Genomic DNA, 56690 nt, shown 5'->3' on the forward strand with positions numbered 1-56690 from the left:
GGTCGAGGATGCGGCGCAGGGTGTAGGCGGCGTCGGCCGAGGTGAACCGGGTGCCGTCGTGGAAGTCGACCCCCTCGCGCAGCCGGAAGGTCCACTTGGTGCCCTCGTCGTCGGACTCCCAATCGGTGGCCAGATCGGGCACGGTCTCACCGTTCTCGTCCATACGCACGAGACGGTTGTAGAGCGCACCGAGGTACTCGTAGGCCGACAGCGAGTCGGCCGGGTCCAGGGTCTCGGCCTGGGAGGCGGGCGGGCGGGCGATGCGCAGGACTCCACCGTCGGCGGGTGTGCCGGTGGCCGCACCCTCGGGGACGGAGGAGGCCGCCTCGGCTCCCGTACGTGAGCATCCGGTCGCCAGGGTGGCCGCACTCACGGCCGCAGCGCCGCCCAGGAGCGCGGTCCTACGCCGGATCCGTGGCACGCCCCTCTCGGAGCCCGGTGAACGCGGCATGTCTTCCTCTCCAACGGGGTCGTCCAGCGGCACACACAACCAATCGTTCAATGAACGATTGATGTACCGAGTGAACGATAAGGGGTGGAAGCTCACCTTTTCAACCTGGGACGATCCGAAACACCACCGGCCGCCTCGCGCCGAGGCGGCCGGTCCAGGGGCGGGGCGGTCTCATCCGCCCTCGGGCGTCTCCTCCTCTCCGGGGGCGTCCTCCTCCGCTTCCGGGCGGCGTTTGCGGGGCCGTCCGCGGCGGGGCAGGTCCCCTGCGCCCTTGGGCATGCGCCCGGCCTCGTCGAGGGCACGGCGCAGGACGAATTCGATCTGGGCGTTGGTGCTGCGCAGTTCCTGACCGGCCCACCGCGCCAGGGCGTCGTGGACGGCCGGATCGAGCCGCAACAGCACCTTCTTGCGCTCGGGCACGGCGCCTCCCCCTCTACTGGTAGAGGGTCCCGGTGTTGACGACGGGGCTGGCCGGGGTGTCGGAGCACAGTACGACCAGCAGGTTGCTGACCATGGCGGCCTTGCGTTCCTCGTCCATGTCGACGATGTCGTCGTCGGCGAGGATCTCCAGCGCGCGGTCGACCATGCCGACGGCCCCCTCCACGATCTCCCGGCGGGCGGCGACCACCGCGCCGGCCTGCTGGCGCTGGAGCATGGCCTGGGCGATCTCGGGCGCGTAGGCGAGGTGGGTGAAACGGGTCTCGATCACACGCACCCCGGCCGCCTCGACGCGGGCGACGACCTCGTTGGAGAGCTCCTCGGTGATGGCCTCGGCGTTCTCGCGCAGCGAGTAGGCGTGTGCGTCGTCGTGGGAGTCGTAGGGGTACTTGCCGGCGATGTGGCGCACGGCGGCCTCGGTCTGGATGGAGACGAACTCGACGAAGTCGTCGACCTCGAAGGAGGCGCGGGCGGTGTCCTCGACCTGCCAGACGGCCACGGCAGAGATCTCGATGGGGCTGCCGGAGGCGTCGTTGACCTTCATCACGGAGGTCTCGTGGTTGCGGATGCGCGTGGAGACCTTGGTGCGTGCGGTGAGCGGGTTGACCCAGTGCAGGCCCTCGGTGCGCATGGTGCCCACGTAGCGGCCGAAGAGCTGGACGACACGGGCCTCGTTGGGCGCGACCATCGTCAGGCCGATGGAGAGGAAGACTCCCGCCAGGGCGACCGCGATACCGATCCCGATGAGGAATTCGGGCAGGCCGATGGCGGGGGCGCAGGCGATGACGACGCCGAGCAGGACGATGGCCAGTGACACCAGGAGCATGGGGACACCGCCGGCCCCGGAGGTGGCGCGTTCGCGGTACTGGGGCGCGGCGTCGATGACGGACGGTGCATCGGGCACGGATTCCTCCTCTGATCGAATGATGACTCGAGCATAGCATTGTGATATCACTTTAAAGAACGCTTACCCCCAAGCCCCAGCGAGAGGAGACGAGGCCACGATGAGCAGCGACGCTCTGCGTTTGCGCCCGCCCCGCCACCGTGTGGACCGGCGCGCGATCATGTGGTGGACCGCCCGGGCCCTGATGACGACGGTGGTGATCACAGCGGCTCCGGCCGTACCGGCGGTCTTCGTCGAACCGATCCGTTTCTGGCTCCTGTCGGCGACCGTGGTCGTGGCCGTGACCGGGCTGTCCGTCACCGTGGTCATGCCGCAGTGGCGCTACCGCGTGCACCGCTGGGAAGTCACCGACACCGCCGTCTACACCTCCAGTGGGTGGTTGTGGCAGGAGTGGCGTGTGGCGCCCATGTCACGCATCCAGACCGTGGACACCGCGCGGGGACCGCTCCAGCGTGTCTTCGGACTCTCCAGCGTCACCGTGACCACCGCGTCGGCGGCCGGGCCCATCGAGATCAGCGGCTTGGACCACATGAGGGCCACCGAGGTGGTGGACCAGCTCACCGAGACCACCGAGGCCACCCCGGGGGATGCCACATGAGCCCGCACGGGGAGAAGCCGGCCGACGGCTGGCAGGGGTTGAGCCGACTGACCGTGTGGGCCGACGCCGTCGTCGGGGCACTGATCATCGCGCCGGCGGCGATCGGTCTGACCATCGCTCTGGCCCTTGCGCCCTTGGCATGGGGATGGTCGGTGCTGCCGGTCCCCGCCGCACTCGCCCTCTTCGCGGGGATGACCTACCTGGACCTGCTGCGGCTGCGCGCGGTGGGTTACCGGGTCACCGACGAGCGGATGGAGATGCGTTCGGGCCTGATCGCCAAGGCCTACCGTTCGATCCCGCGCGAGCGGGTGCGCAGCGTCGACGTGGCCGCGCCCCTGTACGTGCGTGTGTTCGGGCTGTGCACGGTCACGGTCGGCACCGGGGAGTCGGCCGGGGCGGGCGGTTCCGACCAGCTGCAGTTGCAGTTCGTCACCGCCGGGCAGGGCGAACAGCTGCGGCGTGATCTGCTGCAGCGCGGCCCCGTTCCGAAGACCACCGGTGAGAACGAGGAGAACGGGACCGGAGAGGGGCCGGAGGAGGAAGAAGAGGAGCTGGCGCGGCTGAACCCGCGCTGGTTCGCCTACGCGCCCGCCACCGGGGCCACGCTCGGTATCGGCGTCGGTGCGCTCGCCACTCTGGCCAGCATCAGCGCGCAGATGGGCGGCCGGGGACGGCAATGGCTCTCGGAGTGGCTCGTCCTGCCCAGCGGGGCGGAGATCGGCGCGTTCATCATGGGGCGGCTGTTGTTGCTGGTGCCGCTGACCCTGTTCGCGCTGCTGCTCCTGGGCGCGGTCGTCACCCTGGCCGCGGCCGTGGAGACCTGGTGGGACTACCGCCTGATCCGCCAGAGCGACGGGACGGTGCGGCTGCGCCGCGGCCTGCTGACCAGTGTGTCGCTGTCGGTGGAGGGACGGCGCCTCAACGGTGTGGCACTGCGGGAGCCCTTCGTCCTGCGTTCGGTGGGCGGCGCCGAGATCCGGGCGGTGGCCACGGGGCTCTCCGCCGGCGACGACGAGAAGACCGCCGCCAAGAGCCGCCTGTCCCCCGCCATGCCCGGCAAGCGGGCGCGGGCGCTGGCCGCGACCCTGCTGCGGACCCCCGACTCCCCCTTCGGCCCGGTCCCCCGGGTGCACCCGCGTGCGGCTCTGCGCCGCCGGTTCGCCCGCGCGGGGATGGCCACACTGGCGGCCACGGCGGTGGCCGGGGCGCTGACGTGGGTGCACGTCCAGCTGCGCGGCCCCTGGGCCGATGCGTGGAGCTCGGTGGAGGCCGAGGCCATGGGCGTACCCCTGACCAGCGGGGCCGCGGAGGCCACCCCGGTGTGGGGCTGGTTCGCCGTGGCGGCGCTCTTCGGTGCGGTGGCGTTCTGGTACGCCGTGGGTTCCTACCGGGGCCTGGGCCATGGGGTGCACACGCGCCATCTGGTGGTGCGGCGCGGTATGGCGGTGCGGACCACGGTGGCGATGGAGCGCTCGGCCGTCATCGGCTGGCGCATCAGCCGATCGCCCTTCCAGCGGCGGTTGGCTCTGGCGGACGTGTCGGCCACGACCGCGGCCGGTGAAGGCCGGTACACCGCCGCCGACGTGGGTCTGGGTCAAGGGGTGGCGTGGGCCGAGGAGGCCGTGCCGGGTCTGCTGGCGCCGTTCGTGGAGCGTGTGGAACCCGAGAGCGGAGCTCCGGAGCGTTCGGTGCTGCCGTGAGCCGCGGCCGGGGCGGGCGCCCGGTCAGGGCGTGTCCGGCACCGTGCGGTCGGCTTCGGACGCGTGGTGGACGGGGCGCCCGTCTGCGTGGGCCCTGGCCATCTGGACCACGGGGTAGATCTCGAAGAGGTTCCCCAGCTCGAGGGCCTGAAGGACCCGGGCCGCCACGGGGGCGGGCTCGGCCAGAGCGAGGTGGCGCCCCTGGAGGGTGAGCTCGTGGTGGACCGCGATCAGGGAGCGCACGCCGCTGGCGTCGAAGAAGTCGAGTCCGGACATGTCCACGACCAGGCAGTCGTGGACACGGCGGGGGGCGGTACGCAGGAGCCGGTCACGCAGGTGATCGGCGGTGGCCAGGTCGATCTCGCCGTGGACGGGCACCACCGTCGCCCCCGCGCAGCGGAAGCGCTCCCGGTTCGAGAACCCGGCATCGTTCGCCACTGGGCCACCTCTCACTGGACGTAACCTTTCCACTACGTGACCGCGTACGAGATCGTAACCTCTCCAGAGAGGCTTCGGAGGTCCTTCACCCCCGGGGTCACTCCTTTCTCACCACCCGGACACACGGAAGTGCACACGGTCACGGCTCGCTCACTTGTCTTCTCTCGGACACTCCGGACTTCTCACGGCACTGTGCGTTCGCCGGACCTGTGCGGTAGAAGCGAGAGGGCACACTTCGCGTCCAACGAAGGGAGGGAGCGGCGTTCCCGCTCCGGGCCCGCCGCGCACCCGATGACCGAAACCGCCGACACCCAACCGGGTTGGTTCTCCGCCGAGGAACTCCAGAACGTCCGCGGGCGCATGCCCCTGCTCTACGTGCAAGCCGTCCCCGTCCGTGTCGACGAAGCAGGCATGGTCACCCACATCGGGCTGCTCATGCGCGCCGACGAGAGCGGGGACTTCAACCGGTCGGTGGTCTCGGGACGTGTGCTCTACCACGAGCGCATCCGCGACGCCCTCCTGCGCCACCTGGAGAAGGACCTGGGGCCGGTGGCCCTGCCGCGCATCCCGGCGTCGCTGCAGCCGTTCACCGTCGCCGAGTACTTCCCCACCCCGGGCATCACCCCCTTCCACGATCCCCGCCAGCACGCCGTGGCCATGGCCTACATCGTTCCGGTCACCGGTGATTGCCAGCCCCGGCAGGACGCGCTCGACCTGGTCTGGCTCACCCCCGAGGAGGCCGCGGACGCGACGGTGCGCGAGGAGATGACCGGTGGCCAGGGGGCCCTGGTGCGCCAGGCGCTCGCGCACGTGGGCCAGGTGCCCTGAGCGCGGCCACACGCCGCTGCACGGCCTCGGGTGCAGGAGGGCGCGCCCGGGGCCGTAGTCTTTCCTCCATGCCGGAGTCCCTCGTCGCGCACGCACTGTCCCTGGTCCCCTCGAGCGAAGGCCGGCGTACGGTCCTGGCGTTGACGGGGCCGCCCGCCGCCGGCAAGTCCACGCTCGCCCGCTACCTGGTCCACCAGGTCGAGGAGAAACTGGGCAGGGGCACGGCCGGGTACCTGCCCATGGACGGCTTCCACCTGTCCAACGGCCAGCTGGACCGCCTGGGCCGCCGCGACCGCAAAGGCGCCCCCGACACCTTCGACGCCCACGGATACGTGGCGCTGTTGCGCCGGCTGAGGGCGGAGACCGATCACCCGGTCTACGTGCCCGACTACGATCGCGTCCTGCACGAACCCGTGGCCGCCCGGCACGTGGTCCTGCCGCACACCCGGTTGGTGGTGACCGAGGGCAACTACCTGGCTTTCGACGAGGAGCCGTGGTCCTCGGCGTGGGAGATCTACGCCGAACTGTGGTACGTGGATGTGCCCGACGCCGACCGCGAGCACCGGCTCGTGCGCCGCCAGGTGCGCGGGGGCGCGGACGTGCACCAGGCGCGGGCATGGGTGGAGCGCAGCGACCGGCCCAACGGGGAGCTGGTCAAGGGGATGCGGGAGCGGTGCACCCGTGTGGTGCCCGGGGGCCAGGTGCCGCGGGGGTGGTGGAAAACGAGGCGCCGAAAACAGAAGTAGGGACGCTCGGGTCCCAAGCCGTGCCACACGGACCTTCCCGCCCCGAACGGAAGGTCCTCACCGCCGGACTCGTGAGCGCATCGACATGGCTCCCCCACGCGTGGGTGAGAGAGGCACCCAGGCTTTTCCGTCCGCCCTCTTCGAGGAGTTCGCCCGAGGCCTCCATCCGCGCGAGCGGGGCGAGCAACCCGGCCCTGAGCCCATCGATGCGGGCGTGCACCGCTTCGATGCGTTCCAACACCCCCGCGGCCGCACCGAAAGGAATGTCACCCCCGAAAAAGGCGATGACGTCCTGGACCGCAGCACCCAGCGCAGCAACGGCCGCGTCGGGGGCCGTTCCTGTTCCGGGTACTGCGGTGTGTTCCGTCATGCTCCCACTCCAAGAGAAACACCCCTGAAGACAACACTCCCCCGAATACAGAAAACCCTTACCTTTATCCACGAACCCGATTCGGAGCTCCCCGTGAATATTTCCCGAAAATGGCCTTGTGGGCAACTCCATGACCCCGCTTTCCCGGAGTAGGATGAGAGGCGCCCCGAGTGCGCACACCGGCCTGTCCCGGCCTCGATGCCGTCACCGGGAGCAGGCGGGGCCGGTCGTTGCTTCCGCAGGGGCGAGCCGCCATGCCCACACCGCAAGCGGTGGCCGCAATGTGGCCACCGCAGGGGGTTTGGCTTTTGGGATCCCACTTCTTCGGCCGGATGGGGGCCTGCGGCCGGCGGGTGTTCGGCGGCAAGAACGGGTCGGCCCGGCGTCAAGGGGTGGACCGCACACCCCGAGGCGTCCCACACCAACCGAGCAGGACGCCGCCACCATCCCTACCCGGGGAAAGGTGCGTGGGGGTGGCGCCGAAGCGGGCTGCGAAAAGCCCCGGCCGGGTTAGGCTCAACGCTCCGAGGAACACCACCCGACACCAACCACGAGCCCCTGCCCCTCCCGGCGGCGTCAATTCGTTGAAGCAACACCCTCACCTTCCCCCGGAAACCCCTCATGAACGCATGGTGCCGAAAGTCCCTACGAATCCATGACGCACGGCCCTTGCGCCCCACCCCGACTCAACATGATATCCCGCATTCCTCTCCTTGCGCCCTCGAACCACCCTCCCCATGCCCCGTACATGGCACTCCACAACGCCTTCTGAAAAGGTCCCCCTAGACTCGGAACCGCACTGTTTACCACTGCCGGGAAAGAGATTCCATGAGTGACACCGACGGCAGTCGCCTGAACACCGAACAGGAACGACTGTCCCTTCCCGAGGTGCGTCTGGACGACCTCCTGGACGAGGTCCGCTCCCGGATGAGCATGATCTCGGCGACGCAGGAACGCATCCGCACACTCCTGGAATCGGTGGTCTCCATCGGAGAGGGGCTGGAGCTCGATCCGCTCCTGGTCCGTATCGCCGAGACCGCGACGAGCTTGGTCAACGCCCGCTACGGCGCGCTCGGTGTGGTCGGTCCGGACGGCGAGATGAGCCGGTTCATCCCGGTGGGCCTGGCTGAGGACGAGATCTCCTGCATCGACCACTGGCCTCGGGGCGAGGGGATCCTCGGTCTACTCATCAAGGATCCCGAGCCGCTGCGGCTCAAGGAGGTCTCCGAGCATCCGGAATCGCGCGGGTTTCCCGAGGGCCACCCGCCGATGCACACGTTCCTGGGTGTGCCGATCCGGATCCGCGACCAGGTGTTCGGCAACTTGTACATGACCGACAAGCAGGACGGTTCGGAGTTCACCGGCGACGACGAGCTGCTGTTGCGGGCGCTGGCCACGGCGGCGGGTACGGCGATCGAGAACGCGCAGCTGTTCTCGGAGTCGCGCAGCCGGGAGACGTGGCTGAACGCCTCGGGGCGCATCACCACGACCCTGTTGTCGGGTGCGCCTCCGGAGGAGGTGCTGCGTCTGGTGGCGCAGCGGGCGCAGAACATGGCACAGGCCGACCTCGCGGTGATCGCGATGCCCGGGGAGGAGCCGGAGACCCTCACGGTGCGGGTCTGGGAGGGCCCCGAGCACCAGGCCCTGGCCGCGGGGACGCGGGGTGCGACACTCTCGTGCGCGGCCGAGACCCTGCTGGGCCGGGTCTACTTGGGTGGCCGACCGTTGCAGACCGACGTGTCGGAGAACTCGGACGGCGGCGCGGAGTTCCTGATCCGGCTCGGTATGGGCCCGGTGCTGGTGTTGCCGTTCGGCCCGCCCGACGGGGCGCGCGGGGTGCTGGTCCTGGCGCGTGAGTGCTCACGCCCGGACTTCCGGAGCAGTTGGTCGAACATGCTGTCCTCCTTCGCCAACCAGGCCGCGGTGGCGTTGGAGTTGGCGGAGGCGCGTCTGGACTCCGAGCGCCTGAGCGTGTTGGAGGACCGGGACCGTATCGCCCGGGACCTGCACGACACGGTGATCCAGCGCCTGTACGCGACGGCGATCACGTTGATGGGGACGGTGCGCCGGATCGAGGACTCGGCGTCGGCGACGCGGGTGCGCAACGCGGTCGACGACTTGGACGAGACGATCCGTCAGATCAGATCGACGATCTTCGCGTTGCAGAGTCCGGCGGAGGAGGACCAGTCGTGGTTGCGGTCGCGGATCCTGGACCTGGTCAACGGTGCGTCGGAGACACTCGGTTTCTCACCGCGTCTGCTCACACAGGGGGCGATCGACAACGCGGTGGACGAGCGGACGGGTGAGCACCTGTTGGCAGTACTGCGGGAGCTGCTGTCGAACGTGAGCCGGCACGCGGGGGCCACGTCGGTGGATGTGGAGGTGGCGGTGGGTGATGGTTCGGTGGCGCTTCGGGTGCGCGACAACGGGCGCGGGATTCCCGAGGGCGCGGCCCGTAGCGGGTTGCGCAACGCGGCCGTGCGGGCCGAGGAGCTGGCGGGCTCGCTGACGGTCGTGTCGGAGCCGGAACAGGGTGCGCTCGTGGAATGGGCGGTGCCGGTACGCCGGTGAGCCGCGCCGGCGGGGGCCGGGCCGGGCGGGCTCAGGCGGACTGTTCCATGGACAGGCGCACGGCGTAGGCAGCTGCCTGGGTGCGGCGTACCATGCCGAGTTTGGCCAGGACGCGGGAGACGTAGTTCTTCACGGTCTTCTCGGCGAGGTACATGCGTGCGCCGATCTCCCGGTTGGTCAGGCCTTCGCCGATGAGTTCGAGGACACGGCGTTCCTGTTCGGTGAGCTCGCTCAGGGGGTCCTTGCGTCCGGCCTGCTCGCGCAGGCGCTGGAGCATGCGCGCGGTCGACTCGGGGTCGAGCAGGGACCGCCCCTGGGCGACGGTGCGCACGGCGCCGACGAGGTCGGTGCCGTGGATCTGTTTGAGGATGTACCCGGAGGCTCCGGCCATCACGGCCCCGTAGAGGGCTTCGTCGTCGGAGTAGGAGGTGAGCATGAGCATGCGGGTCTCGGGCAGCATGGAGCGGATGTCGCGGCAGACCGTGACGCCGTCGCCGTCCGGCAGGCGGACGTCGAGGACGACCACGTCGGGCTCGAGGGCGGGCACACGGGCCAGGGCCTGCGCGGCGGTGCCGGCCTCGCCGACCACTTCGATCCCGTCCTCGTCGTCCAGGAGTGATCCGACCCCGCGTCGGACGATCTCGTGGTCGTCGACCAGGAACACCCGGATGTTGTCGTCGCCACCCATCGGGTGCGCACCTCCTCAGCGCTGGATGTGAACCCTGAGGCGGCAGTGCCGCCCCGGGCGGGGTCGAAACGCCCGTTCACCAGCTTAGACAGTGCGACTCGTCCGTAGGGCTGCCAAACGTCCCCTCCTGTTTGGGGCGTGTGTCCTGCCGGGTAATCGGGGGATGGGGACCTTCGCCGTGCGAGGGGTGACCGGCGGACCATGCCTTCGGGTTCTGGAACCGGGAGTATGGCGGGGGTAGGAAGCGGAAGGCACACCACCTGGGGGGCTTGTGATGGCTGAGACGAGCGGTGTCGGTGCTGGGCGGGGCCGTGGTGCGGCCCCGGGGGCCGGACCTCCTGGCCAGCGGGAGGCGGCCGAGGAGTTCGCCGGGTCCGACCGGCTCACCGAGAGCGAGACCCTTCTTGAGGGTGCCGACCTCGCTGAGACGGACGATTCCCAGTTCACGGTCCTGGAACGGCAGACCTGCTTCAACCTGATGGCCTCCCGTGACATCGGTCGGGTGGCCTTCACCATCGAGGGGGACGCCGCTCCGACGGTGTTGCCGGTCAACTATGCCCTCATGCACGACACGATCGTGTTCCGGTCGACGCTGGCCGGCACGATCATGCGGTTCGCCCGGGGCTATGCGGCCTTCCAGGTCGATCTCTTCGACGAGGAGCGCCGCGAGGGGTGGAGCGTGCTCGCCTCGGGACAGTGCCGATGGGTGCAGAACAGCGGGGAGTTGGCCCGCGTTCCGCAGGGCCGTCTTCCCCGGCCGTGGGCGAAGGGCGACCGGAACCAGATCCTGAAGATCACCCCGGGCCGGGTGTCGGGCAGGCGGATCGCCAGGGCCTGATATCGGGGTGTGTTTCCATCGGCGTCCGGTCCACTGCGGGGTGGGCCGGGCGTCCGCTTTTTCGGTCACATCCGTCATCCGGTGTTGTGTTGCGGTTCGCCGGGTTCGGGGTATCGATGCCGTCATGGGAGTGCAAAGCCCGCCTCTTCCCCGGTGTGTAGGCGTCACCGCCTGCGGGCCCGGGGGCACGATCGCCCCGTGCGCCTGCGATCTCCACGTTCTGCCGCCCGTCCCCTCTTCGCCCGACGTACCTGCGGGGGCGTCGGTCCCATGCGTGTGAGGCCTTGGGGCCGGTGCAGTCCGTTGGGCGCGGCCGTGTTGGCGGGGATCCTGGCGGCGTCGGGGACGACGTCGGCTTCGGAGCCGTCGGCGACGGCGGGGGCTCTTCCTGCTTCCTCGGCCCCCTTCGCCCCGGCGGCGGGCGGGACCGGTACGCAGATGTCGGTGTCGGTGCTGTCCTCTCGCCCGGACATGGTGACGGGCGGCACGGCGCTGGTGCGGGTGGAACCGCCGGCGTCCGTGGACCCGGAGCGGGTGCGGTTGCGTGCGGCGGAGGTGGACGTCACCGACCGGTTGCGGACGGTGGATGCGGGCGGGTCCCTGGTGTTGGAAGGTCTGCTCACCGGTCTGGCCGAGGGTGAGTCGGAACTGGTGGCTTCGGTGGACGGGCGGGACTCCGACGAGTTGACGGTGGTCAACCATCCCGCCGAAGGTCCGGTGTTCTCGGGCCCGCACCAGGATCCGTTCCTGTGCGACACCGGCCGGTTCGAACCGGCCGGGAGCGACGGCGCCACCCTGGGCCCGTCGTTGGACAAGGATTGTTCGGCCCGCACGGTGGTGCGCCACGTCTACCGCGACACGCACGGCCAGTGGCATCCCCTGCCCGACCCCGAGACGGTTCCCCCGGACGCGGACACGGCCACGACCGCGGACGGGGCGCGGGTCCCGTTCGTGGCGCGGGTGGAGACAGGCACGGTCAACCGCTCGGTGTACGAGACGGCCGTGCTGCACACCCCCGCGGAGGAGGACCCCGACCCGTGGACCGCTCCGCAGAACTGGAACGGGCGCCTGGTGTACAAGTTCGGGGGCGGTTGCACGGGCGGCTGGTACGTGCAGGGCCGCGGCACCGCGGGGGTGTTGGACGGCCCGATGCTCGCGCGCGGATACGCGGTGGCGTCGGCGTCGTTGAACGTGTTCGGCAACAACTGCAACGACCTGCTGGCGGCCGAGACGATGTCGGCGGTGCACCAGCGGTTCGTGGCGACGATGGGGGTGCCGCACTCGACGCTGGGGTGGGGGAACTCGGGCGGGGCGTACCAGGCGCACCAGATCGCCGACAACTACCCGGGGTTGTTGGACGGGATCGTGGTCTCGCAAGCCTTCCCGGACGTGGGTTTCTCCGTGGTTCCGGTGGTGACCGACGCCTTGCTGCTGCGTGAGTACGCCCGGGAGCACCCGGGGGAGCTGGACCGGGTCGAGCAGCATGCGGTGTCGGGGTTCCTGCAGTTCGAGAGCATCGACCGGTTGGCGCGTGAGGCCTCCCGGGTGGATCCGCGCGGAGTGTGCCGGGAGGATCTTCCCGAGGAGGAGCTCTATCACCCCGAGGACAACCCGGGCGGGGCTCGGTGCGAGGTGTTCGCCGCCACGCAGAACGTCTACGGCACGGACCCGGACACCGGTCTGCCGCGCCGCCCGTTGGACAACGTGGGGGTGCAGTACGGGCTGCACGCGCTCATGGAAGGGGTCATCGACACCGACCAGTTCCTGCACCTGAACGAGCACATCGGGGGGCTGGACGCCGACGGGGCGGTCTCCGGTGAGCGTACCGAGGCCGACGGGGCGGCGACGGAGGCGGCCTACCGGTCGGGGCGGCTGCTCAACGGCGGCGGGGGCCTGGCCGACGTCCCGGTCGTGGACCACCGTTTCTACCAGGACGATCTGCCCGGCGGTGACCTGCACATGCGCTACCACTCGTTCTCGGTGCGCGAGCGCATGGAGCGGGCCAACGGCACCGCGGACAACCACGTGATGCTGGTGGAGCACGGGGACCGCTCCCCCGACGGGTTCGTGTCCGGCTCACCCTTGGCCCTGCGGTCGTTGGAAGAGCTGGACGCCTGGGTGAGCGGGATGCGGGAGCAGCAGGCCCGGAAGCCGCATTGGGAACCGATCGACGCGATGCGTGCCTCCCGGCCGGACTTCCTGCAGGACTCGTGCTGGATCGGGACCGGCCCGGACGCCGAAAGGGTGGTGGGTGAGCAGTTGCCGCTGCCGGCCGGGCAGGGCGACCGGTGCGCCGACGCCTTCCCCGTGCACACCTCGCCGCGCATCGAGGCGGGCGGGCCGTTGGCCTCGGACGTGGTGGCGTGCACGCTGAAACCCTTCGACGCGGCGCGCCACCCCGGGGACTTCACCGGGGAGCAGGCCGAGCGTGCCGAGGAGGTCTTCTCCGAGGGTGTGTGCGACTGGGACGAGCCCGGGCGCGGTCAGCAGGGCCTGGGCGGAACCTGGCAACGGTTCTGAGCCCTGCGGCGCGCCCGCGGTGCGCGGTCGCAGGCCTCATACGGGCAGGTGCCAGGACAGGGCGAGGGAGACGGGGTGGCCGCGGAAGCGTTCCCACTTCGGTTTGGCCGCGATCCAGGTGTCGTCGACGGTGCCCTCGACCATGCCGGACAGCTGCCAGCCGGCGGCCAGGGCAGCGCGGACATGGTCGCTGATGAGGTGGACGTGGGTGGTGATGGCCACGTCCTCCCCCGAGGCGTCGGTGTAGTGGGTGGGCATGCCCGAGACCATCGCGAAGTGGGGGTGGTAGGCGGCCAGCAGGAACCGGCCCCCGGGGCGGGCCAGCCGGGCGGCTTCGGCGTACAGGGGCGCGGTGTCGGGCAGGTGCTCGTCGATGAGGGAGGCGACGACGGTGTCGTAGGCACCGGTCTGCAGCCCGCTCTCGCGCACGTCGGCGCGGGCGAGGGTGTCGTGGGCGCCGCGGGAGCGTGCCAGGTCGAGCATGCCGGTGCTGAGGTCGACGCCGTCGATGCGTGCGGCGCCGCGTGAACGCAGCCACGTGCCGGTGCGCCCGGTGCCGCAGCCCAGGTCGGCGGCGCGGGTTCGGTGCAGGTTCCCGGGGTTCAGGCGGTCCAGCAGGTCCAGGTCCATGGCGTCCGGGACGGAGCCGTCGTAGGTGGCGGACCAGCCGTCGTATCCGGTGGCCACATCGACGGTGCGGTAGTGGCGGGTGTCGAAGGCGGCGAAATCGGTCATGGGCACATGATGGCCGTCCGGGCGTGCGGGGGCCAACGGTTTCCCGCCCCGGGTGCAGGCCCCGGGGCGGGAGGGATCAGTGGTCGCCTCCGTGATCGGCCATGGCCTCCACCGGCACGGTGAGGTCGAGTTCGGTTCCCCCGTCGAAGGTGAGGGCGGTGGTGAACTCCTCCCCCTCGGTGAGCGGTTCGGGAATGTCCAGGACCATGACGTGGTATCCGCCGGAGGTGAGTTCGACGCTCTCCCCGGCCGGCACGGGGACCTCCTCGACCTCCTCCATACGCGAGACACCGCTTTCGTCGGTCCCGGTGGTGTGGAGTTCGGCCGTCTCGGAGACGCTGGTGACCACGCCGGTGAGGGCGTCGTCGTACTCGGCGCCGTTGGCGACCTCGAGGTAGAGCGCGCCGACCTCGGGGTTGGCCGGCTCGGGCATCCAGGCCCCGGACACGGTCAGATCGCCCTCCTGGGCGTGGCCGTGTCCGGATGCGTCGCCGGCGGTGCCTTCTTCCTCCGGGATGGTGGTGGAGCAGGCGGTGGCCAGTGCGAGCGCCGCGGCGGCGGACAGGGCGCGGCGGGTGCTCGTGTGTTCTCTCATGCGGTTTCCTCCCGGGTCACAGGTGGTCGAGGAGCGGGTGGGGCCGTCCGGGTGCGGTGGCCGGGACGGCGAACAGGGCGCTGCCCTCGTGGCGTACGTAGTCGTTGAGTGCGTCGCCGCCCTCGTCGAGGGATTGTTGGACGGCGGTGAATCCCCGGCGCGGATCGGCCTGCCAGGCGGTGAAGAGCAGCCCGGCCCGGCGCCGGCCGCCGGCTTCCCAGCCCAGGTCGTAGGAGAAGCTGCGGCGCGCCATGCGCGCACCGAGGGTGGCCTCGGGCGAGGCGAGCCGGATATGGGCGTGCTCGGGGATGACCGGGGTGCCGTCCTCGTGGCGTGCGGCCAGATCGGGCAGGTCCTCCTCGCGGTCGCCGCTCAGAGGGGCCCCGTCGGAGACTCGACGGCCGATGACCGCTTCGCGCTGGTCCACCTCACGGGAGAACCAGGTGTCGAGCAGCATACGGATGCGGCGCACGACGACGTAGGTGCCGCCGTCCATCCACGCCGGGTCCGGTTCGGTGTGGACCGCCCGGACCTGGGTGTCGAACAGGGCCTCACCGGGGTCGGGGTTGACGGTGCCGTCGATGTGGCCCATGAGGTTGCGGGGTGTGGCGGAGGGGTCGCGGGCGGCGGCGGTGGAGCGTTGGAAACCGGGCAGGGCCCAGCGCACACGGGCGTGGTCGCCCGCCAGGCCGACCAGATGGTCCACGGCCGAGCTGACCACGACGGGGTCCTCGGCGCCCACGTGCAGCAGGAGGTCGCCGTCGCAGTGGTCGGGATCCAGATCGTCGGCCTCGAACGAGGGCAGGTCCTCCATCTCCTCGGTACGGTGCGCGGTGAGCCCGGCCCGCTCCAGCAGGGAGGCGCCCACACCGGTGGTCACCCCCAGGGAGGCGGGGTGCAGGCCCTGGGTCGGCGAGCCCTCGGTGAGCTCGGAGAGGCCTGCTTCGTGCAGGGCGGGCACGTGGTCCTCCCAGGCCTGCAGGACCTCGCGGGCGGCCCGGCGCACCTCGGAAGCGTTCGCGCCGTTCAGGTCGAGGGCGAGCACGTGGACGTGGGCGGGTGTGGGCGCGGCCAGGGCCGGTGGGCGGCCTTCTGCGGTCTCGACGCGCCGGCGTGCGGGTGCCAGGGCCGGGTCCCCGCGCCGGGTGCCTTCGGCGACCGCGTGTCCCGCCAGTCCCCCGGTTGCCAGTCCGGCGGCCCCGGTGGCACCCAGGCCGGCGAACAGGCCCCGCCTGGAGGGGCCGGCGCTCACAGCAGGTCCTCGGCCAGGTCGGGCACCAGCGCGGCGATCTCCTCGGCCTCGGTACGGCCGTCGATGAACCCGGCGGCCGCGCCGTCAGGGGTCACCACAGCGACGCGTTCGCTGTGGGCGGCGTGGTAGTCCTCGTCCTCGGTCTCCTCGGGTATCTCGATGGGGATGCCGTAATCGGTGGCGGCCTCGACCGTGGTGTCGGCCTCGCCCCGGACCCCCTGGAAGTCGGGGTCGAAGCGTTCCAACCAGGTGCCGAGCTGCTCGTCGGTGTCGCGTTCCGGGTCGGTGGTGACCATGACCACGTCGAAGGGCCGGCCGGTCTCGGTCTCGACCTCCTCCAGGGCGAGGTTGAGCTCGGCCATGGTCATGGGGCAGACGTCGGGGCAACTGGTGTAGCCGAAGTAGAGCAGGGTGAGGCGGTCGTCGGCGACGTCGGTGAAGGTCCATTCCTGCCCGTCGACGGTGGTCAGTTCCACGTCGGAGGCGGGCATGGGGTCATCGGACAGATCGAGGTAGTACTCGGCGTCGGCGCCGGTGGAACAGGCGGTCAGGCCGATCAGGGCGAGTGCGGCCAGGGGCGCGGCGGTGCGCGTGGGCATGGTTCTCCTCGGACGGACCCGGTCCTGCCGGGCCGTGGACGTGGTGGGCCGGTGCCGGTGAGCGGGCAGCGCGGGCCGCACCCGCGGTGTGCGGGTGTGGGTCCGGAGCCGCTCAGGCGGCGGTCACCACGGCCGGCGGGCCGCGTACGAGGCGGGACCAGCCCAGAGGGGGCCTGTGGGGACGGTCGGGTCGCGCGGCGGTGCGGACACCGCCGGGGCGCAGGCGCACGGGTGCCGCGGCTGCCACGAGCAGGAACGGCAGCACCGAGGGCACCCGCCACGCCATGAAGCGCAGGAACGCGAAGAGGGCGCGTTCGCCGCGGTGCAGCCACCAGGCTCCTGCCAGGGCGGCGGCCCCGTGCAAGGCGAACATGCTCTCGGCGGGCAGGTCGGTGTGGGTGAGCGCCTCGGCGGTGTGGGCATGGGCGCCGCCCAGGGTCTGGGCCCGGCTGAAGGCCACGTGCAGGGCGAGTTGTCCCCATGCCGTCCACGCGGTCAGGGAGCCCAGCCCGTGGCGTTGCCCGGCGGCCGCCCAGGCTGTGACCAGGACCACGAGGGCGCCCAGGGCGAGCCCGAGGAGCGGCACGTCGTGTCCTGAACTCAGCGCGTGACCGTGCGCGGACAGATTGGTGCACACCAGGGTGAAGACCCCGGCGCGCAGCAGTCGGCACGGTCGGTTCTCGGGCATCTCCTGCATGCTCTCACCGGCAGGGACGGGGTGCGCACCGGGGTGGTCGCCCGGGCCGGGAGGGGCTGCAGCACCCGCGATTCGGGGCTCGTGGACACCCGTTCGGCGCCGCCTTAGCGTATGGGTATGCGCACGCCCCTGCCGCTCCTTCCCGCTCTCGTCCTGGCGTTGTGTCTGAGCGCCTGTGGCAGCGACGGGCCGACCCCGCTCGTGGAGGACCCCGCCGCCTCCGCGGCGGCCGAGGAGCCCTCACCGTCCGGGCCCCTCCCACAGGAACCCGGCCCTCCGGATCCCCCGGACGAGGAGCCCTCACCGCAGAGCACCGCCGACTTCGGTGAGGCCGTCGGGTTCGCGCACCCGGTGGGCCCGCACGGGGCCGATCCGGGCGAGGAGGCCGATGTGGTCTACACCGTGGACGGGGTGGAGCGCCCGTGGGCGGGCCGGGTCGACTTCACGGTGTCCGTCGAGGTACCGGAGCTGGCACGCACCTTCCCGCTGACGGACATGGAGGTGGTGTGTGAGGCGGGTCCGGAGATCCCCCTCGCGCAGACCGAGGAGCCGTTGGCCGCGGTGGAGCAGGGCACGCACGATTCCCGCATGTGGTGCGAGATCCCGGACGATGCCGACCGGGTACGCATCGTGGTGACGAACGGCGACGACGAGGCGGCTTTCGGCGGCAGTGTCTGACCCCGCCCTGCACCCTTGGCGCTCAGACCCGCACGAGGGCGAAGGACTGTCCGGGCACATGGACGGTGTTCCCGGCGATCTCGGGGCGGCCGTGGGCCGCCAGGAGCTCGGTGGGGGCCGTTTCCAGCTCGATCCCGGCGCTCTCGGTGCCCAGGTTGCACAGCACCCGCAGCCGGCCGCGCAGGAGCACGACCGTGCGCCCGCCGTGGCCGGTGAGAGCCCCGCAGCGGTCCAGGCGCGGGTCCGACAGTTCCGGTTCCGAGCGGCGCAGGGCGATGAGTGAGCGGTAGGTCGACAGGACCAGCGCGTGGTCGCCGCGCTCGCGCTCGCTGCGGTCCAGGACCGCGCTGTCGCGGGTGGCCGGATCCATGGGGTCGGGTACGTCCTCGGCGCGCCATCCCAGGGCGGCGAACTCGCGTCGGCGCCCCCGGCGTACCCCCTCGGCCAGGTCGGGGTCGGTGAAGGAGGCGAAGAAGGGCCAGGGTGTGCGCGCGGCCCATTCCTCCCCCATGAAGATCATCGGTGTGCAGGGCGAGCACAGCACGAGCGCGGCCCCGCACAGCAGCAGACCGGGCGGGACGTGTTCGGCCATGCGGTCGCCGCGGGCCCGGTTGCCGATCTGGTCGTGGGTGCTCAGGTAAGCCAGGAAGCGGTGGCCCGGGGTGCGGGTGGTGTCCACGGGGGCGCCGTGGGTGCGGCCGCGGAAGCTGGAGTGGGTGCCGGCGTGCCAGAAGACCCGGGTCAGGGTGGTGGGCAGCGCCTCGGGGGCGGCGAAGTCGGCGTAGTACCCGTGGGTCTCGCCGGTCAGTGCCACGTGCAGGGCGTGGTGCAGGTCATCGGACCACTGGGCGCTCATACCGAGCCCGCCGGCCTCGCGGGGCAGCACGGTGGCCGGGTCGTTGCGGTCGGACTCGGCGATCAGGCTCAGGGGCCGGCCCAGATGGGTGGCCAACGCCTCGACCTCGGCGGACAGCTCCGGCAGCAGCGGGTCCGCGCGTGTGTCGCGCAGGGCGTGCACGGCGTCCAGGCGCAGTCCGTCCAGGTGATGGTGGTCCAGCCAGTCGAGCACGCAGTCCAGGACGTGGCGGCGCACGTGGTCCGAGCCGGGGCCGTCGAGGTTGAGCGAGGGTCCCCAGTCGTTCTCCCCGCGGAAGTAGGGGCCGAAGCGGGGCAGGTAGGCGCCGGAGGGTCCCAGGTGGTTGAGGACCACGTCGAGCAGGACCGCCAGTCCCTGTGCGTGGGCGGCGTCGACGAAGGCCTTGAGTGCGTCGGGGCCGCCGTAGGGTTCGTGCACCGCCGACCACAGGACCCCGTCGTAGCCCCACCCGTAGGTGCCGTCGAAGGCGTTGAGCGGCAGGAGTTGGACGTGGGTGACACCGAGATCGGCCAGGTCGGGCAGGTGCTCGATCGCGGCGGTCAGGGTGCCCTCGGCGGTGAAGGTGCCCACGTGGAGTTCGTAGACGATGCCGCCGGCCAGGGGACGTCCGGTCCAGGCCCCGTCGGACCATTCGTACCGGTCGTGGTCGTGGACCCGGGAGGGTCCGTGCACACCCCGGGGTTGGTGGCGCGAGCGCGGGTCGGGCAGCGGGGCGGGACCGTCGTCGAGCAGGTAGGCGTAGTCGCTGCCCGGCCCTGCCCCGGGCACCTGGGCGTGCCACCAGCCGTGGGGACCGGGGCGCATGGTGTGGTCGCTGCCCTCGACACGGACACGGACGCTGTGTGCCTCGGGGGCCCAGACGCAGAAGTCGCCGTGCAGGCCCAGCCCGGCGGAGCGGGGCCCGTTCGGTCTCATGTGGTGGTTCACGGGCGGTGACCTACCCCGGACCACGGGTTTCGACCCCCGCTCAGAGCTGGGGTCGGGGCCGGTAGGTGTTCACCCGTACCGACGCGGTGACGGTGACGGGCTCGGGCAGGGCGGCGACCCGTGCGGTGAGTTCCTCGGGGGTGATGTGGCGGGCGCTGGGTCCCATACCGACGACGGTGGCCGCGTCGGCGTGGTCGAGCTCCATGGTGAACCGCAGCGGGGTGCTCTGCTGCGGGGCGAAGTGGCCGTCCAAGCTGTGGGAGAGGCGTTCGTCCTTGTCCGGATCGACCGCCAGCAGGCCGAGGGGTCCGCGGAGCTGGGCCAGGTGGTCGGCGCCGGGGGTGACCACGACGAGCAGTCCTTCGGGGCTCAGGACACGGTGGAACTCGGTGCTCTGGCGGGGTGCGAACACGTTGAGCAGGGCGTCGGCGGTACCGGTTCCCAGGGGCAGACCGCGCCAGGTGTCGGCGGTGACCGCGCCGGCGCGCGGGTGGACCTTGGCGGCCTTGCGGGCAGCGAACTTGGACACGTCGGTGGTGAGCCCGTGGGCACCGGGCAGGGACTCCAGCGCCAGGGCGAGGTAGTGGCCGGTTCCGCCGCCCACGTCGACGACCAGGGGTTCGTGGAGGCCGTCCAGAGCCCGGGCCAGGGCGTGGCCGATGGGGTCGTAGTGGCCGCTCTGTTGGAAGCGCAGGCGGTCGGCGACCATCTCCTTGGTGTCGCCGCTGCCGGGCGGGGTGGCTCCGGTGAGCAGGCCGGCGTAGCCCTCGCGGGCGAGGTCGAAGGTGTGGCCGGCCGCGCAGGCCAGTCCCCGGGGGCCGAGGGTGAGGCCGTCGCGGCAGACGGGGCAGGCCAGAGCCTGGAGCACGGGGGCGGGCGGGGTTCTTCTGGGCATGATCGGGACCAGCCTATCCCCTGGCCAGGACGGCAACGGGATAGCGGTGGAGCAGTTCGGCCAGGCGGGGTGCGGTGGCTCCGTCGGCTCGGGTGGAGGGTACGGCCTCGCCGGTGAGGCGGTCCGTCCAGGGACCCGGGGGCAGGGGCAGGACGGTCTCGCCCCAGCCGCCGGTGCTCTCCAGGGTGTGGGGCAGGCGGGTGCCGACGACGGCGAGGTCGGGGCTGTGGGCCCCGGGTGAGGTGCGTGCGAAGGCCAGGGCGTGGCGGGCTGCGGGGCCCTCGGCGTGCAGGGGTGTGTAGCCCCGGGGCATCAGCTCGCGGCGGGTGTGCAGACAGGTGCGGACCAGATGGAGTTTGGCGGCGCCGGTGCTGTCCACCGGGGGACGCCACCCGGCCTCGATACGGTCGAGGAGTTCGGCGCGGGTGCGGTGGTCGACGGGGCGGCGGTTGTCGGGGTCGACCAGGGACAGGTCCCAGAGTTCGGTGCCCTGGTAGAGGTCGGGTACACCGGGGCCGAGGAGTTGGAGGGCCTTCTGGGTGAGGGCGTTGCTCCAGCCGGGCAGGCGCACGCGGTCGACGAAGGCCGCGACGTCCTCGCGCAGGTCGGTGAGCACGGCCGGCGCCCAGTCGCGCACGGCCTGCTCGAAGCCGCGGTCCGGTTCGGTCCAGGAGGTACCGAGGCGGGCTTCGCGGGCGGCCTTGAGAAGGTATGCGGTGAGTCGGTCCTCGCCGATGGGCCAGGCACCCACGAGTGTCTGCCAGCCCAGCAGGTTCAGGGAGGGGTCGGGCAAGGGGCGGGTGGCCGACCAGCGGCGCACGGCATCGGCGAAGTCGGCGGAGAGTTCGGACAGGACCGCCAGGCGGGCGCGTACGTCCTCGGAGCGTTTGCTGTCGTGGCTGGACAGGGTGGTCATGGTGTGGGGACGGCGGGCCTCGCGCCGTGCGGCGGCGGTGTGGAAGGCCTCGGGTGTGAGGCAGAACCGCGCGGGGTCGCCGCCGACCTCGTTGAGGGCGATGAAGCGGGTGGCCCGGTAGAAGGCGGTGTTCTCGGTGCCCATGGCCACGACCATGCCGGAGGTCTGCTGAATACGCCGGGCGGCCTCCCCGTCGGGGTCCTGGCGCACGTGGTGGTCGAGGGCGGCCAGGGCGGTGGCCAGGTCGGGACGGCGCGTGCCGGCCAGGTCGACGGCGCGGGTCCACTCGGCCAGGCCCTCGGGCAGGTAGGTGCGGTAGACGGCGAAGGCGGCCAGGAGTTCGGCGACGGCCTCCTCCTCGTGCGGGGGCACGAGGGCGGCGATACGGCGCATCTCGGCGCGCAGCAGGGTCGAGGCGGCGTGGAGGCGGGCGGAGTGGTCGGTGGCCTCGACGTCGACGGGTACCCCTTCACCGGTGGCCAGGGCCGTCAGGTCGGCCTCGCCGGCGGGGTCGACGAGGACCCCGGTGTACTCGCGCAGGGCGTCGTAGCCGGTGGTACCGGCCACGGGCCAGCTCTGGGGCAGGTCCTCCTCGGGGGCGAGGATCTTCTCGACCACGATCCAGCCGGGGAACCGTGCGGTGAGGCGGCGCAGGTAGGCGCCGGGGTCGCTGAGGCCGTCGACGTGGTCCAGGCGCAACCCGTCGAGCTCGCCGAGCCCGGCCCAGCGCAGGATCTCGGCGTGGGAGGCCTCGAACACGGCGGGGTCCTCCACACGCACTGCGGCCAGCTCGTCGACGTCGAAGAAACGCCGGTAGGTGAGCTCGCTGTCGCCGCGCCGCCAGGAGACCAGACGGTAGTGCTGGCGCCGGTGCACGGTCTCGAGGTCGTCGCCGGATTCGTGGGTTCCGGGTGCCAGGGGGTAGCGCTTGTCGTGGTAGGCCAGGCACCCGTCGGCGATGGTGAGGGCCTCCTCGGCATCCTCGCCCAGGACCGGGATCAGCAAGGGCACCGACAGGTCGACGTCGAAGCAGCGTGCGTAGGGCGAGTCGGGGCCCAGGCGCAGCAGGTCCCACCACCAGGGGTTGGTGTCGGGGCGGGCCACGGACATGTGGTTGGGCACGATGTCGACGACCACTCCCATGCCCCGCTCGTGTGCCTTGTGCACCAGGGCTGATCTGGCCTCGTCACCGCCCAGGGCGGGGTCCACGGCGGTGGGATCGACCACGTCGTAGCCGTGTCGGGAGCCGGGGCCGGCCGTCAGGACCGGCGACAGATAGAGAGCTCCCACTCCCAACCGCTCGAGCTGGTCGAGCAGGCCCGCCGCGTCACGAAGCGTTAACCCGGCGTTCAGCTGGAGGCGGTACGTTGACGTCGGCGCGGAGGCCGGGCGGTTGTCGTGAGCGCTCATCACGTCCTGGGCCGTGCCCGCGTTCTCGGCGTGTCATGCGCACGCCCCCTCCCTCTCGGTGAGCTGCACGCCACACGTGGGCGTATTGGGGGTGCGGTGACGCCGATGATTGAATTCTCGACGGTGCCCGCCACCCGCGAGGACACCTCACCGACGAAGGGGATAGAAGCAGTCGTGTTCCCGTCCAAGAAGCGCTCGAGCGCGCACAGGCGCGGCGTCCACCAGGGTGCGGCCTCGGCCGCACTGGCCGGACTACTACTGGCAGCCACCGCCTGCGGCAGCGACAACGCGGTACCCGAAAGCGCAGCGCCGGAGGTTCCCGACGACCTGGAGTGTTTCTCCGGGAACTTGTCCGGTTCGGGTTCCAGCGCCCAGGAGAACGCCATGGCGACCTGGGTCGCCGGTTACCAGTCCGCGTGCGAGGACGCGGACATCTACTACGACTCGATCGGGTCCGGCGGGGGCCGGAGCCAGTTCATCGACGGAGCCGTGTCCTACGCCGGGACCGACACCGCGATGGAGCCCGCGGAGAACGAGGAAGCGCTCGAGCGCTGCGGCGGATCCGACACCGTGAACCTGCCCGCTTACATCGTGGCGATCGGTGTGGCCTTCAACATCGAGGGTGTCGACGACCTGAACCTGCGCCCGGACACGGTCGCCAAGATCTTCAACCAGGACATCACGCACTGGGACGACCCCGAGATCGTCGAGGACAACCCGGACGCGGACCTGCCGGACCTGAAGATCACCCAGGTCAACCGGTCCGACGACTCCGGTACGACGGAGAACTTCACCCGTTACCTGGAGGAGGCGGCCCCGGACTCCTGGCCCCACGAGGCCGGCGACCAGTGGCCGATCGAGCCGCAGGAGTCGGCCCAGGGCAACAGTGGTGTGGCCGACACGGTCTCGCGCGCCGAGGGCTCCATCGGGTACCTGGAGATGTCGCACCTGCACGGGTTGGACGCCGCCTCGATCGGTGTCGGTGACGAGTTCGTCGACATCAACCCGGAGGGGGCGGCCCAGGTGGTGGCCGACTCCCCGCGCCGGGAGGAGAACACGAGCGAGTACGACCTGGGTCTGGAGCTGGACTACGGCACGACCGAGCAGGGCACCTACCCGTTGGTGCTGGTCAGCTACGAGGTGGCCTGCTTGGAGTACGAGGACCAGCAGGAGGCCGATCGGGTCAAGGCGTTCCTGGAGTACGTGGTGAGTTCGGAGGGCCAGGAAGCCGCCTCGGCCGAGACCGACTCCTCCCCGGTCAACGACCAGCTGCGTGAGGATCTGCTGGAGTCGATCGACGCGATCGGCGTCCAGGACTGACCGACCGGGTCACCGCTCCCCCGCGCCGCGGCCGTCGGTGCGTCCTCCCCCGTGGGCCTCGCGGACACGCTGCCAGCACTCGCCGATCCATGCACCCAGGCGGCGCAGGGGTGAGCGGTACCGGCCTCCCCCGGTGGGAGCCGGCTCCTCGCCGCACGTGTCGGCGGGCGCGTAGTGGTCGGGCGCGCTGCGCGGCGGCTCTTCCCCGTGCCCGGCGCGGGGGTCGGGGGCCCGTCGCGGCAGAGGCGGAACGGAGCGGTACAGGGACAGGTCGGTGAGGATCTCCTCCCCGCCGTGGATGCGGTAGCGCCCGTGCAGGGCGGAGACGACCTCGCCGAGGTCCTCGCCCTCCTCCTGTGCGCGTAGGGCCCGGGCCAGCGCGCGGGTACGCCACAGGCGCACGCCCGGGGCGTTGGTGGCGGTGGCGGGGAAGAGCTCGGTGAGCCCGGCCCGGGAGCGTTCGGCCCCGGCCAGCAGCCGGGAGAGTGCGACCTGGCCCAGGCCGCGGACGACAGGCACCTCCAGCAGGAACGGCGAGGGAAAGGCCGTGCGCGGGGTGCCGGCGGCGAAGGCGATACGGGACTCGCGCAGGTAGTTGGCCTGGGTCAGGCGCAGGCCGAGCTGGAGCTCGCCGAGTTCCTCCTCCTCACCGGTGAGACTCTCCCAGTCGGCTACCAGGGTGATGAGCAGGTCGGTCTCGGCGCTGTCCAGGAGGCGGTCCACACAGCCGCGCACCAGATCGTAGGGGGCGCCGGAGATGTCGACGACGGCGTGCACGAGCGGGACGCGGCGCCGTTCGGCGGGTACCCGTTCGCGGTACAGGTGGGGATGGGGCATGAGTTCGGCCAGGACGTTGGTGCGGAAGCGTTCGGAGGGCAGGCGGGTGCGGAAGGTTTCTCCGGGGCCCAGGTGCCAGGCGGTCGCAGTGCGTTCGGGCAGCATGACGGCTCCGGCCTGCCAGAGCCGGTAGCCGAATTCGGTGTCCTGTCCGAGGTCGAGGTCGGGGTCCACGCCCCCGGCGATCTCGTACAGGCCCCGGCGCAGGCCGGCGGCGGCCCCGACGTAGGCGTGGAACCCGAGGTGGTCGGCCTCACGCAGGTCGTCGGTGTCGGTGAGGCGGCGTTCGACCCAGGCGTGGTGGCGGCCGTCGTCGAGGGTGTGGTGCAGGGCGCCCGACCGCATGAGGCCGAGCAGGTCGGCGGGGTCGTCGGGGATGTGGCCGGCGAAACGGACCCGGCCGAGGGTGACGCACTCGGGATGGATGTGGTGCCAGCGGGCCTGGGCCTCGACGAAACGCGGGTCGGCGACCATGTCGGCGTCCATCCACAGCAGGATCTCGCCGACGCTGGTGTGGGCCCCGTAGGCGCGGGCGTAACCGGCGCCGTGGCCGCCGTCGGGGGTGCGCACGAGGCGGGTGTTGGCGGGCCGGACCGGGGGCAGGCGCAGGGCGGGTGCGGAGTGGTCGTCGACGACGACGGCCTCGATGAGTTCGTCGGGGTAGGTCTGCACGGCCAGGGAGGCCAGGGCGAGGTCGAGCCGCTCCTGACCTCCGTGTGCGGGGAGCACGATGCTGACGGACAGACGTGGTGTCCCTTGCCCGAGAGCGGGTGGTGTCAGTGTGTCCCAGTCGTTGCCGATCACACGGGTGGTGACCCGCTCGACGCGTCCGCGGCGGGAGACTCCGTCAACTTGAGGCCCTACGTACTTATTGAGCGACACATAGTGACTATAGCCGTCTTCACCCGTCCCGGACGGTGATGCGCGGCCAGGTGTGGCGTGTGGCCGGCCCAGGCACGGCGAAGGGCGCGCCGCACGGCCTGCGGCGCGCCCCGAAAATCTCACGCGGCCACGGGGGCCGGGTCTTCAACGGACGTGGCCCGAGTTCTCGCGCATCATGCGTGCAGCGAGGTGGACCACCCCGACGGCGATGCCGATCACGAGGACCCACACGAGCAGGCCGAGGATCACCGACAGCACCCAGAAGAGGGCGATGACGGCGGCCGCACCCGCGGCGACCTTGAGCAGTACACGTCCCATATCGGGAAGAATACGTGTCCCTCACCTGGAGGTGAACACCCCGGGTCAGCCCACGCGCACGGCGGTGGTGAACACGCTGTCCCAGTAGTCGGCCAGGTTGACCTCCTCCAAGGGCTTGGAGGGGTTGGAGCCGTGGATCATCCGGCCGTTGCCGGAGTAGATGCCCACGTGGCTGGGTGATGCGGCGTCGTAGAAGAAGAGCAGGTCACCGGGTTGGACCTGGTCACGCGAGACCTGCGTTCCGGCGTTGACCTGGTCGTAGGTGGTGCGCGGCAGGTTCACCCCGGCCTGGGACCAGGCGGCCTGGGTCAGGCCCGAGCAGTCGAAGCTGTCGGGGCCGGTGCCGCCCCACACGTAGGGCTTGCCGATCTGGGCGCGGGCGAAGTCGAGGACGGCCTGGACGTCCCCGGAGGCAGCCGCCTCGCCCCCGCCGGAGGAGCCGCCGGCGGGTTCGGTGGAGGCCGTCGGGTCGACACCGCCCAGGCTGTCGAGCACCTCGGACTGCTCGTCCAGGGCCTGCTCGCCCTGTTCGAAGGAGGTCTCGGCCTCCTCCAGCGAGGTGGCGGCGCGTTCCTCGGCCTCGGTGGCCTGGGCGAGCAGGCGCTCGGAGCGGTCGACCTCCTCCACGTAGTCGGACAGGACCGCTTCCTGACCCACGGACAGGAAGTCCAGGTCGGCGATGGTCTGCAGCGCGTTGTCGGGCGATCCGCCGAAGAGGATTCCGGGAAGGCTGTGGGTGGAGCCGGTGTAGGTGCTCTGCGCGATGGCGGAGACCCGGCCCGACATCTCCTCGAGGTTCTCCTCGGCATCCTCCACACGTTCCTCGAGGTCGGACACCTCGGCCTCGGCTGCCTCGTGGTCCTCCTGGGCCTGGTTGTAGGCCTCGTTGAGTCCGGAGAGCTCCTCCTGGAGCTGTTCGTAGCGCTCCTGGGCCTCCTCCTCGGTCTGGTCGGCCAGGGCGACCCCGGAGGAGAGCAGGACGGAGCCCAGGGCCAGGGATCCGATGGTGGCGGAACGGCGGCTCGCACGGGAACCGCTCGCGGGGTTGCGAGTCAAGGGACCGCTGCCTTTCTCCCACATCCGTCTACCGGCGCAGGACGTCCCGACGGCACACCTGAACACAGGTGTGACCGGGGAGGTGTGGGAGGGGATCCCGACGGCGGCACGTGGAGAAGAGCCGCGGACGATCGGGCTGCTGCACCGGCCTCTGCTCCTGGGAAAGAGCGAACTACGAGCAGAGTTCAACGGCGAACCGGGCGCTGCCCCCGGGTAGGGACAAAAGTTGGCGAACCGGTTCAGGGGAACCCTAAAGCACCTCCCGGTCTCGACGCGACCCGATCGTGACCTTGGCCTGAACCGGCTTTGAGCTGCACGGACGTTCCCCGAAGCTTCTCAGGGACCCTCAGCACCCGTGCCACTGGCCCTCCCCTCGCCCGGGTTGCCGGCCAAGAGGAGACCAAACACGGCCACGCAGGTGAGACGGCTCACGACCGAAGCGGCAAGGGCGGCCGGGACCACATGCCCCGGCCGCCCTCACGGGGTCGGCGGCCTCACAGGTGACGCGACCACCAGTCCAGGACCGCCTCGAAACGGGCCACCCGGTGGCTGGGCAGACCCGAGCGCGAGAGTTCGTGCCCCTCCCCGGGGAACAGCAGGAACTCGGTGTCCTCTCGGCGGCGCCGCAACCGCAGATACAGACGCTGGGCCTGCTCGACCGGGCAGCGCCAGTCCTGTTCGGAATGGATGATGAGTGTGGGGATGTCGATGCGGTCGGCGTGGGCCAGCGGGCTCTGGCGGGCCCAGCCCTCCTCGGGCCCGTAGAGCGGGCCCGGAAAGAGCGAGCCGATGTCGGAGGAGCCCTCGAAGCTGTCGATGGAGGTCAGGGCCCGCTCGGGGATGGCCGCGCGGAAGCGCTCACCGTGGTGGGCCGCCATCCACGTGGTCATGTAACCGCCGTGGGAGCCCCCCATCACGCCGACCCGGCCGGCGTCCAGGCGCCCGTCGGCCAACGCGGCGTCCAGGAAGGCCAACAGGTCCGTGGCGCTCACACGGCCGACGTCGCCGATGATCGCCCGCGCGTGCGCCTGGCCGTACCCGGAGGAGCCGCGCGGGTTGCACAGCACCACCGCGTACCCGGCCTCCACCAGCACCTGGGTCTCGTCGAAGAGCTGAGGGCCGTAGGGGGCGAAGGGACCGCCGTGGATCATCAGCACCACCGGATGCGGTCCCTGCCCCTCGGGCACGGCGACCCAGCCGTGCACGGGATGGCCGTCGGGGGTGTACGCGGTCAGTTCGGCCACCGGGTGCGGGTCCAGCTCCGAGAGGGAGGTCAAGGGGCTCACCCCCTCAGGGCCGACCCGCACGAGTTCGCCGCTGCTGCGGCCGTCGGCGACCACGGCCACGGTGACACCGGCCCGGTGGTCGAAGGACTGGGTCTGGACCGGGCCGCCCACGAGGGTCTGCGGCTCTGCCCCGTCCAGAGGCATCCGCAGCAGGTGCACGGCACCGCGCCGATCGGCGAGCAGCAGGGCCCCGTCGTCGAGGATCCGCAGGTGTTGCTGCACGTGGGGACCGTCCTCCTCCCCGGTCAGGCGCACCGGTTCACGCCCGCCGTCGAGGGGGATCCGCCACAGGCCGGGGGTGCGGCCCACGAAGTCGCGGCCCTGGTCTCCGAACGCCTCACCGCAGAAGAAGACCGTGGTGCCGTCGGGGGCAGGGGCCGGGGCCTCGGCGCCGATACGGCCGTGGGTGAGACGGCGCGGCCGGGCCCCGTCCTCGGGGGCACACGCCCACAGGTCCGTGACCAGATCGGTGTCGGCCCCCTCGTGCAGGGACGCGCTGAAGAGGACCTCGCTTCCGTCGGCGGTCCATGCGGGTGAGTTGTGGTCGGCGCGGCCCCCGGTGACCTGCACGGGCGTCCCGATACCGGGCTCGGGATCCAGGGGCGCGGCCACGAACACGTGCCGGGGGCGGTCGCCGTGGAACCCGAGCCCGTCGATGCGGTACTTGAGGGTGGTGATGCGGCGCGGCGCCTCCTTGCCCGGTTCGGTGCCGGCGTAGCGGCCCTCGTCCGGAACACGTGCGGTGTAGGCCAGCCGGGTGGAATCGGGGCTCCAGGCGGGGGCGGCCGTACCGAGGGGGTGGTCGGTGGCCTTCCAGGGTTCACCGCCCTCCACCGGCAGGAGGTGGATCTGGGCCCGGTCGTCGGCGTCGGGGCGCAGGAACGCGATCCAGCGGCCGTCGGGCGAGTGGACCGGGCCGGAGTCGTGTTCGCCCCGGGTCAGGGGCCGGGGCGGTTGCGATCCGTCGGTGGGTACGGTCCACAGGCCGCCGACGTAGGTGTCCTTGTCCAGGTCGGGGCGGGTGAGGGCGAAGACCGCCCAGGAGCCGTCGGGCGACAGGGTAGGTGCGCCGAGACTGTGCAGACGGGCGAGGTCGGCAGGTTTCATAAATAAGTCGGCCGTTGCGGCGTGAGGGTGGGCCGCGGGCCTCCTCCTTCGGTGTGGGTGGCGCGTCAGCCTATCGACGCACGTGCCTGCGGTGCCAGGAGTCCGCCTCCCGGAGTTCCTGGCTCTTGCGGAGATCAGAGGTGGCCACGGGACCGGCGCAGGTCGGTCTCGAGCTGGGAGCACACCCAACGCCCCTGCCGGATCGCGGCGCGGAAGGCGAAGACCCGGCGACGGCACCGGCATCCGACGACGGCGCTGGCCTCGACCTGGTGGGGTACGGGGCTCTGGTGGAAGACCCGGGTCAGGCGCGGTGCGGTGCAGCAGGCCAGGCTGCTGCGCAGGGTCCGGAGCTGTTCGCGTACGGGCACGGTGAGCGCGGGGCTGAGGGACTCGGGGGTGCGCTGTCCGACGAGTACCTCGGCGATCTGTTGGGCGAGGCGGCACACCGCGGGCGGGGTGCGGTGTCCGCGCAACCGGCCGTGGCGGGGGGCGGGGNCTGGTGGGTCATGACCTTTCCCTTTCTTGTGGGGAGCAAGCGCCTCCACCCCTGCACAGAGCACGCGGGGACCGGAAACGGTCACCTGGAATGCCAGGTTTTTTTCTCACGGACGTCACCAGCGCGTTCCGGTCGGGCCAGCGCCGGTTCCCGAGGAGCAGGCATACTGCAACACGTGACACACGCGTACCTCTCCGCCCCCGTCCCCGTGGCTCTGGCGCACCGGGGCGGATGGCTCACCGACGACCGGGGCGAGCACCTCACCGAACTGGAGAACACCGCGACGGCGTTCCAGAACGCGATCGACCTCGGGTACACGTACCTGGAGACCGACGTGCACGCCACCTCCGACGGCGTGCTCATGGCATTCCACGACACGACGCTGGACCGCACCACCGACCGGACCGGCGCGATCGGGGACCTGCCCCACCGCGAGGTGGCCCGGGCCCTGGTGGCCGGGCGCGAACCGGTGCCGCTCATGGAGGACCTGCTGGGGTCGTGGCCGCACGCGCGGTTCAACATCGATCTGAAGGCGGATTCGGCCGTGGGTCCGGTCGTGGAGGCACTGCGCCGCACCGGTGCCTGGGACCGGGTGTGCCTGGGCTCCTTCGACCAGACCCGGTTGGAGCGCGTGCGTGCCCTGGTGGGCCCGCGGGTCGCGACCTCCTGCGGCCCACTGGACGTGGTGCGTCTGCGGTTGGGGTCGCTGAACCGGCTGCTGTCACCGTTGGTGCCCGGGGGGCCGGCCTGTGCGCAGATCCCCCTGCGCCACGGCTCCTTCCCGGTACTCAGCCGCGACCTGATCCGCACCGCCCACCGTGTGGGCCTGCAGGTGCACGTGTGGACGGTCAACGACCCCGGGGTGATGGAGCGCCTGCTCGACGCGGGTGTGGACGGCATCGTCACCGACAACACCGTCGCGCTGCGCGAGCTGCTGGTGCGACGCGGCCAGTGGCCCCCCCCCCCCCNGTATGTCCACCGCTCCCCCACCCGACCGGTCCGGCAACACCCCGTCCCCGGACCCGGCGCAGCGACGGCGCGAACAGCGCGGCTGGTACGTCTACGACTGGGCCAACCAGGTCTTCATCACCTCGGTGGTGACGGTACTGATCGGGCCCTATCTGTCGGGGCTGGCCTGTGAGGCCGCCGGCGCGCCGGGCACCGATGCCTGCCTGGATCCGGCGGTGCGTATCCATCCCTTCGGGGTGGACTGGATCAGCCTGCACCCGAACGCGCTGCACCCGACACTGACCACGTGTGTGGTGTTGCTCCTGGTGGTGCTGTTGCCGATGGTGGGCGCGCTGGCCGACCACACCCGGTACAAGAAGCGGTGGCTGTTCTGGTTCGCCGCGGGCGGGTCGGTGGCGATCAGCTCGCTCTACCTGACCGAGGACTACCGCATCACGTCGCTGCTGTTCGTGCTCGGCAACATCTGTTACGGGCTCTCGATCGTCGTCTTCCACTCGTTCCTGCCGGAGATCGCCACGTCCGACGAACGCAACCGGGTTTCGGTGACCGGATGGGCGCTGGCCTACCTGGGCGGTGCGGTGCTGCTGACCTTCCACCTGGGGTTGGTGGCCTTCGCACCCGACCTCGGGATCGGCGACGGCCAGGCGGTGCGGATCGCGTTCGCGTCGGTGGGTGTGTGGTGGCTCGGTTTCTCGGTGTTGGGGATCCGTCCGTTGCGCAACCGGTACGGCAAGCTGGCGCTGCAACAGGGCCGTCCGAAGGTGGGCGCCTCGCTCAAGCAGCTCGGGCACACGCTGCGCGACATGCGCAACTATCCGAACACCCTGTTGTTCCTGTTGGCCTTCCTCTTCTTCAACGACGGGATCCAGGCGGCGATCTACTTCGCGGGCAACTTCGCCGTGCAGGATCTGGGGTTGTCGTTGACGGTGCTCAGCGCGACGATCCTCATGATCCAGTTCGTGGCCTTCGCCGGGGCCCTGGTGATGGGGCGCATCTCGCGGGTGGCGGGCACCAAGGCCACGGTGCTGGCGAGCCTGGCCGTGTGGTGTGTGCTCGTCACGTGCGGATACTTCCTGCCGCCGGGTGAGCCGTTGCTGTTCGTGCTGCTGGGGCTGGGTATCGGCACGGTGCTGGGCGGGACCCAGTCGTTGGCGCGGGCCCTGTACTCCCTGCTGATCCCGCGCGGGCGCGAGGCGGAGTACTTCAGCCTGTACCAGTTGGCGGACCGGGGTTCGACCCTGCTGGGTTCGGCCACGGTGGCGCTGGTGGTGAATCTGACCGGCGGTTACCGGACGGCGATCTTCTCGCTGCTGATCTTCTTCGTCATCGGCGGCATCCTGCTGTGGCGCGCCAACCTGCGGGCCGGCATCGAGGCTGTCGGCAACACGGTGCCCCGCCACCTGTGACGGAGGGGGCCGGCCGTGTCCCGTCCTGTCGTGGCACCCGGCGATACTGGGCGCGCAAGGAAACGACCGGTCGGGGAGGTTGTCGAGGGTGTTGGTACTGCACGGGGTGTGGGACGGCGATGCGCTCGCGCTCTGGGGTGAGGCCGAGCGTGCGGAGCCGGTGGCGCGGCGGCCCTCCCGTGCCGGGGCCCATCCCTTCGCGCTCCGGGCGCAGAGGCTGGTTCCGGTGCTGTCCGGTGCCGGGGTGCGCGGGCGTGTCGGCGAGCTCGTCCTGACTCTGCCGGGGGACACCACGGGGCCGGTGCACTCGTCCCTGGCCGGGCAGGACACCGGCCCGGCCGGCGCCCACCCCTGGACGGTGCCGGCCGTGCGCCTGCCCCCGAGCGAGGCGGTGCGGTTCCTGTCCGCCCCGGTACCGCAGGGTGTCGCTCGCGGCCCGGCTCTGGAGCATCTGGGGGCGGTGCTGGACTTCGCCGAACACCTGGTGGGGACCGGGTGTGTGCTGCCCGACCTCGTGGGCCGCCCGGCCCGTGCACGGTGGCGCCCGGCCCCGGTCGAGCAGGCCGAACGCCATTTGTCGGCGCTGACGGCCGCCCTGCCCCCGGCGGGCCGTGCCCACCTGCGGGACGCCGACGCCGACACGGTGGCCCGCCGGTGTGTGCTCGCGCCGGTGGAACTGCTCACCGATGCCGTGGCCCGCGAGCGCGCCGACGCGCCGGTGCACCCCGGCCCCGAGCGGGCCGTCTCTCCGGAGGGCGCGCTCACACATGCTCTGACCGGCGATGACGCACGTGTGGAACCCGAGTCCGCCGAACGTCTGCGTACGCCTCTGCGGCGGTGGCGCTCGAGGGTCCGGGGCGCGGGCCGGGCCGAGCTGCTGTTCCTGCTGCGTGAGCCCGAGGGCGAGGGCCCACAGTTGTGGTCGGTGGAGTTCTGGGTGCGCTCGGCCGCCGATCCCGGGTTGCGGCTGCCGCTGGCGCAGGGGTGGTCGGGCGAGGGCACGGCCTGGCTGCCCGAGGACGTGGGGACCACTGCCTCGGCCGACCTGCGCGTGGCCGCCCGGCACTATCCGGCGCTGCGGCGGGTGGCCGGGCAGGCGGCGCCCACGCACCTGAGCCTGCGCACCGACGGCGCCGAGGAATTCGTGTCCCGGTATGCGCCGCGGTTGAGCGCGGCCGGCCTTGCGGTGGTACTGCCCGAGTGGGCGGGCCGCCCGGCGCTGGGGCTGCGGATGACGGTCTCCGACGACCAGGGCCGGCCCCGCAAGGGCGGGGTGGGCCCCACCGACCTGGTCGATGTCTCCTTCGAGGCGCTGTTGGGCGCCGACGGTGAAGGCGGGCCCCTGGACCGGGCGGAGCTGGAGGAACTGGCCGAGCTGGCGCGGCTCAAACGGTCGTTGGTGCGGGTGCGCGGCCGGTGGTCGGAGATGGACCCCGCTCAGGTGGAGGGGGCCCTGGCGGCGATGCGCCGGCAGGGCCGGATGCGCCGTGAACAGGCGTTGCGGATGGCCGTGGGGGTGGAACGGGCCCCGCTCCCGGTGGCCGACGTGGTCGCCGACGGTCCGTTGGGGCAGTTGTTGGACGGCGGGGCCCGGGCCGAGCTGCGGCCGATGGGTGCCCCGCCGGGGTTCTCGGGGAAACTGCGTCCCTACCAGGACCGCGGTGCGTCCTGGTTGCGGTTCATGGGCGAGCTGGGGCTGGGTGCGGTTCTGGCCGACGACATGGGCCTGGGCAAGACGGTGCAGTTGTTGGCGCTGTTGACCGACGAACGCGCCGAGGGCGCCGCGGCGGGGCCGACGCTGTTGGTGTGTCCGGTGTCGTTGGTGGGCAACTGGCGGCGAGAGGCCGAACGGTTCGCCCCCGGCCTGCGGGTGCACGTCCAGCACGGGCCCGACCGTCCCTCGGGCAACGCGTTGGCGCGTCTGGTGGGAGCCTGCGATCTGGTCGTGACGACCTACGGGGTCGTGGCGCGGGACGGTGAGGAGCTGGCAGCGTTGCCCTGGCACCGGGTGGTGTGCGACGAGGCCCAGGCGTTGAAGAACCACGACACCCGGCAGGCGCGGGCAGTGCGGTCGTTGCCGGCCGCGACCCGGATCGCGCTGACGGGCACACCGGTGGAGAACAACCTGGGTGAGTTGTGGTCGGTGATGGATTTCGCCAACCCGGGGCTGTTGGGCGGCGCGGCCGACTTCCGGCGGGCGGTGGGCGAGCGGGCCGAGGCCGAACAGGGCGCGGGTGAGCACACCGACCTGGTGCGGCGCCTGACCGGACCGTTCGTGCTGCGGCGGCTCAAGACCGACCGGTCCATCATCTCGGACCTGCCCGAGAAACACCTGGTGCGCACCTGGTGCACCCTCACGCCCGAGCAGGCCTCGCTGTACAAAGCGGTGGTGGAGGAGATGGTGCGGCGTCTGGACGAGGCGGACGAGCGTGAACGCAAGGGGTTGGTCCTGACGACGATGGCGCGGTTGAAGGCGGTCTGCAATCACCCGGCGCAGTTCCTGGGTGACGGGTCGGCGCTGGCGGGCCGGTCGGGCAAGGTGGACCGGCTGGAGGCGGTACTGGGCGAGGTGGCGGCCCAGGGCGACAAGGCGTTGTGTTTCACCCAGTACGCGCGTTTCGGTGAGCGCCTGGCCCCGTATCTGCGGTCGCGTTTGGGTGTGCCGGTGCTGTGGCTGCACGGTGGGACCCCGCGTGCGGAGCGGGAGGCGATGGTGGAGCGTTTCCAGAACACCGGGGGTCCGGCGGTCTTCGTGCTCTCCCTCAAGGCGGCCGGGACGGGGCTGAATCTGACCGCGGCCAACCACGTGGTGCACGTGGACCGCTGGTGGAACCCGGCCGTGGAGAACCAGGCCACCGATCGGGCCTTCCGTATCGGCCAGCGCCGCGACGTGCAGGTGCGCACGATGGTGTGCGTGGGCACGCTCGAGGAGCGGGTGGAGGAGATGATGGCGCGCAAGAGTGCGCTGGCCGAGGGTGTGGTCGCCACGGGTGAGGAACGGCTGGCGCAGTTGTCGGTGTCGGAACTGCGTGAGGTGGTGCGTCTGGCACCGGAGGCGGTGGCCGGTTGAGTACGTGGGCGCGGTTGGTGGCCGAGGCGCTGCCCGTCCCGGAGCGTGCGCCGGGCCCGGTGGAGCGGTGGTCGGTGCGCCCCGGTGAGGTGGGGGCGCAGGTGGCCGGGCACGAGGTGAGCCTGATCCGTCCGGTGGCCGAGGAGAAGGATTGGGATCGGGTGTGTGCGGCCCTGGCCTCCCAACCGGTCTTTCGGGGCCCGTCCTTGGACGGGCGGCTGCCGGTGGAATCGGAGCGGGTGTTCGCGGTGGTGGGTCTGCCGCTGGTGCCCCCGGGGTGGGACCCGTTGGCGGCCTCGTGCACATGCGCGCAATGGAGTTCGGTGTGCGGGCACCTGGGTGCGCTCGTGGCCGAGCTGGGGGCGCGGGCCGAGGCGGACCCGTTCGTGCTGGTGCGGTGGGCCGGTGGTGACAAGGCCGCTTTTACGGCGCGGGTGTCCGCGGCGGCTGCGCAGCAGAACGGCGGGGGCTCCCCTGAGGCAGCGCAGGAGGAGGCAGCGCAGGAGGACGTCGCGGACCCGGCGTCGGCGGCGGTGTTCTGGTCGGCGCCGGAGCTGCCTGCCCTGCCGCAGGGCCTGGCGGAGGCGGGCGTGCGGGTACAGGCCGCCGCTCCGGGCCCGCTCCTGGACGAACTTCCCGTGTTCGACCGCCGCACGTGAGCACGCGGCGAAAGAAGGCCCTTCCGCCGAATTTCTCGCCGAAAACCCGTTCCTGTCAGCGGTGTGCGTTCTACGATGCGCCTTACGGCGGTGTCCCCGCGTGCCTTTCGGGGGCGCCCCTCACGCGTTCCGACGCCCACCGAGAAGGAGGCAGAGGCCGAAGACCCGCTTCCGGGTCGAGGCGGCCTCACAACGCCATGAACGAACGTTTTCCCCCCGGTGTCGACATGCGCACGCCCAGCGTCGCACGGATGTACGACTATTTTCTCGGGGGCAAGGACAATTTCGCCGTGGACCGGGAATCGGCCGGTGTCCTACTGGAACGCATCCCCGAAATAATCACGTTGTCCCTGGGCAACCGCGCCTTCCTGACCCGGGCGGTCGACCACGTGGCCCAGCAGGGCGTGGTGCAGTACCTGGACCTGGGCGCGGGGCTGCCCACGGTCGAGAACACCCACAACGTGGCCCAGCGGGCCGGCCGTGACGTGCGTGTGGTCTACGTCGACAACGACCCGGTGGTGCTGGTGCACGGCCGAGCGCTGCTGACCGACCGGGTCGGGACCGCGTTCGTGCTCAGCGACATCCGCGACGTCGACGGGATCCTGGCCTCTGCCGAGGTGCGTGCGCTCATCGACCTGGACCTTCCGGTGTGTCTGATGCTGGTGTCGATCCTGCACTGCCTGCCCGACTCCGACCGCCCCTTCGACGTGGTGCGCGAGACGTTGGAGCGCCTGCCCTCGGGGTCGTACCTGATCTACTCCCACCTCGTCTCCGACGACAGCGGTACCGCCACGTGGTTGACCGAGCAGATGCAAGGTTTCGGAACCCCGTGGGGCCGGGTGCGCTCCCCCCGTGAGGCGGCGGCGGCCTTCGACGGCCTGGTGCCGGTCAGTGCGTGGCCGGACGGGCGCGAGGAGGGCCCGCGGGTGGTCGACTGCGCGAGCTGGCGCCACCCGGACCGGTCCCCGGTCGAACGGCCGACCGATGAGAAGACCACGCTGTGGGAGCTGTCGGGGGTGGCGGTCAAACCTTGAGGGTGCGGTGTGCCCCCGCGCGGCGGGGGCACACCGCGGCACGGATCAGTCCTGTGAGCCGGGTTCCCCGTACTCAGGGGCCATGTGCCGGCTCAGGAGGGTGTTCACACGCGTGGCCTGTTCCCAGGACAGCAGGTGTGCGGCGTGGTCGAGCACCACCAGCTGGGCGTGGGGCACCCGTTGGGCGATGAGCTCGGCGTTGTCCTGCACGGGGGTGGCTGCGTCCTGGGCGCCGCCGATGACCAGGGTGGGGGCTCCCACGCGGGGCAGGTCCTCGCGTATGTCCCACCGGGAAACGGCCTCGCAGCAAGCGGCATACCCCTCGGCGGGGGTACCGGCGATGCCGTCGCGCAGCTCGCCGACCTCGTCCGGGTGGGCGCGGGCGTAGTCCTCGGTGAACCACCGTCCCACGACGGCATCGGCCAGGGCTCCGGGCCCCTTCTCTCGGGCCAGGGCGGCGCGGTCCGTCCAGTTCCGGGGCGCACCGGGGTAGGGCGAGGTGGCCAGCAGCGCGAGGCGGTCGATGCGGTCGGGGGCGTTGACGGCCATCCACTGGCCGATCATGCCGCCCAGGGAGATCCCGGCGTAGTGGGCACGGCCGATGCCGAGGTGCTCCATCAGGGCCAGGACGTCCTCGCCCAGGTCGGCCATGCTGTAGGGGCCGTCGGGCACGGGTGAGCTGCCGTGGCCGCGCAAGTCGAAGCGCACGAGCCGGAAGCGCGTGGACAGGGCCTCCGCCTGCGGTTGCCACATCTGCGCGGTCGATCCCAGGGAGCCGCCCAGCAGCAGGGGCGGGGCGTCCTCGGGACCGCTCACGGTGTGGTGGAGGTCGACGCTCAACGTGTCCGTACTCCATTCGGGTCGGGTGGCTCTCGCCCCGGTCCTACCCGCGGTGCGGTTCCGTGACGCCGGCGCAGGGTCCCGTGGCCGGGATCGCCTGTGCCGCAGGGCTTGGAGGAAACCCTGGCGTCCCACGGGTCCCGTGCGGCATGAGAACATCGGTTTCAGCACACCCGACACCAGGAAGGCTCGGCCATGTCCGAAGACCAGGCCCGCGGCGGGCACTTCGTTCAGTCGCTGGAGCGCGGGCTCGCCGTGATCCGCGCCTTCTCGGCCGAACAACCGACGATGACCCTGAGCGAGGTCGCCCGCGGGACCGGCCTGACCCGGGCGGCGGCGCGACGGTTCCTGCTCACTCTCACCGACCTGGGATACGTACGCACCGACGGACGCCTGTTCTCGTTGACTCCGCGCGTGCTCGACCTGGGGTATGCCTACGTGGCCTCGGCGGGGTTGCCGGAGGTGTCCCAGCCGCATCTGCAGGACCTGTCGGCGCGGGTGCGTGAGTCGGCGTCGGCGTCGGTACTGGACGGCGACGAGGTGCTGTACGTGGCCCGGTCGGCGGCCTCGCGCATCATGACCGTGTCGGTGACGGTGGGGACCCGGTTCCCGGCCTCGGCCACGTCCATGGGGCGGGTGTTGTTGGCCGGGCGCGGCGAGCAGGAGCGGGCCGCCTACCTGGAGCGGGTGGAGCTGCCCGCGTTGACGCGCTTCACCATCACCGACCCCGCGCAGCTGCGCGCCGAGCTGGAACGGGTGGCCGGGCAGGGGTACGCGTTGGTCGACCAGGAGCTGGAGGAGGGCCTGCGGTCGTTGGCGATGCCGGTCCGCGACGGCTCCGGCGAGGTGGTGGCCGCGGTCAACATCTCCGCGCACGCCAACCGCACCTCGATCGACGAGGTGCTGGAGGAGCTGCTGCCGGCACTGCGCACGGCCGCCGAGCGCATCGAGACCGACCTGCGGGCGGTCGAGCGGCGTTGATCCGTGAGGACGCCCGCTTCCGCGTCCCGCGGCGTCTTGCGGCCCCCGGTCCGCCCTGAGATCCTTCCCCGAAGCCGCAGACCAGCAAGACGTCAGGAGTACCGTGACCGACGTACACGCCACACCGCACGTCGCCGAGCAGTCGGGGGTCTTCCGCATCGGCGGGGACCTTCCGGTCCACCGGTTGGGTTTCGGGGCGATGCGTCTCGTGGGCGAGGGGGTGTGGGGCCCGCCCCGGGACCGCGACGAGGCTCTGGCCGTGCTGCGCCGGACGGTGGAGCTGGGTATCACCTTCATCGACACCGCCGACTCCTACGGGCCGCAGATCGGTGAGCGGTTGATCCGCGAGGCGCTCTACCCCTATCCGGACAACCTGGTCATCGGGACCAAGGCCGGGCTGGCGCGCACCGGTCCCTCGCAGTGGCACAAGCTGGGCCGTCCCGCCTACCTCAAGCAGCAGGCCGAGCTGAGCCTGCGCAATCTGGGCGCGGAGCGCATCGACCTGTTCCAGCTGCACCGCATCGACCCCGAAGTGCCCCTGGCCGACCAGCTGGGCGCGCTCGTGGAGCTGCGGGAACAGGGCAAGATCAACCACATCGGGTTGAGCGAGGTGACGGTGGAGGAGCTCAGCGCCGCCCGCGCCATCACCCCGATCGCCTCGGTGCAGAACCAGTACGCGCCCTCCTTCCGCCGGTCCGAGGACGTTCTGGAGCAGTGCGAGAAGGACGGGACGGCGTTCATGCCGTGGGCTCCGGTGGCGCGCGGGGAGATGGCGGGCACGGACTCACCGCTGGCCGCGATCGCCGGGGAGCACGGGCTCACGCCTGCGCAATTGGCCCTGTCGTGGCTGTTGTACCGCTCCCCCGTGATGGTGCCGATCCCGGGGACTTCCCGGGTGGCGCACCTGGAGGAGAACACGGCCGCGGCCTCGGTGCGCCTGTCGGGGTCCGAGGTGGAGCGCATCAGCCAGTTCCTGGGTTCTTGAAGGGTTCCGGCACGGGTCGGGGGCCGGGCGGCGCGGCCGCCCGGCCCCCGGCGCGGACGTTCGGTGGGCGCGTCACCCGGGGCGCAGCCGAAAGACCTGCAGGGTCATGTCGTAGTACTTCTCGGTCTCGCCGACCCATTCCATGCCCAGTCGGCGGGCCACGGCGATGGCGCGTTCGTTGTCGGGCCGGGCGACCGCGAAGATCTCCTCGATGCCCTGTTTGAAGGCCCATTCGGTGATCGCGCGGCTGGCCTCGGTGGCGTAGCCCTGTCCCCAGACGTCGGGGCGCAGGGCCCAGGTGAGTTCGAAATCCTCCTCGAAGGGCGGAAGGAGCTTCACCGAGAGCCCTCCCACCAGTTGTCCGTCCTCCCGGCGGGCGATGGCCCAGCGTCCGGCGGGCGGCATCAGGTTGGGTCCCGACTCGATCCAGGCGTGCAGGACCGAACGCATGGCGTCGGTGTCGTTCACCGGTCGCCATTCCGGTGTCAGCCAGTGCGCGACCTCGTCGGCCCCGTAGACCTGCAGGGCCTCCTCGGCGTCGTCCAGCTCCCATTCCCGGATGAGGAGTCGGTCAGTAGACAACTCAAGGCTCATAGCACAACGGTAACCCGGTACCAAGCACCGCAACAGGGGGGGCGGGCGATCGCTCTCACACGGCGGCGGGCACGGCCGCGCGGACGTCGGTGACGATGCGGTTCACGACCTCGCGTGTGCGCCCGACGAAGTAGAAGTGGTCCCCGGGCAGGGTGTGGTGCACGAGCGGCCCGTCGGTGTGGTCACGCCAGGCCGCCATGCGGGAGGGCGGCATACCCGGGTCGTCGGCGCCGCCCAGCACCGACAGGGGCAGGCGCAGGGGCAGCCGGGCCGGGTCGGGGCGCCAGGTGTCGACCAGGTTCAGGTCGGCGCGTACGACGGGGGCGATCTGGGCCCACTGATCGGGGTCGGCGAGGGCGGAACGGGGGGTGCCTCCCATCCCGGCGACGATCTCACGCAGTTCGGCGTCGGTGCGCAGGTGCCGGGGCGCGTCGCGTTCGGGCCCGTGGGCAGGGCTCCAGGCCGAGACACCGAGCCAGGCGGGGGCGGGTTCGGTCGGGTCGGCGAGCAGGTGGTGGGCGATCTCGTGTGCGACGAGGGCGCCCATGCTGTGACCGAAGAGGCCGTAGGGGCGGTCGCGCAGGCCGGCGGTGGCCTCGGCCAGGTAGCGGGCCAGGGCGCGGGCGTCGCGGAAGGGTTCGAGGTGGGCTGCGGTGTCGCGTCCGGGCGCTTGGACCAGGCAGATCTCCCAGTCGTCGGGAAAGTGCCGTACCCAGGACCGGTAGGCCTGTGCCGTTCCACCCGCGTGGTGCAGGACGAAGAGCCGGAACCGGCAGTCGGGAACGGTCTTGAGCCTGGTCATGGCCCCCTGGTGCACTGGTCTCCTCCGTCGCCGGGACGCGGCCTGGGCCGCCACAACACGGCGAACTTACCAGCCAGTAATAAAAGCGGGGACGCCGAAAGGTTCGCCAGGCGCCCCTTCGGGCCGCTCCGCGGTCCGGCTCAGCCGCGGCGCAGCAGGGTGCGTGTGCCCTGCACACCCGCGTACAGCAGGGGCATGGCCACCAGTGTCAGGGCAGCGGCGCCGCGTTCGGCCCAGCCACGCCCGGGCGCGAATGTGTCCGGTACCACGAACGCTCCGAAGGGCCCCTCGCGCAGGGCCGCGCCCCCGGTCACGAGCGTGTACAGCAGCGCCGCGCTCCATACCAGGGCGACCAGGGCCAGGAGCGCGCACGCACCGGCGGCCACCGACGCCGCCCCGGAGCGGAAGGAAGGCGGCCGGACGGCTGGCGCACGTACGTCGCGGGCGATCATCAGGGCCGCGCACACCACCAACAGCCCGAACACGATCCGGGCCAGGGCGCCGACCGTGGCTTCCTGGACGGCCGGGGGCGCGTCGGTACCGAAGAGCGCGGCGGCCAGATCGGCGGCTCCGCCGGAGGGGGCCGGGGACAGGGCCACGGAGGCCGGGGCAGGCACGGAGAACCAGGCGAGGGCGATCAGCAACGCCCCGGCCAGGGCCGCGAAGGGGGGCCAGGGCCCGCGCGGGAGCAGGCAGAGCAGGAGTGCGTGGCCCAGCACGACCGCGTACCAGGGGTACAGGAGCGGGGCCGGTTCGGTGAGCACGATGGCGCCGAGCGCCCCCGGACCAGGGTCGGCGACACCCCGCAGGAGCGGGCCCAGGCCACTGACCAGGACGAGCCCGGCGGCCAGCCCCAGGGCCACGGCCGTGCGGCCCAACAGGAACCGTGCCCACGCCCGGATCAGAGCGCCCCGGGGGCGGGAGGGTCCGCGGCGCGGTGGGGCCGCGGGGACGCGGGGGTCGTGCTCGGTGCTCAATCAGGGCCTTTCTCGTACAGGCGCCCCGTCGCCCGTACAGGGCCCCGCTGTCAGGGAGCCCTCCCTCGGCAGGACGGACGTGGGGCCGGGGCGCACGGCGACCACCCGGTACCTGCCCGACAGGGATGGACATGAGCACATGTGTCCGGAAGCGGCCACCGACGGGTGCGGCCCCTGGGCGACGGCATGGTGTTCACGGAGGTCGGCGGCCGGGTTTTCACCGGCTCGGCTCGGGGCACCGCCGGGGATGTGTGGCGCGGTGGAACGAGGAACCATGAACAGGCAGAGGGGAGCCCGGTGTGTGAACCCCCGCTGCGGTGGATCGCCACCGGCGCTGTGGCCCAGATCGGCCTTCTCGCGGCCCTGGCCGCGGGTGTGGGCCTGAGCGCGGCCGCGTGGACGGCCGGGGCGCTGTACACGGTCGCGGCCGCAACGCTGCTGGGCCGGGCGGCGCGGGGCCGGATCCCTGGACCGGCCGACGCGGTGACCTCGGTGCGGGTGGTACTGCTGGGCGGGGTGATGGCCCTGACCGCCCAGGCCGGCCCGCCCTGGCCCCTGGTGGTGCTGGCCACAGCCGCACTGGCCCTGGACCTGGTGGACGGGGCCGTGGCCCGCCGCACCGGTACCGCCTCGGACCACGGCGCCCGCTACGACATGGAGGTCGACGCGTTCGCCCTCGTGGTGTTGGGCGCGCACGTGGCCGCGGACCTGGGGCCGTGGGTACTGCTGGTGGGCGCGGCCCGGTACGTGTTCTGGGCGGCCTCGGTGCCCTGGCCCTGGCTGAAGGCCCCCCTGCCCGACCGCCTCTCCCGCAAGGCGGTGGCCGCGCTCCAGGGGGTGGCTCTGGTGGTCGCGGCCGCACCGGTGGTGCCCGTGTGGGCCTCGGCGGCCGTGGTGGGTTGTGCCCTGGCCGCGCTCGTGTGGTCCTTCGGGCGGGACGCGCGGTGGCTGTGGCTTCGGCGCCCTCCCGCCGAACCGGGACCGGCCGCCACGGTTTTTCCCCGCCTGAGAAGGTGAGCACGGCGGCGTGCCGTCCCCCGGGACCGCCGCGCCGCACCCGACCCGCGACCGCGAGGAAAGGAGCGACCGTGGGACGCACCGCCCGCGCGTTCTGGGTGAGCGCCCCCGGCAGGGGCGAGATCCGGGACGTGGATCTGCCCGCACCGGAGGCGGGCCAGGCCCTGGTCAGATCCCGCTACTCGGGGATCAGCCGGGGCACCGAGACCCTCGTCTTCGACGGGGGCGTGCCCGCGAACCAGCACGGGGTCATGCGGGCCCCCTTCCAGGAGGGGGACTTCCCCGGCCCCCTCAAGTACGGCTACCTCAATGTCGGCGAGGTCGAGCAGGGCCCGGCCGGCCTCCTCGGGCGCACCGTCTTCACCCTCTACCCCCATCAGGACCGTTTCGTGGTCCCCGTCGAGGCGCTGTCCCTGGTCCCCGACGGCATTCCTGCCGAGCGCGCGGTGCTGGCCGGGACCGTGGAGACGGCCGTCAACGCGCTCTGGGACGCCTCTCCCAAGGTCGGCGACCGGGTGGCGGTGGTGGGCGCGGGCATGGTGGGCTGCTGTGTGGCCCGGCTCGTCTCCCGTGTTCCCGGGACCCGGGTGCAGTTGGTGGACGTGGTGCCCGAGCGCGCCGAGACCGCCGATGCCCTCGGGGTGGGATTCGCTTCCCCCACCGACGCCGACGCCGACTGCGACCTGGTCTTCCACACCAGCGCCACCGAGTCCGGACTGACCCGGTCGCTGGACCTGCTCGCTCCGGAGGGTGAGGTCGTGGAACTGAGTTGGTACGGGGACCGCCAGGTGATCGTGCCGTTGGGTGAGGACTTCCACTCCCAGCGCCTGGCCGTGCGTGCCAGCCAGGTCGGGATGATCTCCCCGGCCCGCCGCTCGCGCTACGACCATTCCGAACGCCTGGCGTTGGCGTTGCGTCTGCTCGCCGACCCGGCCTTCGACGCACTGTTGACCGGGCAGAGCCGGTTCGAGGACCTGCCGCAGGTCCTGCCGCGCCTGGCCGACGGGAGCCTTCCGGCACTGTGCCATCGGGTGGCCTACGGGTGAGGCCCGCCCCGCACGGAGTGGAGCCGCGCGGGGCGGGGTAAGGGCGCAGGGGCCTCTTCGCCCCGAGGAGGCGACCGGTCTCGTCGAAGGGAACAGCGTGTACAGCGTCACCGTCCGCGACCACATGATGATCGCGCACAGTTTCCGGGGTGAGTCGTTCGGTCCTGCCCAGGCCCTGCACGGAGCCACGTTCGTGGTCGATGCGACCTTCCGCCGCAGGGAGCTGGACAACGACGGGGTGGTCGTCGACATCGCCGAGGCCGCCGACGTGTTGGCGGCGGTGCTGGGCGAGCTCAACCACCGCAACCTGGACGAGGAACCGGACTTCGCCGGGGCCAACACCACCTCGGAGTACCTGGCGCGTGTGGTGGCCGAGCGGCTCGCCGACCGGATCGGGGCCCGGGCGCAGGACCTGGCCGGGCTGGAGGTGACCCTGCACGAGTCGCACGTGGCCTGGGCCTCCTACAGGCTCGAGTGTTGAGTGTGCTCGTGGTGCCCGGGTCCTCGGCCCCCAGCGGCGGCGACGTCTACGACCGGCGCCTGGCGGAGGAACTGCGGGGCCTGGGGCACCCGGTGCGGGTGCTCACCGTGCCCGGTTCCTGGCCCGTGCCCTCGGCGCGGGACCGCCGGCGCCTGGCACGGCTGTTGGAGGGGCTCGCCGAGCGCACCGTTGTGCTGCTGGACGGGCTGGTGGCGTGCGGGGTGCCCGAAGTACTGGCCCCGCACGGGCAACGCCTGCGGCTTGTGGTGCTGGTGCATCTGCCACTGGCCTTGGAGGGCGGCCTGGGCGACACCGAGGCACGCGAGCTGCACTCCAAGGAACGCCGTGCCCTGGGGTCGGCGCGCCGGGTGGTGGCCACCAGCGACTGGGCCCGCCGCCACTTGGAACAGCAGCACGGCCTGTCGGGGGCGGTCACCGTTGCGCCCGGGACCGACCCCGCTCCCCCGGCGCCGGGCACGGACGGGCGTTCGCAGCTGCTGTGTGTGGCCTCGTTGACCCCGCGCAAGGGCCACGAGGTGCTGCTGGCCGCGCTGGCCCTGCTGTCGGCGAGCGGGTGGTCTCTGACCTGTGTGGGGCCAGGCGGGGGCGCCCATGCCGCTCGGCTGCGGGCGGTGGTCCGGGAACACCGGTGGCAGGAGCGGGTACGTTTCCCCGGCCCCCTGAGCGGCGCGGACCTGGAGGAGAGCTGGTCGGCTGCGGACCTGTGTGTGCTGGCTTCGCGCTCCGAGACCTACGGCATGGCGGTGGCCGAGGCCCTGGCTCGCGGCGTGCCCGTACTGGCCACGGAGGCCGGCGGGGTCCCCGAAGCGCTGGGGCGGGCCTCGGACGGCACCCGGCCCGGCCTGCTCGCCCGGCCCGGCGACCCCGCGGACCTGGCCGGGGCGCTGCGCCGGTGGTGGCACGATCCCGGGCTGCGCCGGCGTCTGCGGCATTCGGCCCACCTGCGGCGACAGACCTTGCCAGGATGGAAACGGACGGCCGGGGCGATGGCCGCCGTCCTGGACCGTGAGAGGTGGGCTTGAGCGACACGGAGGGGTTCGCGCCCCAGTGGTTGTCCCTGCGGGAGGACGCCGATGCCGAGGCCCGCGCCACCGAACCGCCCGCCCTGCTGGGCGGCCATGGGGCGCTCGTGGCCGACCTGGGCTGCGGAACCGGGGCCATGGGTCGGTGGCTGGTACCGCGCCTGCCGGGACCGGGCCGGTGGCTGCTCATCGACCGCGACCCCGCCCTGTTGGCCCGGGCCGAACGCGGGGTTGCCGCCCCCGCACGCACCCTGAGAGCGGATTTGGCCGCCCTCGACCCCTCTGACCTGGACGGGGTGACACTGGTGACGGCCTCTGCCCTGCTGGACCTGCTCACCGGGGAACAGGCCGTGCACCTGGCCCGCACGGTCGTGCGGCTGGGATGTCCGGCGCTGTTCGCGTTGACGGTTTCGGGACGGGTGGAGTTCTCGCCGACCGACCCGTGGGACGAGGCGTTCGCCGCCGCTTTCGACGCCCACCAGCGGCGTGGGGGCCGCCTCGGCCCGGATGCGGCGCCCCTGATGGCCGGGGTCCTGCGCGGGTCGGGTCGGCGGGTGCGGTGTTTCCCCAGTCCGTGGCGCCTGGGCCCGCGCCATCCGGGGCTGACCGAGGCGTGGCTGCGCGGTTGGGTGGGCGCGGCCGTGGAGCAGGATCCTGCTCTGCCCGGGCGCGCCTACCTGGAACGGCGCTCGCGTGCACACGCCGAGGGACGCCTGCGCGCGATCGTGCACCACACCGATCTCCTGGCCCTGCCGCCCCGGGCCGCCGAGCGGGGTGGCGACTCTGCCGGGCCGAGGCCGGCGCGCGGTTGAGCCACGGGGGCTCGGGGAGACCGGGGAGCAAGGACGAAGACGTGGTCAGGGGTGTTTGAGCCGGGCGGCCCCACAGGGGGTTTGCCGTCCGCACGAGCGGGATCGACGGGGAGGACCGAGGTGAGCTCCACGGGCGGGAGCTCTGCTGCCCACTCGCGGGGCCGGGCAGCAGAACGGGGGCAGGTGCCGTCCCGGGAGCCCGCTCCGCCCCGAGGGCCGCTGCGGTCCCGGCCGCAGCCCCGGTCCGGCCGGACCGGGGCGTGGCTGCGCGCGGCTGCGGGCACGGCCGTCCTGTTCGCAGTGGTGTGGTGGTTTCCCGCTGAGGCCTTCACCTCCGCCTTCGCCGCCCTCGAACCCTCCGTCCTGGCCTGGGCCCTGGGTGTGGGCGCGGTGACAACGGTGGCCAGCGCGGCCCGGTGGGTCGTGGTGGCACGGTCGGTGGGCCTGCGCCTGCCCTGGGGGCGGGCTGTGTCCGACTACTACGTGGCGGTGCTGCTGAACGCGGTCCTGCCCGCGGGTGTGCTCGGCGACGTGCACCGTGCGGTCGGGCACGGACGATACTGCGGTGACCTGGGGCGCGGGGTGCGTGCGGTGGTCCTGGAGCGTGTGGCGGGACAGATGGTGTTGGCCGGTGCGACGGTCCTGGTCCTGTCCACTCTGCCGACCGCGTTGCTGGGCCCAGGCATGGGAGCGGTGGCGGTCTCGGCCGGTACGGTCACCGCGGTCCTGGCGGTGGGCGCCGTGGGCCTGCGCCTGGGGCGGAAGCGCAGGCCGCGGTGGTGGCGGGCCCTGCGCACGAGCGCACACGAGGCCCGTGCGGGGTTGCTCGAGCGCGGCCCGTCCGTGGTGGTGTTCTCGGTCGCCGCGCTGGCCGGACACGTGCTCCTGTTCCTGGTGGCTTCCTCCGCCACAGGTGTCGAGGCCCGGGCCTCGCAGGTGGTGCCGCTCGCGGTCCTGGCGCTGTTGGCGATGAGTGTGCCGGTGAACGTGGGCGGCTGGGGTCCGCGGGAGGCCGCTGCTGCGGCGGCTTTCGGCGCGGCCGGTCTGGGCGCGCAGGCCGGGGTGACGGTGTCGGTGGCCTACGGTCTGCTCGCTCTGGTGGCGGCCGCGCCAGGGGCGGCGGTGGTGGGTGTGCGCGTCCTCACGGCGTACCTGCCCCGCTCGGCCGGGCGGGCGGGGCAGGGCGGACAGGGCCGTCCTAATGTGGGGCTGCCGTGACAACGCAGCTCTTGGAGGCCTCCTCGTGGACACCGTCCTGTTCGACATGTTCGGCGTCATCGCCCGCACCCAGTCGGCGCCGAGCCGTGCCGCCCTGGTACACGCCTCGGGTGTGGGCCCGGAGCTGTTCTGGGAGTGCTACTGGGGTGAGCGGCAACCCTACGACCGCGGTGAACTGGGCGGCCCGGCCTACTGGCGTTCGGTGGGGCGCCGGGCGGGCACCGAGTTCGACGACCGGCGTGTGGCCGAGCTGATCGAACTGGACCTGGCGAGCTGGTCGCGTGTGGATGAGGAGATGGTGTCCCTGGTCGGCGACCTGTCTGCATCAGGGGTGCGGTTGGGCATGCTCTCCAACATCCCCTTCGAGATCGCCGACATGTTCGAGGCCGACCACGCCCGGATTCTGGAACTGTTCCCGGTGCTGGGCTTCTCCTGCCGGATCGGCAGCGCCAAACCCGAGCCCGAGGCGTTCGGCTGGTGCCTGGAGGGCCTGGGGGTGGCGCCCGGCCGTGTGTTGTTCGTCGACGACACCGAACGCAACGTCGTCGCCGCCCGTGACCTGGGGCTGGACGGGCACCACTTCACCTCTGCCGAAGGGTTGCGCGAGAAGCTGGCCGCGCGCGGCCTCACGACGGGCTGAGCGTCCGCGGCCGCGCCCGGACCCTGTGACCGGATCGGGTTCCGGGTGTGCGCGGCCCCGGGGTGCACAAAGGCGAAGATATTGGTTAGGCTAACCTCACTGGAACCGTCGCCCGTGTGACCTGCCCGGAGGGCCGCCTTGCGCATGCAGTTTCCCCACCACCGCCGGATGATGCGTACCCGTGTGTTGCGCGTCGAACGGACCACCGACAACTTCGTGACGGTGACCGTCCACGGAGCCGACCTGGCCCATTTCGAGTTCCTGGGCAACGACCAGTGCGTGCGTGTGTTCTTCGCCCGCCCAGGACAGGAGCGCCTGACCCTGCCCGAGTACGACGGCGAGGGCTGGTTCCCCCAGTACAAGCAGATGCCCGACGAGGTCCGCCCCTACGTGCGCAACTACACCATGCGCCGCTTCGACCCGGACACGCTCGAGCTGGACATCGAGTTCGTCGCGCACGGGGACGAGGGCCCGGCCTCGGCCTGGGCACTGGCGGCGTGTGAGGGCCAGGAGTTGGGGCTCTTCCCCGAGTGCACCTACTACCTTCCGCCGCCCGAGGCCGACTGGCACCTGCTGGTGGGCGACGAGAGCGCGGTGCCGGCGCTGCTGGCGATCCTGGAGCAGGCCCCCGACGACCTGCGCGCCCGCGTCTACCTGGAGGTTCCCTCCGCCGCGGACGTGCGCCCGGTCCGCACCCCCGCGGGCACGGAGGTGCACTGGCTGCCGCGCCAGGACCCGCACGCGACCCCGGGTCGGCTCGCGCTGCACACGGTGCAGTCCTCCGCCCTCCCCGAAGGGCGCCCGTACTGCTGGGTGGCCGGGGAGAACGGCCTGCCCACGGGACTGCGCCGCACGCTGGTACGCGAGCACGGGGTCCCGAAGGAGGACATCTCCTTCATGGGGTACTGGCGCGAGGGCGTGGCAGCCATCGCCTAGGGTCGTGTTCTTGAATCGTTCCGGGCCCGTATCCACCAGGCCGGACTTCGCGCATCGCCTTGCGAGAGATTTCCTGGACGGCCGCTCGCTGACCCGAAAGCCTTCCGAGAACACCCCTGAGCCCTGGTCACGCGGACCTGCGGACCGGGTTGATCTGGACATACCATTGTTAGGCAAGGCTAAGCTTACTATTCTTCGGTGAGGTCCCCATGANTGCTCCTCACCTCCTGCGCCGGCCAGACCCCCGATCCCGGTTCGGTCGACGGTGAGGCCGCCCTGACCGTGGAGACCGTCCACGGCGACGTGGACCTGCCCGAGGTGCCCACCGACGTGGTCGCTCTCGGGTGGTCGGACGCCGATACCTCCCTGGCCCTGGGTGTGGAACCGGTCGGGGTCGCCGACTGGCTCGAGTACGGCGGCAACGGTCTCGGCCCCTGGGTCGAGGAGCAGGTCGAGGGCGACCCGGTCCAGCTCGGCACCATGGAGCCCAACGTGGAGGCCACCGCTTCCCTGGAACCCGACGTCATCCTCGACACCCGCTCGGACCTGACCCAGGAACGCTACGACATGCTCTCCCCCATCGCTCCGGTCGTGGGTCCGCCGCCCGGTGTCGAGATCACCTACGGCACCACGTGGCAGGAGCAGACCCGCCAGGTCGCCGCCGCCCTCGACAGGCAGGAACGCGGCGAGGAGCTGGTCACCGAACTGGAGGAGCGCTTCGCCGACCTGCGTGAGGAGCACCCCGAGTTCACCGACAGCACCATCGCCGTGGGCGCCTACGACTACGACGGCGGATTCGGCGCCTACGTGCCCGGCGACACCCGCACCGACCTGCTCACCGACCTCGGTTTCGAGTACGACAGCGAGCTCGCCGACAAGGCCGACGGTGCCTTCTACACCGACCTGTCCGCCGAGAACGTGGAAGCCCTGGACGCTGATCTGACCGTGGTCTTCCCCCTGGAGGCGGGCGCAGCCGAGGAACTGCAGAACGACCCGGTGCTGCAGGGCCTGGACTCGGCCCAGGACGGGCGCCTGATCGTGCTCGACGACCAGGACCTCATCGACGCCTTCTCCAGCGGCTCGGCCCCGGGCGTGCACCACGCCCTGGACGGGATCGTGCCCCAGCTGGTCCAGGCCCTGGACCAGTGATCCCCCGCCTGGCCCGACCCCGCCTCACCAGGCACGCAGGTGGTCGTGCAGACGCCGGGCGACCCGCCCCATGAGGGCCTCGGCACCGGGCTGCGCGGCCGCCGGCACCTGCGACTCGGTCAACGCCGCGACCGCCAGCACCTGACCGTCGGCGTGCTCGACCACCCCGATCTCGTGGCGGCAGTTGAGCACGGTCCCGGTCTTGGAGGACCACGTGGCCGAGTCGGAGGCGAAGTCGGGCGAGAGCCGGTGCCGCAACATGTTGGCACCCATGAGGCCGCGTACGTGCGCGGCCACCGGCCCGGCCACCGCCGTCGGCCGCCACAGGGCCTGCAGCAGGTCCACGTAGGCGCGCGCCGACCCCGAACTGGCGTGGGTGACGTCGAGCTGGCGCACCGGGTGCCCGTGCCCCTCGGTGTGCGCGCCGATGGCCAGCTCCAGGGCCAGGTGGGCGTCGCCGGGGTCCAGAGCACGCATAGGGGTACGGCCCACCTCGGCGATGCCGTGGCGCACGGTGATGCCGTGCACACCCACCCGCCTCAGCACCTCGGCGATCCGCTCGGGCGGGGTCAGGTCGAACAGGAGCTGGGCCGCGGTGTTGTCGCTGAGCGCAGTGGCCAGGTAAAGCAGGTCCTCCACGGCGACACGGGACCGGTGGCGGAACCGGCTCAGCCCGGCCGGGCCCGCGACGGTGTCGCGCCCCGGGACCATCTCGACGGTGCGCGCACCGTCGAGCTCACCTTCGTGGACACGTTCGACGGTGGCCAGAGCCAGGGGGATCTTGACCAGGGAGGCCGTCGGGTAGGGCAGGTCCGGCCCCAGGGCGAGCTCCTCACCGCTGTCCAGGTCCCGCACGAGGAAGGAGCCGCGCAGTCCGCCCTCCTCCAGCACCTGTTCGAGGTCACGCACCAGCGCGCGTTCACGCATCGCCTCCCCCTTCTTCCGCCCGGGCACCCAGGCAGCGGCCCAGCGCCCCGGTCAGACGGTCGCGCACCCGCGCGCCCGCGTCGTCGTCGGCCCCCGCCAGAAGATAACCGCGTTCCAGGACGGCATCGCGCACGGGCAGCCAGTCCAGGGACAGCTCCCGGGCCTGGTGGGGTGAGCACAGCAACAGGTCGTCGCGGGTCAGGACCTCGGTGAGCGCGGCGGCCACGGTCGGGGCGAGCGCAACCTGGCCCGGACGCAGGCCCACGGCGTCGCGCACCCGGACGAGCCGGTCGCGTACGTGCGGAACGTCGTCCTCAGGGGTGATCCACACGCGCCGGCCCGGGCCCTCGATGTGTTCGCGCCCCACACGCAGCGATTCCATGCGCACCCCGCGCGTGTGCGGTGGGTGGGTCCCGGCCAAGCCCAGCGCCACCACCCAGGTGGCCTCGTCGGCGGGCACGGTCTCCAGGGCCAGCCGGACCTGGTGGGTGTTGAGCTGGGAGCGGCGTTCGGCTCGGGCCACCGGGCGCAGGTCCAGGTGGAGCCCGTGGCCGCGTGCCTCGGCGTCCAGATGGGCCAGGTCCAGGGTGGTGCACACGTCGGGCACCGCCAGGGAGACCGGTCGGCGCAACGCGCGCTCGGCCTCCTCCCCCAGGTCGTCGGCGAGGGCGACCAGGCGCCGGGCGGTGGGCAACAGATCGCGGCCGAACACGGTGAGCTGGGCCCGCCGGGCGGCACGGTCGAACAGGGGCGCACCCAGGTGTTCCTCCAGTGCGGCCACCCGGCGGCTGGCGACGGGTTGTCGGACCCCGGCGGCGGCCGCGCCGAGGGTGAAACTACCGCGCTCGCCCACGTGGACGAACACTCTGCACGCACCGACCAGATCCATGAACGGTGATTATACCGAAGACGCATGGAAAAGGCGGTTTCGGTCTTGGACCGCATCACGGATGCTGGAGCAGACTCCTGAGTGTCCCTGTCGAGGCGCCCGTCCCCGGTGGCGGCCGCCCCGCGAACCCAGGAGGAACTCCATGTCCACACCCGCCCTGACACGCCCCGCGGCCGCCCTGGCCGCGACCCTGGCCCTCGTCCCCCTGGCCGGGTGCGGCACCGGGCAGGCCTCCCCCGCGGCCGCCCCCTCCTCCGATCCGGCGGCCGGGGCCGAGGAGGCCTTCACCGGGCTCGAGGAGGAGTACGACGCCCGCCTGGGGGTCTACGCGCTCGACACCGGCACCGGCCAGGAGGTCGAGTACGGTGCCGACGACCGGTTCGCCTACGCCTCCACCTTCAAGGCCCTGGCCGTGGGCGCGCTGCTGGACCAGCACGGGGCGGAGGTCCTGGACGAGAGGATGGATCTGTCCGAGGAGGACCTGCTCGAGTACGCGCCGATCGCCGAGGAGTTCCTGGGAGAGGGACGCACGGACATGACCTTGCGCGAGGCCTCCGACGCCACGGTCCGCTACAGCGACAACACCGCCGGGAATCTGGTGTTGGAGCGGTTGGGCGGTCCGGAGGGGTTCCAGGAGGCGCTGCGGGAGATCGGTGACGACACCACCAACGCCGACCGGTGGGAACCGGATCTGAACGAAGCCGTCCCCGGCGACGAACGCGACACCAGCACCCCGCGTGCAATGGCCCAGAGCCTGCACACCTACGTGGTGGAGAAAGAGACCTTGGCCGAGGACGAACGCGAGTTCCTCACCGACCTGCTGGTGCGCAACACCACCGGTGACGACCTGATCCGGGCCGGGGTGCCCCAGGACTGGGAGGTCGGCGACAAGAGCGGCGGGGGCCGATACGCCACCCGCAACGACATCGCGGTGGCCTGGCCGCCCGAGAGCGACCCGGTCGTGATCGCGGTCATGTCCAGCCGCGAGGAGGAGGAAGCCGAGTACGACGATGCTCTGGTGGCCGAGGCCACCGAGGCGGCCGTCGAGGCTCTGGACTGAGTCCGGGCCGGCGGTGCCCGGCGCCCCGCCGGCGGGCGGGAGGGCCGGGCACCGGTCAGTTCCGTACTGCGTGTCCGTACTCGGCGGCGATCTTCTCCACCGGGGGCTCGCCGAACCGGTCCACCATCCCTTCGAAGAGCGCGGCCTTGTCCGTGCCGAACCGGCTCACCTTCTGCGTGTAGGCGCGGGCGGTCAGGAACGCCGGCGGGTCGGACTTGCTGTGGAACTTGTCGGCGTACATGAGGACCTCCTCCTCCAGTGTGCCGGGGAGGTAGTCGGCCGGCGGGATCGGCAGCGCCTGGGTGCGCACGTCGTGCTCGGTGATGCCGGTGCCGGTGTGGCAGGAGCAGAACCGGCACAGCGCCTCGGGCATCCCGACCCCGGCCAGCAGTTCGTGGCCCAGCACACCGTGGCGCACGTACTGGGTGTGGTCGAGCCGTCCGGCACCGTCGAAGAGCCGGTACACCCCGATGTCGTGCAACAGAGCCCCCGCCCTCACCAGGTCCGCGTCCAGGGGCTGGAGGGAGGGGGCGGCCGCGATGACGTGCTCGGCCAGGTCGCACACGATGCGGCAGTGGGTGTACACGAGGTCGAAGGCCTCGCGCGAGGGCGCGTGCTCGGCGTGCAGCGCGCGGATCTCGTCGTCGGTGGGTACCTGCATACCGGGCAGACTACGCGCGAGCGGGCGGTGCTCGTGGACCGCCCGGGGCGGTGGGGCCCGGACGGTCGGGCCCCGCGCGGCCTCAGCCCTCGTTCTCCCGTTCGGCGGGTTCGGCGAAGGTGCCGTCCTGCACCATCCCGTAGGCCTCGTCCCCGGGACAGGAGGTGGAGACGAAGTCACGGTGGCCCAGGACCGCGCCGTCGATGCTGCTGGCGGGTTCCATGAGCCATTCGCGCAGTTGGCGCACCGCGTTGATCTGTTCGGGGGTGATGGTGTCGTTCGGTCCGGTGGCCAGGGTCACCGAGTAGTGGGTGGTGTTGCCGCCGGGTTGGGCGGCCTGGGCACGGAAGGGCCCGCGCCCCTCCATGACGTTGCCGTGCGCGCAGGCCATGAAGGAGTTCCCGGTGAAGTGGACCGTGCCCTCACGGCGGGCCAGCCAGGTGCCGTTCGGCGTGGTCGGACACCAGATGTGGCCGTCGTAGGCCTCGCGGGTGGTGGTCAGCTCTTCCTGGACCCCGACGGTGGTGCGGGTACCCGAGCGCACCGACCACAGCCCGTCCGTGTGCCGAAGAGTGCTGGAGCGCCCGGCCAGGGCCGCGGCGAACTGGAAGGCGTCGGCAGCCGCGCGGGAGTGCCGGCCCAGGTCGGGGGCGAGCGCACCGACCGTGTTGAGCAGCAGGTCGAGCTGGGCGCGGGTGAGCGATCGCAGGAACGCGGGATCGGGCACGCGGTCGGGCGCGTGGCGTTCCAGGACCTCGGTGGCCTCGGCGGAGATCCGGAACTCGGTGTGGTCGCCCTCCCGGGTCTCCTCCCAGTGGGAGGGTGCGATCACCAGATCGTGCAATGCGGCGCGCAGCCGTGCTGCGGTGTGCAGATCGGTGTCGGCGGGCCGGGGGTCGGCCCAGTACCAGGACACGGCCTCCACGAGGGCGTCGGTCCACTTGGCCTCGCCGGGCAGGTCGGCACAGGGCGCGGCCAGTGGCAGCCGGTCGGTGCGGGTGAGGGTCGCGGTGGTGGCCCAGCGGCGGACGGTGGCCGGGGGCAGCGGGCGATGGAGGCCTTCGGTGCGTTCGACCGGCCAGCGGTGCTCGGAGGTGGTCAGGGAAGAGTGGTCCTCGCCCTGCATACGCAGGAGGGTGCGGGGCATGGCCGGGAAGACGTTGACGGCCTGGATCGGCTGCCACTGGGACATACCGGTCTCGTGGTCAAGGGTGAGGACGGTGTCGCCCTCTCCGATCTCACGGAAGGTGCGCCACCCGTCCCCGGTGAGGATCTCGGTGGCCTCGTCGACGCAGTACCCGATGTCCACCCAGCCGCGGGAGGGGCCGGTGTGGAAATCGCGGGTGTTGTCCCAGTAGGCCTCGCAGGAGCTGTGTTCCTTGTCGGCCAACCCTTGGTCGGCGCTGTCGTAGTGGACGACCAGGCCGTCCTTGGGGTCGGCCGGGTCGGCCGGTGAGTAGGAAGGCCAGCCCAGGTCGGACCGCCACTGGAGTTTGTCTGGTTCGGGCATGTGGATCGCCCCTTCGGGAGGACGGGATGATCGGTCACTGGCACGAGCCGGGGGACGGGGAGTGCATACTGTGTTCTACCCACTCCGTCCGGTGATACTCGCTGTGGGTGGGGCCCGTCACGGCCCCCGATACCGATACCCGGTTGGGGCATATAAGGTGGCCGCATGCCGAGGCAGGGGAACACGTCCGACGCAGGGGGCCGCACGGGTCCCGTGTGGCTGAAGCTGCTCCTGATCCCTCTGCTGCTCTTCGGGTTCTCGGCCATGCACACGCTGGGCCACGCCGACAGCGACGGCCACGTACCGGTCTCCGCGGTCACCGCGGCCTCCGCCCCGGATGAGCACACGAGCGGCGAGCAGAACGCCGCCCCGTGGGTCGAGCAGGCCGCCGAGAAGGGCCTGCCGGACCTGGACCCCACCGACACGTGCCCGACAGTGAGCGGGTTCCCCGTGCTCACCCCGGGGGCAGCCACGACGGTGGTCACCCCCTGGCCCCAGGCGCCGCCGCGACGGACGGCCCCGCTCCGCACCTTCGATCCCTCCGGCGTGGAGGCCGAGAACAGACCCTGCCTCGCCGCCCTGCAGATCCTGCGCATCTAGATGCCGCGCGGCCCCGCCGCCCCGACCGGGGCGCGGCACCGCCTGCGCACACACCGCAGAAGATCCGAAGAGGGAGACCACGACCATGATCACGTTCAAGCACGTCCTCAACGGTGCGGCCGCCGCACTGGGCGCCGCCCTGGCCCTGACCGCGTGCGGCCAGGCACCCGGGCAAGCCCCGTCCGGCGCCGACTCGGCCGAGCAGGAGCAGCACAACGAGGCGGACGTGGAGTTCGCCCGGATGATGATCCCGCACCACGAACAGGCCGTGGAGATGGCCGACCTGGCCGAGGACCGCGCCGGCGACGAGGTCGGGGAACTGTCGGAGGAGATCCGCGGCGCCCAGGGCCCCGAGATCGAACAGATGCAGCAGATGCTGCAGGACTGGGGCGCGGACTCCGGCGAGGACAT

The 56690-nt window shown here is 71.9% G+C and carries 53 protein-coding genes and 1 pseudogene (2 of these 54 cut by a window edge); 28 read left to right on the forward strand and 26 right to left on the reverse strand.

What is annotated here, in order from left to right; translation table 11 throughout:
• The 3 genes from D473_RS0103955 to D473_RS0103965 all read right to left on the reverse strand — a co-directional run.
• A protein-coding gene (locus D473_RS0103955; RefSeq protein WP_033352589.1) for an ABC transporter substrate-binding protein crosses the window boundary here: on the reverse strand, positions 1 to 451 show its 5' end (the start). The gene continues 1148 nt to the left of window position 1, outside the view; 451 of the gene's 1599 nt are visible here — the first part of the coding sequence; it begins with the start codon at positions 449 to 451; its stop codon lies off the left edge, out of view.
• Positions 452 to 622: 171 nt separating this feature from the next.
• Complete coding sequence (locus tag D473_RS0103960) at positions 623 to 871, reverse strand: hypothetical protein (RefSeq protein WP_017607793.1); 249 nt, start codon at positions 869 to 871, stop codon at positions 623 to 625.
• 13 nt (positions 872 to 884) lie between these two features.
• Positions 885 to 1793 (reverse strand): SPFH domain-containing protein, encoded by a 909-nt coding sequence (locus D473_RS0103965; protein WP_017607794.1) that lies wholly within the window; start codon positions 1791 to 1793, stop codon positions 885 to 887.
• Positions 1794 to 1893: 100 nt separating this feature from the next.
• Here D473_RS0103965 and D473_RS0103970 point away from each other — a divergent pair, with 100 nt between their 5' ends.
• Together D473_RS0103970 and D473_RS24155 are read left to right on the forward strand one after the other, a co-directional pair.
• Positions 1894 to 2391, forward strand: a complete 498-nt coding sequence (locus tag D473_RS0103970; protein WP_017607795.1) for a PH domain-containing protein — start codon at positions 1894 to 1896, stop codon at positions 2389 to 2391.
• A complete protein-coding gene (locus D473_RS24155) occupies positions 2388 to 4091 on the forward strand; it encodes a PH domain-containing protein (RefSeq protein WP_017607796.1) in 1704 nt (567 codons plus the stop codon). Before D473_RS0103970 ends, D473_RS24155 begins: the two co-directional genes overlap by 4 nt.
• A gap of 24 nt (positions 4092 to 4115) precedes the next feature.
• Here the strand turns inward: D473_RS24155 and D473_RS0103980 are convergent, their stop codons facing one another.
• Entirely contained in the window at positions 4116 to 4529 is a 414-nt protein-coding gene (locus D473_RS0103980; RefSeq protein WP_017607797.1) for an STAS domain-containing protein, read from the reverse strand.
• 291 nt (positions 4530 to 4820) lie between these two features.
• Here D473_RS0103980 and D473_RS0103985 point away from each other — a divergent pair, with 291 nt between their 5' ends.
• From D473_RS0103985 to D473_RS0103995, 3 genes are all read left to right on the forward strand, one after another.
• Positions 4821 to 5357 carry an NUDIX hydrolase family protein gene (locus tag D473_RS0103985; RefSeq protein ID WP_017607798.1) on the forward strand — a complete coding sequence of 179 codons (537 nt, stop codon included), beginning with the start codon at positions 4821 to 4823 and terminating at the stop codon, positions 5355 to 5357.
• Between the two features lie 68 nt (positions 5358 to 5425).
• Positions 5426 to 6103 (forward strand): nucleoside/nucleotide kinase family protein, encoded by a 678-nt coding sequence (locus tag D473_RS0103990; RefSeq protein ID WP_017607799.1) that lies wholly within the window; start codon positions 5426 to 5428, stop codon positions 6101 to 6103.
• Between the two features lie 1198 nt (positions 6104 to 7301).
• Positions 7302 to 9044 (forward strand): GAF domain-containing sensor histidine kinase, encoded by a 1743-nt coding sequence (locus tag D473_RS0103995; RefSeq protein ID WP_017607800.1) that lies wholly within the window; start codon positions 7302 to 7304, stop codon positions 9042 to 9044.
• Positions 9045 to 9075: 31 nt separating this feature from the next.
• Here the strand turns inward: D473_RS0103995 and D473_RS0104000 are convergent, their stop codons facing one another.
• Positions 9076 to 9732, reverse strand: a complete 657-nt coding sequence (locus D473_RS0104000) for a response regulator (protein ID WP_017607801.1) — start codon at positions 9730 to 9732, stop codon at positions 9076 to 9078.
• Positions 9733 to 10006: 274 nt separating this feature from the next.
• Here D473_RS0104000 and D473_RS0104005 point away from each other — a divergent pair, with 274 nt between their 5' ends.
• Together D473_RS0104005 and D473_RS0104010 are read left to right on the forward strand one after the other, a co-directional pair.
• Positions 10007 to 10570, forward strand: a complete 564-nt coding sequence (locus D473_RS0104005) for a pyridoxamine 5'-phosphate oxidase family protein (RefSeq protein WP_017607802.1) — start codon at positions 10007 to 10009, stop codon at positions 10568 to 10570.
• A 270-nt stretch (positions 10571 to 10840) separates the two neighbouring features.
• A complete protein-coding gene (locus D473_RS0104010; protein WP_033352593.1) occupies positions 10841 to 13090 on the forward strand; it encodes a DUF6351 family protein in 2250 nt (749 codons plus the stop codon).
• Between the two features lie 36 nt (positions 13091 to 13126).
• On the opposite strand, the gene D473_RS0104015 is transcribed toward D473_RS0104010, so the two are convergent.
• From D473_RS0104015 to D473_RS0104035, 5 genes are all read right to left on the reverse strand, one after another.
• Positions 13127 to 13825: a class I SAM-dependent DNA methyltransferase gene (locus D473_RS0104015; RefSeq protein WP_017607804.1), complete on the reverse strand. Its 699-nt coding sequence runs from the start codon at positions 13823 to 13825 to the stop codon at positions 13127 to 13129.
• Between the two features lie 76 nt (positions 13826 to 13901).
• Positions 13902 to 14420 carry a copper chaperone PCu(A)C gene (locus D473_RS0104020; RefSeq protein ID WP_017607805.1) on the reverse strand — a complete coding sequence of 173 codons (519 nt, stop codon included), beginning with the start codon at positions 14418 to 14420 and terminating at the stop codon, positions 13902 to 13904.
• Between the two features lie 16 nt (positions 14421 to 14436).
• A complete protein-coding gene (locus D473_RS0104025; RefSeq protein ID WP_017607806.1) occupies positions 14437 to 15672 on the reverse strand; it encodes a Dyp-type peroxidase in 1236 nt (411 codons plus the stop codon).
• Complete coding sequence (locus D473_RS0104030) at positions 15669 to 16271, reverse strand: SCO family protein (RefSeq protein WP_017607807.1); 603 nt, start codon at positions 16269 to 16271, stop codon at positions 15669 to 15671. The genes D473_RS0104025 and D473_RS0104030 overlap by 4 nt, the downstream gene beginning before the upstream one ends.
• A 112-nt stretch (positions 16272 to 16383) precedes the next feature.
• Positions 16384 to 16968, reverse strand: coding sequence for a hypothetical protein (locus tag D473_RS0104035; protein WP_017607808.1), 585 nt, complete (start codon positions 16966 to 16968; stop codon positions 16384 to 16386).
• 117 nt (positions 16969 to 17085) lie between these two features.
• On the opposite strand from D473_RS0104035, the gene D473_RS0104040 reads away from it, so the two are divergent.
• Positions 17086 to 17646, forward strand: a complete 561-nt coding sequence (locus tag D473_RS0104040) for a hypothetical protein (RefSeq protein WP_241474701.1) — start codon at positions 17086 to 17088, stop codon at positions 17644 to 17646.
• Positions 17647 to 17668: 22 nt separating this feature from the next.
• Here D473_RS0104040 and treZ read toward each other — a convergent pair whose 3' ends face one another.
• Genes treZ through treY form a run of 3 tightly spaced genes read right to left on the reverse strand, consistent with a single transcriptional unit; the run spans position 17669 to position 22671 of the window.
• Entirely contained in the window at positions 17669 to 19438 is a 1770-nt protein-coding gene (gene treZ, locus D473_RS0104045) for a malto-oligosyltrehalose trehalohydrolase (protein WP_033352654.1), read from the reverse strand.
• Positions 19439 to 19490: 52 nt separating this feature from the next.
• Positions 19491 to 20345 (reverse strand): putative RNA methyltransferase, encoded by an 855-nt coding sequence (locus tag D473_RS0104050; protein ID WP_033352595.1) that lies wholly within the window; start codon positions 20343 to 20345, stop codon positions 19491 to 19493.
• 13 nt (positions 20346 to 20358) lie between these two features.
• A complete protein-coding gene (gene treY / locus D473_RS0104055) occupies positions 20359 to 22671 on the reverse strand; it encodes a malto-oligosyltrehalose synthase (RefSeq protein ID WP_026126583.1) in 2313 nt (770 codons plus the stop codon).
• A 174-nt stretch (positions 22672 to 22845) separates the two neighbouring features.
• Here treY and D473_RS0104060 point away from each other — a divergent pair, with 174 nt between their 5' ends.
• The gene (locus tag D473_RS0104060) at positions 22846 to 23991 is read left to right on the forward strand and encodes a phosphate ABC transporter substrate-binding protein PstS (RefSeq protein ID WP_017607813.1); all 1146 of its coding nucleotides are present in this window, start codon (positions 22846 to 22848) and stop codon (positions 23989 to 23991) included.
• 9 nt (positions 23992 to 24000) lie between these two features.
• On the opposite strand, the gene D473_RS0104065 is transcribed toward D473_RS0104060, so the two are convergent.
• The 5 genes from D473_RS0104065 to D473_RS0104085 all read right to left on the reverse strand — a co-directional run bounded on the left by D473_RS0104065 (position 24001) and on the right by D473_RS0104085 (position 29950).
• Entirely contained in the window at positions 24001 to 25632 is a 1632-nt protein-coding gene (locus D473_RS0104065) for a glycosyltransferase (protein WP_026126584.1), read from the reverse strand.
• A gap of 222 nt (positions 25633 to 25854) precedes the next feature.
• Positions 25855 to 26028: a hypothetical protein gene (locus D473_RS27585; protein WP_017607814.1), complete on the reverse strand. Its 174-nt coding sequence runs from the start codon at positions 26026 to 26028 to the stop codon at positions 25855 to 25857.
• A 45-nt stretch (positions 26029 to 26073) separates the two neighbouring features.
• Positions 26074 to 27108 (reverse strand): C40 family peptidase, encoded by a 1035-nt coding sequence (locus D473_RS0104075; RefSeq protein ID WP_017607815.1) that lies wholly within the window; start codon positions 27106 to 27108, stop codon positions 26074 to 26076.
• A 470-nt stretch (positions 27109 to 27578) separates the two neighbouring features.
• Positions 27579 to 29477, reverse strand: a complete 1899-nt coding sequence (locus D473_RS0104080; RefSeq protein ID WP_017607816.1) for a S9 family peptidase — start codon at positions 29475 to 29477, stop codon at positions 27579 to 27581.
• A gap of 134 nt (positions 29478 to 29611) precedes the next feature.
• Entirely contained in the window at positions 29612 to 29950 is a 339-nt protein-coding gene (locus D473_RS0104085) for an Rv3235 family protein (protein WP_083917899.1), read from the reverse strand.
• Positions 29951 to 30148: 198 nt separating this feature from the next.
• Between D473_RS0104085 and D473_RS24160 the strand changes: the two are divergent.
• From D473_RS24160 to D473_RS0104110, 5 genes and pseudogenes are all read left to right on the forward strand, one after another.
• Positions 30149 to 30931, forward strand: a pseudogene (locus D473_RS24160) (glycerophosphodiester phosphodiesterase family protein); the annotation flags it as partial.
• Between the two features lie 13 nt (positions 30932 to 30944).
• On the forward strand, positions 30945 to 32348 hold the full coding sequence (locus D473_RS0104095; protein ID WP_026126587.1) for an MFS transporter: 1404 nt from the start codon (positions 30945 to 30947) through the stop codon (positions 32346 to 32348).
• Between the two features lie 88 nt (positions 32349 to 32436).
• Positions 32437 to 35418 carry a DEAD/DEAH box helicase gene (locus D473_RS0104100; protein WP_017607820.1) on the forward strand — a complete coding sequence of 994 codons (2982 nt, stop codon included), beginning with the start codon at positions 32437 to 32439 and terminating at the stop codon, positions 35416 to 35418.
• Positions 35415 to 36077 carry a hypothetical protein gene (locus D473_RS0104105; RefSeq protein WP_026126588.1) on the forward strand — a complete coding sequence of 221 codons (663 nt, stop codon included), beginning with the start codon at positions 35415 to 35417 and terminating at the stop codon, positions 36075 to 36077. Before D473_RS0104100 ends, D473_RS0104105 begins: the two co-directional genes overlap by 4 nt.
• Positions 36078 to 36274: 197 nt before the next feature.
• Positions 36275 to 37111, forward strand: coding sequence for an SAM-dependent methyltransferase (locus tag D473_RS0104110; protein ID WP_017607822.1), 837 nt, complete (start codon positions 36275 to 36277; stop codon positions 37109 to 37111).
• 45 nt (positions 37112 to 37156) lie between these two features.
• Here the strand turns inward: D473_RS0104110 and pcaD are convergent, their stop codons facing one another.
• Complete coding sequence (gene pcaD / locus D473_RS0104115) at positions 37157 to 37951, reverse strand: 3-oxoadipate enol-lactonase (protein WP_017607823.1); 795 nt, start codon at positions 37949 to 37951, stop codon at positions 37157 to 37159.
• Between the two features lie 195 nt (positions 37952 to 38146).
• On the opposite strand from pcaD, the gene D473_RS0104120 reads away from it, so the two are divergent.
• Together D473_RS0104120 and D473_RS0104125 are read left to right on the forward strand one after the other, a co-directional pair.
• A complete protein-coding gene (locus tag D473_RS0104120) occupies positions 38147 to 38932 on the forward strand; it encodes an IclR family transcriptional regulator domain-containing protein (protein ID WP_017607824.1) in 786 nt (261 codons plus the stop codon).
• 103 nt (positions 38933 to 39035) lie between these two features.
• Entirely contained in the window at positions 39036 to 39917 is an 882-nt protein-coding gene (locus D473_RS0104125) for an aldo/keto reductase (protein ID WP_017607825.1), read from the forward strand.
• Positions 39918 to 39989: 72 nt separating this feature from the next.
• On the opposite strand, the gene D473_RS0104130 is transcribed toward D473_RS0104125, so the two are convergent.
• The 3 genes from D473_RS0104130 to D473_RS0104140 form a co-directional block, all read right to left on the reverse strand.
• The gene (locus tag D473_RS0104130) at positions 39990 to 40511 is read right to left on the reverse strand and encodes a GNAT family N-acetyltransferase (protein WP_026126589.1); all 522 of its coding nucleotides are present in this window, start codon (positions 40509 to 40511) and stop codon (positions 39990 to 39992) included.
• A gap of 55 nt (positions 40512 to 40566) precedes the next feature.
• Positions 40567 to 41328, reverse strand: coding sequence for a thioesterase II family protein (locus D473_RS0104135; protein ID WP_017607827.1), 762 nt, complete (start codon positions 41326 to 41328; stop codon positions 40567 to 40569).
• 125 nt (positions 41329 to 41453) lie between these two features.
• The gene (locus tag D473_RS0104140; protein ID WP_017607828.1) at positions 41454 to 42290 is read right to left on the reverse strand and encodes a hypothetical protein; all 837 of its coding nucleotides are present in this window, start codon (positions 42288 to 42290) and stop codon (positions 41454 to 41456) included.
• 297 nt (positions 42291 to 42587) lie between these two features.
• Between D473_RS0104140 and D473_RS0104145 the strand changes: the two genes are divergently transcribed.
• The 9 genes from D473_RS0104145 (at position 42588) to D473_RS24170 (ending at position 50632) form a co-directional block, all read left to right on the forward strand.
• Positions 42588 to 43307, forward strand: a complete 720-nt coding sequence (locus D473_RS0104145) for a CDP-alcohol phosphatidyltransferase family protein (RefSeq protein WP_051042955.1) — start codon at positions 42588 to 42590, stop codon at positions 43305 to 43307.
• 71 nt (positions 43308 to 43378) lie between these two features.
• Positions 43379 to 44353 (forward strand): zinc-dependent alcohol dehydrogenase, encoded by a 975-nt coding sequence (locus D473_RS0104150; RefSeq protein WP_017607830.1) that lies wholly within the window; start codon positions 43379 to 43381, stop codon positions 44351 to 44353.
• 97 nt (positions 44354 to 44450) lie between these two features.
• Entirely contained in the window at positions 44451 to 44834 is a 384-nt protein-coding gene (locus D473_RS0104155; RefSeq protein ID WP_017607831.1) for a 6-pyruvoyl trahydropterin synthase family protein, read from the forward strand.
• 2 nt (positions 44835 to 44836) lie between these two features.
• Positions 44837 to 45877 (forward strand): glycosyltransferase, encoded by a 1041-nt coding sequence (locus D473_RS0104160; protein WP_017607832.1) that lies wholly within the window; start codon positions 44837 to 44839, stop codon positions 45875 to 45877.
• The gene (locus D473_RS0104165; protein WP_017607833.1) at positions 45868 to 46689 is read left to right on the forward strand and encodes a class I SAM-dependent methyltransferase; all 822 of its coding nucleotides are present in this window, start codon (positions 45868 to 45870) and stop codon (positions 46687 to 46689) included. The genes D473_RS0104160 and D473_RS0104165 overlap by 10 nt, the downstream gene beginning before the upstream one ends.
• Positions 46690 to 46809: 120 nt before the next feature.
• The gene (locus D473_RS24165) at positions 46810 to 47907 is read left to right on the forward strand and encodes a lysylphosphatidylglycerol synthase transmembrane domain-containing protein (RefSeq protein WP_241474703.1); all 1098 of its coding nucleotides are present in this window, start codon (positions 46810 to 46812) and stop codon (positions 47905 to 47907) included.
• 25 nt (positions 47908 to 47932) lie between these two features.
• The gene (locus D473_RS0104175; protein ID WP_017607835.1) at positions 47933 to 48547 is read left to right on the forward strand and encodes an HAD family hydrolase; all 615 of its coding nucleotides are present in this window, start codon (positions 47933 to 47935) and stop codon (positions 48545 to 48547) included.
• 144 nt (positions 48548 to 48691) lie between these two features.
• A complete protein-coding gene (locus D473_RS0104180) occupies positions 48692 to 49483 on the forward strand; it encodes a siderophore-interacting protein (RefSeq protein ID WP_017607836.1) in 792 nt (263 codons plus the stop codon).
• Positions 49484 to 49759: 276 nt separating this feature from the next.
• A complete protein-coding gene (locus D473_RS24170; RefSeq protein WP_394296756.1) occupies positions 49760 to 50632 on the forward strand; it encodes an iron-siderophore ABC transporter substrate-binding protein in 873 nt (290 codons plus the stop codon).
• A gap of 24 nt (positions 50633 to 50656) precedes the next feature.
• On the opposite strand, the gene D473_RS0104190 is transcribed toward D473_RS24170, so the two are convergent.
• Positions 50657 to 51559 carry a serine hydrolase gene (locus D473_RS0104190; protein WP_017607838.1) on the reverse strand — a complete coding sequence of 301 codons (903 nt, stop codon included), beginning with the start codon at positions 51557 to 51559 and terminating at the stop codon, positions 50657 to 50659.
• The gene (locus tag D473_RS0104195) at positions 51552 to 52448 is read right to left on the reverse strand and encodes a LysR family transcriptional regulator (protein ID WP_017607839.1); all 897 of its coding nucleotides are present in this window, start codon (positions 52446 to 52448) and stop codon (positions 51552 to 51554) included. The genes D473_RS0104190 and D473_RS0104195 overlap by 8 nt, the downstream gene beginning before the upstream one ends.
• A gap of 142 nt (positions 52449 to 52590) precedes the next feature.
• Here D473_RS0104195 and bla point away from each other — a divergent pair, with 142 nt between their 5' ends.
• Positions 52591 to 53508, forward strand: a complete 918-nt coding sequence (gene bla / locus D473_RS0104200; protein ID WP_017607840.1) for a class A beta-lactamase — start codon at positions 52591 to 52593, stop codon at positions 53506 to 53508.
• Positions 53509 to 53563: 55 nt separating this feature from the next.
• On the opposite strand, the gene D473_RS0104205 is transcribed toward bla, so the two are convergent.
• Entirely contained in the window at positions 53564 to 54169 is a 606-nt protein-coding gene (locus tag D473_RS0104205) for an HD domain-containing protein (protein WP_017607841.1), read from the reverse strand.
• A gap of 82 nt (positions 54170 to 54251) precedes the next feature.
• On the reverse strand, positions 54252 to 55679 hold the full coding sequence (locus tag D473_RS28345; RefSeq protein ID WP_017607842.1) for an N-acetylmuramoyl-L-alanine amidase: 1428 nt from the start codon (positions 55677 to 55679) through the stop codon (positions 54252 to 54254).
• A gap of 165 nt (positions 55680 to 55844) precedes the next feature.
• Between D473_RS28345 and D473_RS0104215 the strand changes: the two genes are divergently transcribed.
• The gene (locus D473_RS0104215; RefSeq protein WP_152436758.1) at positions 55845 to 56279 is read left to right on the forward strand and encodes a DUF6153 family protein; all 435 of its coding nucleotides are present in this window, start codon (positions 55845 to 55847) and stop codon (positions 56277 to 56279) included.
• Positions 56280 to 56364: 85 nt separating this feature from the next.
• Positions 56365 to 56690, forward strand: partial view of a DUF305 domain-containing protein gene (locus D473_RS0104220; RefSeq protein WP_017607844.1) — the 5' portion only. Its footprint extends 307 nt past the window's final position; only the first 326 of its 633 coding nucleotides appear in the window; it begins with the start codon at positions 56365 to 56367; its stop codon lies beyond the right edge, outside the window.

It is taken from the genome of Nocardiopsis xinjiangensis YIM 90004 (assembly GCF_000341145.1).
GTDB lineage: Bacteria > Actinomycetota > Actinomycetes > Streptosporangiales > Streptosporangiaceae > Nocardiopsis > Nocardiopsis xinjiangensis.

What these genes read in the sequence shown, in the direction of transcription:
- D473_RS0103970 (WP_017607795.1), top strand. Translation starts at nt 1,894, where the DNA reads ATGAGCAGCGACGCTCTGCGTTTGCGCCCGCCCCGCCACCGTGTGGAC.
- D473_RS24155 (WP_017607796.1), top strand. Translation starts at nt 2,388, where the DNA reads ATGAGCCCGCACGGGGAGAAGCCGGCCGACGGCTGGCAGGGGTTGAGC.
- D473_RS0103985 (WP_017607798.1), top strand. Translation starts at nt 4,821, where the DNA reads ATGACCGAAACCGCCGACACCCAACCGGGTTGGTTCTCCGCCGAGGAA.
- D473_RS0103990 (WP_017607799.1), top strand. Translation starts at nt 5,426, where the DNA reads ATGCCGGAGTCCCTCGTCGCGCACGCACTGTCCCTGGTCCCCTCGAGC.
- D473_RS0103995 (WP_017607800.1), top strand. Translation starts at nt 7,302, where the DNA reads ATGAGTGACACCGACGGCAGTCGCCTGAACACCGAACAGGAACGACTG.
- D473_RS0104000 (WP_017607801.1), bottom strand. Translation starts at nt 9,732, where the DNA reads ATGGGTGGCGACGACAACATCCGGGTGTTCCTGGTCGACGACCACGAG.
- D473_RS0104005 (WP_017607802.1), top strand. Translation starts at nt 10,007, where the DNA reads ATGGCTGAGACGAGCGGTGTCGGTGCTGGGCGGGGCCGTGGTGCGGCC.
- D473_RS0104010 (WP_033352593.1), top strand. Translation starts at nt 10,841, where the DNA reads ATGCGTGTGAGGCCTTGGGGCCGGTGCAGTCCGTTGGGCGCGGCCGTG.
- D473_RS0104015 (WP_017607804.1), bottom strand. Translation starts at nt 13,825, where the DNA reads ATGACCGATTTCGCCGCCTTCGACACCCGCCACTACCGCACCGTCGAT.
- D473_RS0104020 (WP_017607805.1), bottom strand. Translation starts at nt 14,420, where the DNA reads ATGAGAGAACACACGAGCACCCGCCGCGCCCTGTCCGCCGCCGCGGCG.
- D473_RS0104030 (WP_017607807.1), bottom strand. Translation starts at nt 16,271, where the DNA reads ATGCCCACGCGCACCGCCGCGCCCCTGGCCGCACTCGCCCTGATCGGC.
- D473_RS0104035 (WP_017607808.1), bottom strand. Translation starts at nt 16,968, where the DNA reads ATGCAGGAGATGCCCGAGAACCGACCGTGCCGACTGCTGCGCGCCGGG.
- D473_RS0104040 (WP_241474701.1), top strand. Translation starts at nt 17,086, where the DNA reads ATGCGCACGCCCCTGCCGCTCCTTCCCGCTCTCGTCCTGGCGTTGTGT.
- treZ (WP_033352654.1), bottom strand. Translation starts at nt 19,438, where the DNA reads ATGAGACCGAACGGGCCCCGCTCCGCCGGGCTGGGCCTGCACGGCGAC.
- D473_RS0104050 (WP_033352595.1), bottom strand. Translation starts at nt 20,345, where the DNA reads ATGCCCAGAAGAACCCCGCCCGCCCCCGTGCTCCAGGCTCTGGCCTGC.
- treY (WP_026126583.1), bottom strand. Translation starts at nt 22,671, where the DNA reads ATGAGCGCTCACGACAACCGCCCGGCCTCCGCGCCGACGTCAACGTAC.
- D473_RS27585 (WP_017607814.1), bottom strand. Translation starts at nt 26,028, where the DNA reads ATGGGACGTGTACTGCTCAAGGTCGCCGCGGGTGCGGCCGCCGTCATC.
- D473_RS0104075 (WP_017607815.1), bottom strand. Translation starts at nt 27,108, where the DNA reads ATGTGGGAGAAAGGCAGCGGTCCCTTGACTCGCAACCCCGCGAGCGGT.
- D473_RS0104080 (WP_017607816.1), bottom strand. Translation starts at nt 29,477, where the DNA reads ATGAAACCTGCCGACCTCGCCCGTCTGCACAGTCTCGGCGCACCTACC.
- D473_RS0104095 (WP_026126587.1), top strand. Translation starts at nt 30,945, where the DNA reads ATGTCCACCGCTCCCCCACCCGACCGGTCCGGCAACACCCCGTCCCCG.
- D473_RS0104110 (WP_017607822.1), top strand. Translation starts at nt 36,275, where the DNA reads ATGAACGAACGTTTTCCCCCCGGTGTCGACATGCGCACGCCCAGCGTC.
- D473_RS0104120 (WP_017607824.1), top strand. Translation starts at nt 38,147, where the DNA reads ATGTCCGAAGACCAGGCCCGCGGCGGGCACTTCGTTCAGTCGCTGGAG.
- D473_RS0104130 (WP_026126589.1), bottom strand. Translation starts at nt 40,511, where the DNA reads ATGAGCCTTGAGTTGTCTACTGACCGACTCCTCATCCGGGAATGGGAG.
- D473_RS0104180 (WP_017607836.1), top strand. Translation starts at nt 48,692, where the DNA reads ATGCAGTTTCCCCACCACCGCCGGATGATGCGTACCCGTGTGTTGCGC.
- D473_RS0104190 (WP_017607838.1), bottom strand. Translation starts at nt 51,559, where the DNA reads ATGCGTGAACGCGCGCTGGTGCGTGACCTCGAACAGGTGCTGGAGGAG.
- D473_RS0104195 (WP_017607839.1), bottom strand. Translation starts at nt 52,448, where the DNA reads ATGGATCTGGTCGGTGCGTGCAGAGTGTTCGTCCACGTGGGCGAGCGC.
- bla (WP_017607840.1), top strand. Translation starts at nt 52,591, where the DNA reads ATGTCCACACCCGCCCTGACACGCCCCGCGGCCGCCCTGGCCGCGACC.
- D473_RS0104205 (WP_017607841.1), bottom strand. Translation starts at nt 54,169, where the DNA reads ATGCAGGTACCCACCGACGACGAGATCCGCGCGCTGCACGCCGAGCAC.
- D473_RS28345 (WP_017607842.1), bottom strand. Translation starts at nt 55,679, where the DNA reads ATGCCCGAACCAGACAAACTCCAGTGGCGGTCCGACCTGGGCTGGCCT.
- D473_RS0104215 (WP_152436758.1), top strand. Translation starts at nt 55,845, where the DNA reads ATGCCGAGGCAGGGGAACACGTCCGACGCAGGGGGCCGCACGGGTCCC.